Annotated in this window: 60 protein-coding genes and 1 pseudogene; 50 read left to right on the forward strand and 11 right to left on the reverse strand. The window is 43.1% G+C overall.

Annotated features, from left to right (window positions below):
• The first annotated feature begins 206 nt into the window (after window positions 1–206).
• The 31 genes from L2W36_RS13880 to L2W36_RS14030 all read left to right on the forward strand — a co-directional run bounded on the left by L2W36_RS13880 (window position 207) and on the right by L2W36_RS14030 (window position 19767).
• Window positions 207–1421: a DUF3644 domain-containing protein gene (locus L2W36_RS13880; RefSeq protein WP_236110312.1), complete on the forward strand. Its 1215-nt coding sequence runs from the start codon at window positions 207–209 to the stop codon at window positions 1419–1421.
• A 141-nt stretch (window positions 1422–1562) separates the two neighbouring features.
• Window positions 1563–2180 (forward strand): nucleotidyltransferase domain-containing protein, encoded by a 618-nt coding sequence (locus L2W36_RS13885; protein WP_236110313.1) that lies wholly within the window; start codon window positions 1563–1565, stop codon window positions 2178–2180.
• Between the two features lie 85 nt (window positions 2181–2265).
• Window positions 2266–2670: a bleomycin resistance protein gene (locus L2W36_RS13890; protein WP_236110314.1), complete on the forward strand. Its 405-nt coding sequence runs from the start codon at window positions 2266–2268 to the stop codon at window positions 2668–2670.
• Window positions 2671–2796: 126 nt separating this feature from the next.
• Complete coding sequence (locus L2W36_RS13895) at window positions 2797–3213, forward strand: GFA family protein (protein ID WP_006073503.1); 417 nt, start codon at window positions 2797–2799, stop codon at window positions 3211–3213.
• Between the two features lie 80 nt (window positions 3214–3293).
• Window positions 3294–3614: a DUF4144 domain-containing protein gene (locus tag L2W36_RS13900; RefSeq protein WP_236110315.1), complete on the forward strand. Its 321-nt coding sequence runs from the start codon at window positions 3294–3296 to the stop codon at window positions 3612–3614.
• Window positions 3615–3661: 47 nt separating this feature from the next.
• Complete coding sequence (locus L2W36_RS13905) at window positions 3662–4429, forward strand: GNAT family N-acetyltransferase (RefSeq protein WP_236110316.1); 768 nt, start codon at window positions 3662–3664, stop codon at window positions 4427–4429.
• Window positions 4430–4589: 160 nt separating this feature from the next.
• Window positions 4590–4856, forward strand: a complete 267-nt coding sequence (locus L2W36_RS13910) for a hypothetical protein (RefSeq protein WP_236110317.1) — start codon at window positions 4590–4592, stop codon at window positions 4854–4856.
• A 7-nt stretch (window positions 4857–4863) separates the two neighbouring features.
• Window positions 4864–5505 (forward strand): alanine--tRNA ligase-related protein, encoded by a 642-nt coding sequence (locus L2W36_RS13915; RefSeq protein WP_236110318.1) that lies wholly within the window; start codon window positions 4864–4866, stop codon window positions 5503–5505.
• 50 nt (window positions 5506–5555) lie between these two features.
• The gene (locus L2W36_RS13920) at window positions 5556–6041 is read left to right on the forward strand and encodes an AAA family ATPase (RefSeq protein ID WP_236110319.1); all 486 of its coding nucleotides are present in this window, start codon (window positions 5556–5558) and stop codon (window positions 6039–6041) included.
• A 113-nt stretch (window positions 6042–6154) separates the two neighbouring features.
• Window positions 6155–6619 (forward strand): acyltransferase, encoded by a 465-nt coding sequence (locus tag L2W36_RS13925; protein WP_006073488.1) that lies wholly within the window; start codon window positions 6155–6157, stop codon window positions 6617–6619.
• A gap of 146 nt (window positions 6620–6765) precedes the next feature.
• The gene (locus tag L2W36_RS13930; RefSeq protein ID WP_236110320.1) at window positions 6766–7203 is read left to right on the forward strand and encodes a GNAT family N-acetyltransferase; all 438 of its coding nucleotides are present in this window, start codon (window positions 6766–6768) and stop codon (window positions 7201–7203) included.
• A gap of 103 nt (window positions 7204–7306) precedes the next feature.
• A complete protein-coding gene (locus tag L2W36_RS13935; RefSeq protein WP_236110321.1) occupies window positions 7307–8083 on the forward strand; it encodes a carbon-nitrogen hydrolase family protein in 777 nt (258 codons plus the stop codon).
• Between the two features lie 37 nt (window positions 8084–8120).
• Window positions 8121–8621, forward strand: coding sequence for an opioid growth factor receptor-related protein (locus L2W36_RS13940; RefSeq protein ID WP_236110322.1), 501 nt, complete (start codon window positions 8121–8123; stop codon window positions 8619–8621).
• 8 nt (window positions 8622–8629) lie between these two features.
• A complete protein-coding gene (locus L2W36_RS13945; RefSeq protein ID WP_236110323.1) occupies window positions 8630–8866 on the forward strand; it encodes a hypothetical protein in 237 nt (78 codons plus the stop codon).
• Between the two features lie 68 nt (window positions 8867–8934).
• Entirely contained in the window at window positions 8935–9411 is a 477-nt protein-coding gene (locus L2W36_RS13950; protein ID WP_236110324.1) for a GNAT family N-acetyltransferase, read from the forward strand.
• Between the two features lie 32 nt (window positions 9412–9443).
• The gene (locus L2W36_RS13955; protein WP_236110325.1) at window positions 9444–9974 is read left to right on the forward strand and encodes a GNAT family N-acetyltransferase; all 531 of its coding nucleotides are present in this window, start codon (window positions 9444–9446) and stop codon (window positions 9972–9974) included.
• A gap of 30 nt (window positions 9975–10004) precedes the next feature.
• Entirely contained in the window at window positions 10005–10601 is a 597-nt protein-coding gene (locus L2W36_RS13960) for a DJ-1/PfpI family protein (protein WP_236110326.1), read from the forward strand.
• 174 nt (window positions 10602–10775) lie between these two features.
• A complete protein-coding gene (locus L2W36_RS13965; RefSeq protein ID WP_006073476.1) occupies window positions 10776–11171 on the forward strand; it encodes a DUF3465 domain-containing protein in 396 nt (131 codons plus the stop codon).
• 265 nt (window positions 11172–11436) lie between these two features.
• On the forward strand, window positions 11437–12123 hold the full coding sequence (locus L2W36_RS13970; RefSeq protein ID WP_236110327.1) for a hypothetical protein: 687 nt from the start codon (window positions 11437–11439) through the stop codon (window positions 12121–12123).
• 92 nt (window positions 12124–12215) lie between these two features.
• Window positions 12216–12740: a GNAT family N-acetyltransferase gene (locus tag L2W36_RS13975; RefSeq protein ID WP_236110328.1), complete on the forward strand. Its 525-nt coding sequence runs from the start codon at window positions 12216–12218 to the stop codon at window positions 12738–12740.
• Window positions 12741–12773: 33 nt separating this feature from the next.
• The gene (locus L2W36_RS13980) at window positions 12774–13238 is read left to right on the forward strand and encodes an OsmC family protein (protein ID WP_236110329.1); all 465 of its coding nucleotides are present in this window, start codon (window positions 12774–12776) and stop codon (window positions 13236–13238) included.
• 112 nt (window positions 13239–13350) lie between these two features.
• Window positions 13351–14133 carry a carbon-nitrogen hydrolase family protein gene (locus tag L2W36_RS13985; RefSeq protein ID WP_236110330.1) on the forward strand — a complete coding sequence of 261 codons (783 nt, stop codon included), beginning with the start codon at window positions 13351–13353 and terminating at the stop codon, window positions 14131–14133.
• A gap of 43 nt (window positions 14134–14176) precedes the next feature.
• A complete protein-coding gene (locus tag L2W36_RS13990; RefSeq protein ID WP_006073470.1) occupies window positions 14177–14554 on the forward strand; it encodes a DUF805 domain-containing protein in 378 nt (125 codons plus the stop codon).
• Between the two features lie 76 nt (window positions 14555–14630).
• The gene (locus L2W36_RS13995) at window positions 14631–15212 is read left to right on the forward strand and encodes an O-methyltransferase (protein WP_236110331.1); all 582 of its coding nucleotides are present in this window, start codon (window positions 14631–14633) and stop codon (window positions 15210–15212) included.
• A 111-nt stretch (window positions 15213–15323) separates the two neighbouring features.
• Window positions 15324–15773, forward strand: a complete 450-nt coding sequence (locus L2W36_RS14000) for a GNAT family N-acetyltransferase (protein WP_236110332.1) — start codon at window positions 15324–15326, stop codon at window positions 15771–15773.
• Window positions 15774–15787: 14 nt separating this feature from the next.
• Complete coding sequence (locus L2W36_RS14005) at window positions 15788–16006, forward strand: GNAT family N-acetyltransferase (RefSeq protein WP_236110333.1); 219 nt, start codon at window positions 15788–15790, stop codon at window positions 16004–16006.
• A gap of 164 nt (window positions 16007–16170) precedes the next feature.
• Window positions 16171–17427, forward strand: a complete 1257-nt coding sequence (locus L2W36_RS14010) for an Nramp family divalent metal transporter (protein ID WP_268980744.1) — start codon at window positions 16171–16173, stop codon at window positions 17425–17427.
• 239 nt (window positions 17428–17666) lie between these two features.
• Window positions 17667–18182, forward strand: coding sequence for a DUF523 domain-containing protein (locus L2W36_RS14015; RefSeq protein ID WP_236110334.1), 516 nt, complete (start codon window positions 17667–17669; stop codon window positions 18180–18182).
• Window positions 18175–19008 (forward strand): DUF3626 domain-containing protein, encoded by an 834-nt coding sequence (locus tag L2W36_RS14020; protein ID WP_236110444.1) that lies wholly within the window; start codon window positions 18175–18177, stop codon window positions 19006–19008. Before L2W36_RS14015 ends, L2W36_RS14020 begins: the two co-directional genes overlap by 8 nt.
• Before the next feature lie 47 nt (window positions 19009–19055).
• Complete coding sequence (locus L2W36_RS14025) at window positions 19056–19520, forward strand: GNAT family N-acetyltransferase (RefSeq protein ID WP_198558855.1); 465 nt, start codon at window positions 19056–19058, stop codon at window positions 19518–19520.
• A 28-nt stretch (window positions 19521–19548) separates the two neighbouring features.
• A complete protein-coding gene (locus L2W36_RS14030) occupies window positions 19549–19767 on the forward strand; it encodes a DUF7661 family protein (RefSeq protein WP_062458998.1) in 219 nt (72 codons plus the stop codon).
• 77 nt (window positions 19768–19844) lie between these two features.
• Here the strand turns inward: L2W36_RS14030 and L2W36_RS14035 are convergent, their stop codons facing one another.
• Complete coding sequence (locus tag L2W36_RS14035; RefSeq protein WP_063603473.1) at window positions 19845–20075, reverse strand: PAS factor family protein; 231 nt, start codon at window positions 20073–20075, stop codon at window positions 19845–19847.
• Between the two features lie 295 nt (window positions 20076–20370).
• On the opposite strand from L2W36_RS14035, the gene L2W36_RS14040 reads away from it, so the two are divergent.
• The 4 genes from L2W36_RS14040 (at window position 20371) to ygjK (ending at window position 24840) form a co-directional block, all read left to right on the forward strand.
• A complete protein-coding gene (locus L2W36_RS14040) occupies window positions 20371–20619 on the forward strand; it encodes a DUF3297 family protein (RefSeq protein ID WP_006074773.1) in 249 nt (82 codons plus the stop codon).
• A gap of 242 nt (window positions 20620–20861) precedes the next feature.
• Window positions 20862–21122 (forward strand): hypothetical protein, encoded by a 261-nt coding sequence (locus L2W36_RS14045; RefSeq protein WP_006074772.1) that lies wholly within the window; start codon window positions 20862–20864, stop codon window positions 21120–21122.
• Between the two features lie 17 nt (window positions 21123–21139).
• The gene (locus tag L2W36_RS14050; protein ID WP_236110335.1) at window positions 21140–21622 is read left to right on the forward strand and encodes a tetratricopeptide repeat protein; all 483 of its coding nucleotides are present in this window, start codon (window positions 21140–21142) and stop codon (window positions 21620–21622) included.
• 416 nt (window positions 21623–22038) lie between these two features.
• Entirely contained in the window at window positions 22039–24840 is a 2802-nt protein-coding gene (ygjK, locus tag L2W36_RS14055; RefSeq protein ID WP_236110336.1) for an alpha-glucosidase, read from the forward strand.
• 261 nt (window positions 24841–25101) lie between these two features.
• Here the strand turns inward: ygjK and yqeB are convergent, their stop codons facing one another.
• Window positions 25102–26691 carry a selenium-dependent molybdenum cofactor biosynthesis protein YqeB gene (yqeB, locus tag L2W36_RS14060; protein ID WP_236110337.1) on the reverse strand — a complete coding sequence of 530 codons (1590 nt, stop codon included), beginning with the start codon at window positions 26689–26691 and terminating at the stop codon, window positions 25102–25104.
• Between the two features lie 22 nt (window positions 26692–26713).
• Entirely contained in the window at window positions 26714–27517 is an 804-nt protein-coding gene (gene yqeC, locus L2W36_RS14065; protein ID WP_236110338.1) for a selenium cofactor biosynthesis protein YqeC, read from the reverse strand.
• 57 nt (window positions 27518–27574) lie between these two features.
• Between yqeC and L2W36_RS14070 the strand changes: the two genes are divergently transcribed.
• The 8 genes and pseudogenes from L2W36_RS14070 (at window position 27575) to ssnA (ending at window position 40497) form a co-directional block, all read left to right on the forward strand.
• A complete protein-coding gene (locus tag L2W36_RS14070; RefSeq protein WP_236110339.1) occupies window positions 27575–28168 on the forward strand; it encodes an NTP transferase domain-containing protein in 594 nt (197 codons plus the stop codon).
• A gap of 294 nt (window positions 28169–28462) precedes the next feature.
• Complete coding sequence (ygfM, locus tag L2W36_RS14075; RefSeq protein ID WP_236110340.1) at window positions 28463–29260, forward strand: molybdopterin-dependent oxidoreductase FAD-binding subunit; 798 nt, start codon at window positions 28463–28465, stop codon at window positions 29258–29260.
• The gene (locus L2W36_RS14080; protein WP_236110341.1) at window positions 29260–32130 is read left to right on the forward strand and encodes a molybdopterin-dependent oxidoreductase Mo/Fe-S-binding subunit; all 2871 of its coding nucleotides are present in this window, start codon (window positions 29260–29262) and stop codon (window positions 32128–32130) included. The genes ygfM and L2W36_RS14080 overlap by 1 nt, the downstream gene beginning before the upstream one ends.
• A gap of 118 nt (window positions 32131–32248) precedes the next feature.
• A complete protein-coding gene (gene guaD / locus L2W36_RS14085) occupies window positions 32249–33565 on the forward strand; it encodes a guanine deaminase (protein ID WP_038223055.1) in 1317 nt (438 codons plus the stop codon).
• 116 nt (window positions 33566–33681) lie between these two features.
• The gene (locus L2W36_RS14090) at window positions 33682–35040 is read left to right on the forward strand and encodes an NCS2 family permease (RefSeq protein WP_038223062.1); all 1359 of its coding nucleotides are present in this window, start codon (window positions 33682–33684) and stop codon (window positions 35038–35040) included.
• 105 nt (window positions 35041–35145) lie between these two features.
• Window positions 35146–35625 (forward strand): annotated as a pseudogene (locus L2W36_RS14095) (MarR family winged helix-turn-helix transcriptional regulator); the annotation flags it as partial.
• A gap of 411 nt (window positions 35626–36036) precedes the next feature.
• Window positions 36037–39153: a putative selenate reductase subunit YgfK gene (ygfK, locus tag L2W36_RS14100; protein WP_236110342.1), complete on the forward strand. Its 3117-nt coding sequence runs from the start codon at window positions 36037–36039 to the stop codon at window positions 39151–39153.
• A gap of 15 nt (window positions 39154–39168) precedes the next feature.
• Window positions 39169–40497 (forward strand): putative aminohydrolase SsnA, encoded by a 1329-nt coding sequence (gene ssnA, locus L2W36_RS14105; protein WP_236110343.1) that lies wholly within the window; start codon window positions 39169–39171, stop codon window positions 40495–40497.
• Between the two features lie 75 nt (window positions 40498–40572).
• Here ssnA and L2W36_RS14110 read toward each other — a convergent pair whose 3' ends face one another.
• Complete coding sequence (locus L2W36_RS14110; protein ID WP_006074758.1) at window positions 40573–42138, reverse strand: arylsulfatase; 1566 nt, start codon at window positions 42136–42138, stop codon at window positions 40573–40575.
• A 307-nt stretch (window positions 42139–42445) separates the two neighbouring features.
• On the opposite strand from L2W36_RS14110, the gene L2W36_RS14115 reads away from it, so the two are divergent.
• Window positions 42446–44020: an arylsulfatase gene (locus L2W36_RS14115; protein ID WP_420883079.1), complete on the forward strand. Its 1575-nt coding sequence runs from the start codon at window positions 42446–42448 to the stop codon at window positions 44018–44020.
• A gap of 207 nt (window positions 44021–44227) precedes the next feature.
• Window positions 44228–46297, forward strand: a complete 2070-nt coding sequence (gene helD, locus L2W36_RS14120) for a DNA helicase IV (RefSeq protein ID WP_236110344.1) — start codon at window positions 44228–44230, stop codon at window positions 46295–46297.
• Between the two features lie 53 nt (window positions 46298–46350).
• Here the strand turns inward: helD and L2W36_RS14125 are convergent, their stop codons facing one another.
• The gene (locus L2W36_RS14125; RefSeq protein WP_236110345.1) at window positions 46351–48096 is read right to left on the reverse strand and encodes a methyl-accepting chemotaxis protein; all 1746 of its coding nucleotides are present in this window, start codon (window positions 48094–48096) and stop codon (window positions 46351–46353) included.
• Window positions 48097–48365: 269 nt separating this feature from the next.
• Between L2W36_RS14125 and L2W36_RS14130 the strand changes: the two genes are divergently transcribed.
• Entirely contained in the window at window positions 48366–48962 is a 597-nt protein-coding gene (locus L2W36_RS14130; RefSeq protein WP_268980746.1) for a beta-phosphoglucomutase family hydrolase, read from the forward strand.
• A 65-nt stretch (window positions 48963–49027) separates the two neighbouring features.
• Here L2W36_RS14130 and L2W36_RS14135 read toward each other — a convergent pair whose 3' ends face one another.
• Both L2W36_RS14135 and L2W36_RS14140 read right to left on the reverse strand, forming a co-directional pair.
• Entirely contained in the window at window positions 49028–49501 is a 474-nt protein-coding gene (locus L2W36_RS14135; protein ID WP_006074753.1) for an FKBP-type peptidyl-prolyl cis-trans isomerase, read from the reverse strand.
• Between the two features lie 15 nt (window positions 49502–49516).
• The gene (locus tag L2W36_RS14140; protein ID WP_236110346.1) at window positions 49517–50143 is read right to left on the reverse strand and encodes a thioredoxin domain-containing protein; all 627 of its coding nucleotides are present in this window, start codon (window positions 50141–50143) and stop codon (window positions 49517–49519) included.
• Window positions 50144–50332: 189 nt separating this feature from the next.
• Here L2W36_RS14140 and L2W36_RS14145 point away from each other — a divergent pair, with 189 nt between their 5' ends.
• Window positions 50333–50959, forward strand: coding sequence for an OmpA family protein (locus L2W36_RS14145; protein ID WP_081836463.1), 627 nt, complete (start codon window positions 50333–50335; stop codon window positions 50957–50959).
• A 68-nt stretch (window positions 50960–51027) separates the two neighbouring features.
• Here L2W36_RS14145 and L2W36_RS14150 read toward each other — a convergent pair whose 3' ends face one another.
• A complete protein-coding gene (locus L2W36_RS14150; protein WP_236110347.1) occupies window positions 51028–52776 on the reverse strand; it encodes a formate--tetrahydrofolate ligase in 1749 nt (582 codons plus the stop codon).
• 165 nt (window positions 52777–52941) lie between these two features.
• Window positions 52942–54246 carry an inosine/guanosine kinase gene (locus L2W36_RS14155; RefSeq protein ID WP_236110446.1) on the reverse strand — a complete coding sequence of 435 codons (1305 nt, stop codon included), beginning with the start codon at window positions 54244–54246 and terminating at the stop codon, window positions 52942–52944.
• Window positions 54247–54459: 213 nt separating this feature from the next.
• Between L2W36_RS14155 and L2W36_RS14160 the strand changes: the two genes are divergently transcribed.
• Entirely contained in the window at window positions 54460–55407 is a 948-nt protein-coding gene (locus tag L2W36_RS14160) for a sensor domain-containing diguanylate cyclase (protein WP_236110348.1), read from the forward strand.
• A 52-nt stretch (window positions 55408–55459) separates the two neighbouring features.
• Here L2W36_RS14160 and L2W36_RS14165 read toward each other — a convergent pair whose 3' ends face one another.
• Complete coding sequence (locus L2W36_RS14165; protein ID WP_006074376.1) at window positions 55460–55936, reverse strand: CreA family protein; 477 nt, start codon at window positions 55934–55936, stop codon at window positions 55460–55462.
• 73 nt (window positions 55937–56009) lie between these two features.
• Between L2W36_RS14165 and L2W36_RS14170 the strand changes: the two genes are divergently transcribed.
• Together L2W36_RS14170 and L2W36_RS14175 are read left to right on the forward strand one after the other, a co-directional pair.
• The gene (locus L2W36_RS14170) at window positions 56010–56510 is read left to right on the forward strand and encodes a flavodoxin (RefSeq protein WP_236110349.1); all 501 of its coding nucleotides are present in this window, start codon (window positions 56010–56012) and stop codon (window positions 56508–56510) included.
• Window positions 56511–56634: 124 nt separating this feature from the next.
• Entirely contained in the window at window positions 56635–57294 is a 660-nt protein-coding gene (locus tag L2W36_RS14175; RefSeq protein ID WP_006074374.1) for an HAD-IA family hydrolase, read from the forward strand.
• Here L2W36_RS14175 and L2W36_RS14180 read toward each other — a convergent pair.
• On the reverse strand, window positions 57269–57481 hold the full coding sequence (locus L2W36_RS14180; RefSeq protein WP_006074373.1) for a hypothetical protein: 213 nt from the start codon (window positions 57479–57481) through the stop codon (window positions 57269–57271). The two genes, L2W36_RS14175 and L2W36_RS14180, sit on opposite strands and share 26 nt — an antisense overlap.
• Window positions 57482–57671: the final 190 nt, after the last annotated feature.

The raw sequence follows: 57671 nt of genomic DNA on the forward strand, positions 1-57671 counted from the left end.
GGAGCCAGCGTTTAAACGAACTGCTACATAGAAAGCTTTAGTTGCAGCTAAAGCCTGGGTCTCACATTACCCGATTGGAGTGCTTATTATCCATACAAACGTTTAAGAGCGATTCGTAAACGCGTGCCATTTTCGCTTCGCTCCAATTTTGGCGCGCATTCACTCACGCCTTAAGCGGGCGTTATATGCAGCCAGTAGGTGGGTTTATGTCAGAGAAAAAATGGTTACAAGTAGACAAGGCGTATACATTCTTCCTTGAGAGTTTTAAGTCTGGACACGATTTCACTTTAGATGAATTAGCCGAAAAGACAGGTTGGAGCGTGTCTACAGTAAAAACGTATTTACGTAAAAAATGGGTTTCATTGCTGGAGCGAACGAACAATGGTTATAAGGTCACAGAAGTTATCACGACTTTCAACTCAACTACTTTTCGTCAACACCAAAGCCAAAAAGATGAAGTGGATAAGTACCTTCACCAGATCATGTTAGAAAAGGCTATCTCGGCGTGTATCTCAGCGATAGAAATATATAACAAACCTAATTTTCAGCATCGAGAAGAGACTTTTTCAATTCTAATGACAAATGCATGGGAACTTCTTCTAAAGTCTAAGTTGGTAAAAGATGCTGGCGACACTCCTGAGTCCATTCATATTTTTAATAAGGGACAAATTGTAATATCCCCAAGCGGTAACCCAAAAACGATTTCATTGGGCGCTGCTCTGAATCGCTTACTAGCTAATGGGTCTATCCCAAAGGTGGTCGGAGATAACATTCGATTGTTAATGAATATCAGAGATGATTCGGTGCATTTTGTCTGTGGTGATCTTGAGTTGAGCACTAGTATCCAAGAAATTGGGACAGCATCACTAAAAAATTTCATGACTATTGCAATGAACTGGTTCCACTATGACTTTAGTCGGTACAATTTCTATCTCATGCCTGTATCATTTTTCCATCTTTCAGATGTTGCTAGTTTTAGCGTGGATAGCGAGGTTAAGTCAAACCTCTTGAAGTATCTGAAAGACATTGAGAAAGACTATGAGCATGACAAAGATGCAAACTATGCTATATCGTTGAAACTTCATACTAAGTTGGTAAAAACGACAAATGATGAAGCCTTACAAGTGCGTCTAACTAATGATCCTGATGCTCCAGAAATTGTTCTTTCCGAAGAAGATGCGCTGAAAAATTATCCACACGATTACTACGAGTTGCTAGAAATACTCAAGGCACGCTTTACGAACTTTAAGCAAAATAAAGTCTTTCATGACCAAATGAGGACGTTAAAAGCTGAAGGTGAAAGATACTGTAAACTGCGCCGGTTAGATCCTGACAATCCTAAAAGTATTAGTAAAACTTTCTACCACAACAGAGTCATCGACCAGTTTGACCAGTGGTACGAAAGGGCTCGGGTGAAATAAGCATATAACAATAAATCTAAGCAGGTTCGTAAAACTTGGCACTTTCGGTTTGAATCGGATTAAGTGTTTACGGCACAATAGTTTAGGTGGGCTGTAGCGTTACTCACTACTTAATTCGGCATTGTATTCCTGGAGAACAAAATGGAAAGTATCTTAGATTTAGCTATAGAGGAAGTCATTGAGTTATATGCTCCTCATACAGTCATCCTTTATGGTTCTCACGCAAGAAATGAAGCGACTGAGACGAGCGATATAGACATCGCTTGTTTTTGGGATCGTTCAGAGGAGCATAAAGATGCGCGACTGTTTCATGGAACATTTCTTGATGTATGGATTTATCCAACATCATTTCTTGATTCGATTCCAGAAGAAGCTCTGCGATTTGCTGATGGAAAAGTAGTCTATGAGACTCGCGGTATAGGAGCAGATTACATCGCGCGAGTGAAGCAGAAACTTGCCAATGGTAAAGAACCAATGTCTGAAGTAGATAGGCTTCACATACAGGAATGGGTTGTGAAAATGCTCGAAAGAGCGCGCGATGGAGATCTAGACGGTAACTATCGTCGAACTTGGCTCCAACATGATCTTTTGAAGATGTATTTTGACATTCGTGATAAGTGGTATTTGGGTTCAAAGAAAAGCTTTCAATACATAAAACAAAATGACAATGCTATTTATAGTCTTTTTGAGCAAGTTTACGAAAATCCGTTAGATATAGATCTTCTGGACAAGTTAGCTAGTAAAGTGGTTCGCATATAACAAACGATTCATAAGGAGTTATCACGCTCATCATCTTCCACATTAATATCATCTCAGGCATCCACCAAACAAAGGAAAATCCGCCATGAGAGTCGTTCCAGAACTCTATTGTCAAAACATCAAGGACAACATCACGTTCTTTGTCGACATCCTTGGCTTTGCTATCAAGTACCAACGAGAAGAAGAGGAGTTTGTTTACTTAACGCGTGAGGGAGTTGACTTGATGCTTGAAGGAGTAGGTGGCGACTCCCGAAAATGGTTAACTGGCAACTTAGAGCATCCATTTGGTCGAGGTGTTAACTTCCAATGGGATGTAAGTGATATCAACGCGTTATATTCAACAGTGCAGTCTAAAGCACCCAGTTCGATCTTTCTTCCCATGGAAAGCAAATCTTATTTAGTTGACGGTAAAACGGTCACACAAGCTCAGTTTATTGTCGAAAGTCCTGATGGCTACCTATTCCGATTCTGCGAAGATGAACGTCAATGACAAGTGCTGAGTACATTATTTTAGTTACTTGCCCTCAAAGCCACTTTTCAGTTAGCAAACATCCATTTAAGTGAGCCAGTCACTCGAAAAAATCACAGTCTATTTCATTAAATTAGGAGTAGTTCAATGTCTTATACAGAAGCAAGTTGCCTTTGCGGCGCGGTGACAATCAAAGCCGAAAATGTTAATCCCAAGTTTACTGTGTGCCATTGCCAATCCTGCAGGAAGTGGGGCGGTGCTCCATATTTTGCAGTGAAGTGTGGTACTCAAGTGAAGATTGAAGGTGGTGATAAAGTTAAAATGTATCAGTCATCGTCTTGGGCTTCTCGTGGTTTTTGCACAGAATGTGGCACTCATCTTTTCTACAAGTTTAAAGCAACCGGTGATTACAATATGTCATTAGGTCTGTTTGCTAACGTAGAAGGGTTGGAAATGGATATGCAGTATTTTAGTGATATGCGCCCTGGGTATTATTGCTTTGCGAATGAGACCAAGGAAATGACCACTGAGGAGATCATGGCGTATTTTGCTGACGAGGTTTAGATCACTATTGAGCGAACGCTACAATGGCGTGTCTCACTTGTTATCGTTAGTGCTTATGGCATAGGTGTATAGGAACAACAATGGTTAGATGGCCGTGTATTTTCAAACTAGAGGGCGACCCAGAGCTTATGTATTTTGGCTCTGAGTCAGCGTTAGCGAGTGAACTAGAGTCTTTGATTTGGAGTAGTTCTGATCGCTTGATCGATAGTGATGGTCATAGCTTCATAATTTGCCAGGCGAGCGGACGTTATACATTCGAACTGAACGACTCTGTTTTGTCGTTATCTGAAATTACTCAACTTATTCAAGAGCACGAGTTTTCAAAGGCTGAAGTGTGTTTGACAAAAATACAGTTTGCGTCTGTTGAGCAGGCTATTCAATCGCTGTCGTTTGAGAAGTAAATGGAGTGGGGGATTCAAGTCGATAGCTTGATACCTATGAGGAAGCAATGAACATCATCAATGTCATGAAGGAATATAACGAGTTTGAGCGAAAAGCCATTAACTCGTTTAATGGTGTGCAAGAGTCTAACGATGAAATCACGCGCTTTGTTTCTGAAGACGACTATGGCAGCTATATTTCTTATTTTGATTTCGACGAACGACGAGCAGAGTCCCTTGTTAAGGAACAGCTTGAGTATTTTCAAGCGCGAAATCTCAGCTTTGAATGGAAGACTTATAGTAGTGATGTGCCCGCTAACTTGGATCAAATTTTGTCGCAATACGGTTTTCAACAAGAGGCAACCGAGTCTTTTATGGTGTTGGACCTCGAAAATGCCGAAGATGGAGCGTTCGATGATTCACTCATAACTGAAGTTTCGGATAGCAAAGGCATTCGGGATGCCATCAGGGTACAGGAACAAGTCTGGGGTGGCGATTATGAGTGGCAATACAACTACTTGTTTAAGCTTAAGCAACAGGAGCCAGATTCAATCTCTATTTATGTGGTTTATGTCGATGGCTACCCAGTGACATCGGCATGGTTAACGTTTAATGGCAACAGCCCATTTGCAGGAATTTGGGGCGGCAGTACGGTGAAAGCGTTTAGAGGTAAAGGATTCTATAGCCAATTACTCAACAAGCGTATCGCTGAAGCCAAGTCGAGAGGAATGAAATATCTTACTATTGATGCCTCGGATATGAGTAAGCCTATTGTTGAAAAGCGTGGTTTTAAAGTGGTGGCAACAACGACGGGTTATACGTCACCTAATAACTAATTGGGTAACGTGCTCCAAGCCACATTTGTTAGGTAGTAGTAATCATGGGTTGCTCATCGCTAAAAAGTGCTAGCGACGCCATAGGATTACCCTCAGTGTTGCATACTGTTGTCAAAACCATTAATACTAGCTTTTGACTGTCTGATAACCGAGTTGAATTATGGAAGCACCAAAAGAAGAACTTCTAGCCTTGTTAGTTAAAGAGTGTGAACTATACGCGTCGATTCCTGCCAGTGAGCATCAGCAAAAGCGCGATAAAAAGTGTTTTATCAATGGAATCATGACGGCCTGCCGTGTGGTAGGTATCAGTTATCAGGAATTGAATTCGATTATTGAGTCAATGCCAAAGCAACCGAAGTTCAAGGATTTAGACGAGGAGTTGTCGACTCCTACTTATGTTCGAAATAACGTAGATATTAAGTTGTAGGTTGCGGATGACTGAAAAAGTATTTTGGATTAACCCATACCAAACTGAGCTGCGTTCCAAGGTTACTCATATTGAAGGCAATAACGTTGAATTAAACAAGACGATATTTTACGCAGAGGCTGGGGGACAAGAAAGCGATAGTGGGACGATTAACGATGTCTCCGTTTTACAGGCTACCCAAAACGGTTCACGTATTATCTATACCTTAGCCTCGCTACCAGATTTTGAAGTTGGGGAGACGGTTGTTACGTGTATTGATTGGGAGCGTCGCTATTCTTTAATGAAACTGCATTTTGCTGCAGAGGTTGTATTAGAAAAACTATATCAACGCTGTAGTGGCATTGTGAGAATAGGCGCTCATATTGCACAAGATAAGAGTCGTATTGACGTTGAATGGCCAGAAAACTTAACCACGTTATTAAAGGAAGTCGAAACTGAGGCGCAACTGCTCATTGATTCTGACGCGAGAATTATCAGTGATTTCTCTGACAAAGAAAACGAGCGCAGATACTGGAAAGTAGAAGGCTTTGCTCAGGTGCCATGTTGCGGTACCCACTTAAATAGAACATCTGAAGTAGGGCAGATCCGGCTAAAACGTAAAAATTTAGGTAAAGGCAAAGAACGCGTAGAGATAACGTTGTGCACATAGTTGGTTTTACTACAACTTTGACTAAGTGTGATTAAGCTTATGGGGACGACATGGAAAGTTTAGGCAAACTGATTTTCTTTTGTGGAAAAATGGGCGCGGGCAAGACAACACAATCCAAGCTAATTGCGGCTAAGCAAAGGGCGGTACTCATTTCTGAGGATGAGTGGTTAGCCGCACACTATCCCAATCAAATCCAATCGTTTGAGGACTACATCAAGTTCTCTACTCTTATTAAACCTTTTATTAAGTCACATGTTCAGAGCTTATTAACGGTGGGCGTTGATGTGGTCATGGACTTTCCTGCCAATACAGTTAGACAGCGTTCGTGGTTTTCATTTCTATGTTCTGAAGTGCAATGTGCTCATGAGCTTTACTATCTCGATGTGCCGGATGAGGTTTGTTTGGTTCAAATTGGCAAGCGTCGGGTTGAGCAGCCAGAAAGGGCACATTTTGACACTGAGGATGTGTTTCATCACGTGACGCAGTACTTTGAAGAACCGACGGACGATGAAGGTTTGAACATAGTGAAGGTATAAGACCTATTTGGTAACTTGATTGGCTTGCGTGGACCGAGCCGTTAACCCTTCTAATTCCGACCCGTCCGTTTAACACCTATCTATCTTTTAAAACCAAATATTCTGGAGTATTAATGGCGAGCCCAAGACTATTAAAGTCTCAAATCACCAACATTGTTTGTGGTGAAAACGTCACGATTATCGAACCTGCGAATGTCTATGGCTGTGAGTTAAAAGATGAAGTATTTGTTGGCCCATTTGTCGAGATACAAAAGAACTCAGTTATCGGTGCTCGAACTAAAATCCAATCGCACAGCTTTATTTGTGAATATGTGACTATCGGTGAGGATTGCTTTGTAGGCCACGGGGTTATGTTTGCCAATGACCTTTTTAAGAGCGGTCAACCCGATCCAAACCCAGAGAGTTGGGGACGTACTGTTATTGCCGACAACGTGACGATAGGGTCAAACGCTACGATTCTGTCGGTCAATATCTGTGAAGGGGTTGTTATCGGTGCCGGAAGCGTCGTGACAAAGGACATTACGGAGAAAGGTATTTACGCAGGGAATCCAGCTAAAAAACTACGAAGCTTGCCTTAAGTTAGAAAAGTAATTATAAACAAGGTGTTAGTGCCATTTTTTATAGTATTTTGTTTGACTGAGTAAGTTGGTGAACGACATAGCATAGAGTGGCAAGTGGTATTGAAAACGCCACACCAACCATACAGTAAAACAAAGGAATGACCATGGACGTTACTATTGGCAAGAGTCTTGAACTGATTTCAATGGGTCAGGCTATACGCTATCAAGTATTTACGCTTGAACAAAATATCCCAACAGAGTTGGACTTGGATGGGTTAGATAATGACTCATTTCACGCTCTAGTCTGGGATGGCGGTAAGCCTGTCGCGACCGCTCGTTTAACGGTGAATCAAGACGGTTCATCGACCATGGCGCGAGTGGCGGTTTCTGAGGAATATCGTGGTGATGGCGTTGCATCAAAAATAGTCCGGGCCCTAATAAAACATGCCAGCAATATCGGAGTGAGATGTATCGATATCCACGCCCACGCTTATTTAAGAAAGTACTACGAGAACTTTGGATTTGAATATATCAGAGAAGTTGAGATTGTTGGTGAGCATCAGCTTATTGAAATGAAGTACGAAGTGGAACCTGTTGTTTAGTTGTGCATTTTACATAGCAGAACGTAGATGGATTAGATTAATAAAATGAGTGCTGACGCGGCCCTTTGTTAAGCGCCGAAGCCAATTTCAAGGAGAAGACACTGTGAAGTTTGCATTATTACAGTTCCCAATTAGTGCTCAATCAACCAAAAACCATGAACAAATCAAGCGTGCTATCTTCGAAGCCAAGCGCGATGGTGCAGATGTGTTAGTCACTCAAGAATGCGCCTTGTCTGGTTATCCACCAATTGAAATTGCTGCTGTTGCCAATATTGATTTTGAACTTCAAGACGCTGCGTTTAATCAGATTGTAGATTTGGTTAAACACACGCAGATCACTGTTTTCTTGGGGCTTATTCGCAAGTTTGGAGATAAAGCAGCAAATTCTGTTGCGATCATCCAACCCTCAGGTGAGGTGTTTTACTACGACAAACGAGCCCTGTGGGGTTGGGATGCGGAGAATTTTGACGTAGGGAATGACTTTAATGGCGTTGTCGAGATTCAGGGCATTAAGGTTGGTGTTCGAATCTGTTATGAAATTCGATTCCCTGAGTTCTTTAGAGAACTCTATAAAGAACAGGTCGATGTTGCTATCGTGAGCTTATGTGATGTTCAACAAGAGTTTGATGCCAATCGTTATTTGATTATTAAATCGCATCTTGTGACTCGGGCGATTGAAAACGTATTTACAGTGATATCGGTTAACTCGACAACCTGTGAGCAAACTGCTCCTACGGCAGTTATCGATAAACAGGGTAATCTTGTTGTTGAAGCAGAGCGAAACAAGAAATCTATCACCTATTTCGACTATGAAAAGACGGAGCATGGCTTTGGAGCCAAAGGCTGTGTCACATACTCAAATAAGCTATTAGGTTTATAGCTAAAAATACAACAATAACTATTGTCAGGATAAGTAAATGAGTGAGATTGCTCGTTTTATATCTGGAGAAAGTCCAGATAAATTTGGTCGCTATATTGATGAGCTGTTGGCGTATAACCATTTTTGGTTGGAGCATGACCATAAGTATATTCAGGTGTTTTTCCCAATCGATGAGGGAACCAAGTTCAATCAGCATGCTCCTTTAGTAACACAGAAAGATAGAGACGTGTTTGCCAATTCAGAAGCACTTCGAGTTGCTCATTTGAAGATACTTGATGTCATGTTGGATTTTTGGGGAATGCAGAGAAATGGATTTGAAATCACCTCTGTCTTGCCGCTGAATGGGAAGAATCACGTTTGGTTAAAAAGCCACGATCATAATCAATTGAGACTAACACGAGCGATTCGCAGTTTGTATTTGCTGGGCAATGAACAGGTTGCAATAAACCTATCTGATTTTCTCGTTACTGCAGCTAGAGAAGACGGCACTGTGTCGGATAAAACGATCCAATACTGGCGTAATGCCTTGGAGGACTAGAACAACTAATGAGCCAGTACAGTACGGAGAAGATGAAGGCGTTCTGTTGTAATTGCAAGGCGTTAACACAGCATAAATACACCTCGTTTGGTACAGAGAGTAAACAACATAAGAGTGAAGCTACGGGCTTTTTCTCTGGGTTATTCTCAGCGATATTAACGTCGTTGATGGATGGAGAGGCGACAGGGGATTATAAATGCCAGAACTGTGGAACCTACCTGCATACTCCTGATCATTTAGATTGATTTTCTTATATAACGCTTCGGCGTTAATAGAGTCTATAACGAAGATTTACCCCTAAATTGGAGCCCTTATGCACTTCACAATCAGAAAAGCACGAGCAAGTGATGCACTCGCAATCAGTCAGTTAATTATCCCTCTAACCAAGAAATACGTCTGCCCTGACTGTGATGAATCTGTACACAATGTGTTGCTAGGCTCTATGTCTCCAGAACGCATTGAAGGGTATATGGCAAGCAATTATTCCTACGTTGTCGCTGTATCGGAAAGTAATGAGGTTATCGGCGTTGGTGGCGTTCGTGATAATACGCACTTGTACTACTTGTTTGTTCATGATGAATATCAAGGGAAAGGTTTGTCGCGCCAACTTTGGGAGAGCGTGAAAGGGTTTGCGTTACGAAACGGAAATAAAGGCCGGTTTACCGTTAATTCTGCGCTTAGTGCAGAGAACGTTTATCTGAAGTTTGGCTTTAAACGTATAGACGGAGTAAGACGTGAGAAAGGTATGGTTGATATCCCGATGGTATTAGATGTTACTGAAAATGATTAGGCCAAGTTGGAGTTTATTAAGGAGTAATGCCCGTGGAATCAGACAGAATAAAACTCGTTCCTCCTTCATTGGAGTACCAGCCACAAATGTTGGCGGCAATCCAAGCGAGTAAAGCGGAGCTTGGAGAATATCTTCCTTGGGTACCATATGCTTTGACCCAAGAAGAATCGGTGGAGACCACCAAACAAGCGATGGCAGATTTTGAAAACTTCGAAAATGAACTGCGCTTTTCAATCATTGATAAAGAGACCGATACGTTAGTAGGCGCCGTGGGACTGATCATTCGTGATAAGGCGGTGCCATTTTTCGAAATTGGTTATTGGCTGAATACACCAAGCGTAGGCTGCGGTTATGTAACTGAGGCGGTAAAGCTTGTGGAGCAGTATGCCTTTGAATCATTAAAGGCGAACCGGGTGATTATCAGAGCTGCTGAAACGAACGCAAAAAGTCGTTCAGTTGCTGAGCGTTGCGGCTATCACTTAGAGGGCATTGCGCTCAATGAACGTCGATTGCCAAACGGTGAGCTATGTAACACAGTGATTTACTCAAAAATCAGTTTATAGAAAGCGATGGTTGTTTAGGAGCAGGGTTATATGGATATAGCAATACTAACGTTTGATGGATTTAATGAACTGGACTCTTTTATTGCCTCGGCAATTTTGAATCGTATGAAACCGCACGGGTGGAATGTTCAGATAACGTGTCCGACGGATGTGGTGACATCAATGAATGGCGTAGAGGTGGTAGCGCAGCAGCCGTTAGAGTTTGCAAATCAAGCCGATGCCGTGTTGTTTGGCAGCGGTATGTTGACGCGACAAATTGCGACGGACCAAACCATTCTGTCACGGCTTTCTCTTGAACCTAACAGGCAAATCACTGGCGCACAGTGTTCCGGTACGTTGCTTCTGGCTGCGTTGGATTTACTGAATGGAGTATCCGCTTGTACTGACCTCACCACGAAACCTTGGGTCCAAGATCTAGGCATCGAGGTGCTGGAACAACCTCTACATGCACAAGGTAATGTGGCTACATCCGGTGGTTGTATGTCTTCGCAGTACTTAGCGGCTTGGGTGATCGCTAAGTTAGCCGATAGTGAACAAGCGGAGTCCGCGATTCATTACGTAGCTCCGGTTGGAGAGAAAGAAGAGTCGATTAGACACTGTATGTCCGTAATAGAGGCGTACTTATAAAAAGCGAATGAGATTGTTGTTCTGTTAATAGTTCTGCGGCGCGATGACTGACCGAATATGTCGCAAAACCCTAGTTCTTTGTTGAGATTGTAAACTCAACTAGTATCATATTGATTTGCGATCTATTTAGGATACAGCCGTTTATTTTTACGGCGTAATCAAAGGAATGAAACATTGAAACGTTATCTAGCCCTATTCGCGTTAGCACTTAGTTTAATTTCTCCCATTATACATGCGAACGATGTTCAGCTTAGACGTGCTTATGAAAATCAACAGAGTGATCTTCAGGTAAAAGGCGAGGGTACAGTGTCTAGAGTACTTTCTGATGATAACAAAGGCTCGAGACATCAAAGGTTTATATTACGCTTGGACAGCAGACAAACGTTGCTGGTTGCTCATAATATTGATTTGGCACCACGCATCCCAGATCTGAAAGTGGGCGATAGAGTGCAGTTTTACGGTGAATATGAATGGAATAACAAAGGCGGTGTTATTCATTGGACTCATCACGACCCTAGAAATAGGCATGAGCATGGTTGGTTAAAGCACCAAGGTGAGGTATACCAATAGCACTTAATATCGACAAAAAGACAATAAGCCCTTATTTGTGAAAATAAGGGCTTATTTCTTTCCGTCCTCTAACATACACACGAATACCCTTTCATACATATTGAGAGCTCTCACAATGATATTCTCAGCGAACAAAATTACGTAAGTCTGTCGGTAGATTGGCTCTGGATTTGTTTTTGTTGAGCAATTCGAAAGCGTCAATGGCACCAACACTCAGCTTAGGTTGAAAGTGACAGATCATGCAGCAAAATGTAGGCAGTGTTTGATGGGCAAATCTAAACGAACCATTCCTTTATTTCTGACATTCTCATTGATTGTTGTGTTTCTTACTATATTCGCGGGAGCGAGTTTGATGGGAGAGAATCATAGAATCAATGAAGTACTCAACGAGCGCTTTAAGAGGTTCAAAACCGAAGATTTTTCTGCGCCTTGCTTTCCTATTGCCGTTGATTCGCATTTGGTGAATATCGACGAGTCTAAGACTTGTAACAACCAAAACTTTTTACTCTACATTAGTTTGTTGAAGCGTTTCGATTTAATGGATGGCAGTGCGTATACGCTCAAGATTAAGCGCAATAGTTTTTGGATACCGTTTCTGTTTTCGGATGAAGTTGGCGTGAGCATTAGGTTGCAAAAAGAAGACGAGAATAACTGGTTCTCTTTTGATTGGTTGCCATTTGTCGAAAAGCCAGAAGAACACTACATCGATGGCTTGTTTGTGATGGGGCGTGATCATTGGAAATGGACAATCAACGACGTAGTGATAAACGATGTGAAACTGCAACAGATATTCACGGAGTACGAGCAAACGGTCGACTTTAATAAATACGTCGAAAAAGTTGGCTCTCGCTATGAATTCAAAAATGGTGTGGTGGATAGCGAAAGTGCCAGCGATTTTGATAAGCGGTTACTGAGATTCAATCTTCAAAAAGTCACGGAGTTTTTGAAGTAATCGACTCAGCTGTCTAGAAGCGAAGGTATTATGTCTGCTATGGTTGTTGGCATAAAGAACTAGCACCTTGCAAAGATAAAGGAATCAATAACATGGAACTCGTTGCTCCTTCGTTAGAACGGATGCAAGCCTTTGCGGTTTTCTATCAAGATTTTGAGATCCACGATGTGGACAATGCGGAGTATTACCGCGAAGGCGTCAGTGATTTTCCGAAATATGTTCAGCGTTTAATCGATGAAGAAAAGGGCGTCAATTTACGCCAAGGCTATGTGCCTTGCAGTCATTTTTGGTTGCTAGATTCTGAACAGAGAATTCTAGGTGCGATTCGTGTCCGTCATCATATTAATAATGAATTTCTGTCATCAGAAGGTGGTCATATTGGTTACGACATTGCCCCTTCATATCGAGGGGCAGGCTATGGAAAGCATATGCTCAAACTTGTTTTACCTAAAGCGAATGCCTTAGGCATAGAACGAGCCTTGGTGACTGCAGATGAAGATAACGTCGCTTCAAGACGCGTTATTGAATCCAATGGCGGTGAGTTAGAAAATATCGTCATGGGCGAGGTGTTTCCTAACCCAATTGCGAGATATTGGGTTGAATGCATTCAAGGTTAGTTTAATTATCGCCATTGCTATCAGGAGGATGAAATGTCAGAGCATTACGCACAGGTAAGTTGGAAGCGAAAACAAGACGAAGTATTTAGCGATAATAACTACAGCCGTGGTCATGTATGGGAATTTGATGGCGGTTTGACGGTCCCTGCATCACCTTCACCTCATGTGGTGCCATTGCCTCTCTCTATAGAAGAAAACATTGATCCAGAGGAAGCCTATATTGCTGCTTTATCAAGCTGCCATATGCTGGTTTTCTTATCGATTGCTGCAAAACGAAAATATGTTATCGACAGCTACATCGATAAAGCTGTTGGAATACTTGCAGAGAATGAAGCGGGAAGAATGGCAGTCACCAAAGTCATTTTGCGCCCGGATGTAGTGTTCTCTGGAGAGCGTGTACCTACCCGAGAACAGCTTGAAAAAATGCACCATTTGTCGCATGAAAACTGCTTTATCGCCAATTCTGTAAAGACTGAAATTATGACCGAAATTAGTTAAGGATTGGTGTCGTCCGATCGAGTTCTGACAATACCCGACAAAACCACTATACAATTCATTGAATAGCTATCGTATGTTAGATCAAGTTTAACAAGGACAAGGCTATTCAGTGATGAAGATCTCTATTGTTCAAACCGATGTGGTCTATAAAGACAAACATCAGAATCTACTTCAAGTCGCTCAACTTCTCTCAGAAACTCGAGAGGTTGGGGATGTCATTTTGCTGCCTGAATTGTTTTCTACTGGCTATATTTTCGACTCGCCTCAGGATATCCATGAGTTGTGTGAGGAGTATCAACACAGTCCCACCATTGAAACGTTACAGCAACTGGCTGCGACTTATCAATCAGTCATCGTTGCTGGCATTGCAGAGCATCATGAAGGGCGTTTCTACAATAGCGTTGCCGTTATAGATAGAACTGGCCTACAGCACCGCTATAGAAAAATCAGCCAAACCAATATCGACAAGCAGTACTTCTCTCGCGGTGATTCATTGCTGACGTTTGAATACCAAGGTTATGTTTTCGGAGTCGCGATTTGTTTTGACTTGTGGTTTCCGGAAATTACTCGCGAATACGCAATAGCCAATGTCGATGTTTTGTTGCATCCAGCAAACTTTGGTGGCGAACAGAGCTTACTTCTCTCTCGCACCAAAGCGATTGAAAACCACTGTTATGTAGCGACATGTAATCGAGTCGGTACAGATAAAACCCAGAATATCGTTGGCGAATATTGTGGTAATAGCCAAGTGATATCGCCCAGTGGTGAAATTTTGGCGCAGCTGAAATCAGTAGCTGCTGTTGAAACTATCGAACTGAGTAAGATCGAGACCAAGAAAGTGATTGGTGTGGATCTGATAAGTGAGATAGGACAGATAGAAAAGAAGCTTAAGTAAAGTCTGTTCTTTAATGAGATAACAAACAAAAGGTAAGTGGTCTATGAATTGGTTTCTAAGTGTATTAAAACGGCCTGTTGATTTTAAAGGTCGCGCCAGGCGGAAAGAGTATTGGTATTTCTTTTTATACAGTTTGATATTAACGATCATTTTGTCAGTGATAGATAATGCACTTGGCTGGTACAACTCTGCCGAAGAAGTCGGGATTTTGAGCGGGGTGTTCACGCTGTTAATTTTGTTACCGAGCTTAGCTGTCACCGCACGTCGTTTACACGATACCGGTCGCTCCGGCTGGTGGATGTTGCTGTATATCATTCCAATAATCGGTTTTTTAATACTACTGTACTTCTTGGTGTTGGACAGCAAACCAGAGTCCAATCAGTATGGTAGTAACCCGAAGGCATACGAGATTAATGGATAATCGTTTTTGCTCAGATCTGGAGTTCAGATCTGAGCTGGTCTTGTTTAATTAGCGCCACATACAAGGAAGCTGAAATATGAATACTAAGACGCAACAGGTTTTAGAACGATTGGAGCGGTTAGGCAATGACAACGATCGTCTGCAGTCAGAGCGAGCGAAAAAGTATCTCAACATCACAAAAGATACCGGTGAGTTTCTCTCTGTGCTGGTTAAAGCCACGAACGCACAGCGTATCTTAGAAATTGGCACCTCAAATGGATACTCAACGATTTGGTTAGCCTTATCAATCCCGAACACTGCAATGGTGCACACCATTGAAGTCAACCCTCTCAAGATAGAAGAGGCCCGTGACAACTTCGAACAAGCTCAAGTTTTGCAGAATATTACCCAATGGTCGGGCGATTTTTGTGAGGTTCTAAAGCAAACACCCGAACAGGTTGACTTTATTTTTCTCGATGCAGACAGAAGCGATTATTTGTCTATTGCTGAGCCTCTGTTCTCACGCCTAAAATCTGGTGGATTGCTTGTGTGTGACAATGCCATATCTCATGCTTCGGAGCTAGAAGCGTTTGTCGCCTGGGTAAAGAGCCAGAGTAACTTAACTACGTCATTGGTTCCTGTTGGGAAGGGGGAGTTGTTGGTTTATAAAGATAAATAACCCTCCCAACTAGTGCCGCGCTAAAGCTCAAAATTCGTCATTAACTTATTGAAAAAACGACCCAAATTAACGAGTATATTCATTGTTTTCTATTCAGTCGGATATTTAGCAATGAACATAGAGCTGAGAACCATCACGCGTGACAACTTCTATGCTATTTGTCAGCTTGAAGTCGCCCCTCATCAAACTTCACATATCGATAGCAATGCTATCTCTCTAGCGGAAGCGAATTTTATGACGTTTCCGTGGTATAGAGCTATCTATGTCAAAGAACAACCCATTGGCTTTATTCTGGTTAACGTAGACTCTCAATCCAATAGGCTCTCGCTGTGGCGATTTATGCTAGATAAAAACTATCAAAAGCAAGGCTTCGGTAGGCAAGCTATCGCTTTGCTTTATCAGGAGTTGAGACAAGAGTTTGGAACAATAGATTTGTTTACGAGTGTCGTTCGTGATGAAAAAGGGCCTAAGCGCTTTTACCTAAGCTGTGGTTTTGTTGAGACTGGCAACTTAGTGGAAGGGCGAGAGATTGAGTTGGTGTTTTCTGTAGATTCGGACTGAAAGAATACTGATTAGTGAAGTGTGTTTTCACTGAGGAAGTGATTATCAACCAAGAGTTGCTATGGTTGATGGTGAAGGCAATTATCAAAGCAATTGAAGAGCTTAAACCTAAAGCGATACACATAGGCTACTGTGATGAGAATAAGGTAGCCCAACAATTCTATCAAAAACTTGGGTTTAAAGAATACGGACGATTCGATTGGGGAGATATAGCTGCAAGAATCGTTTACTGATCGTGATGGTTAAAGTTGCATCTGATTTTTGATAGGTAATATGTATTGATTGTTGATAATTAAGTGGTGAAAACTTAGTTATCATTTTTATGCACAAAGATGCGATTGATTATCATTTGCGTGCGAGTATCATTTCTCTCATAGACGAAAGAGGAATGATACTTATGAATGGCGCATCCATATACGCAGATGCTAATGCGGCACAAAAAGCATCATCATTTGCCAAAATAAAACGTAAGTTACTGATGTTAGGCCCAGCGTTTATTGCAGCGATTGGCTACATCGACCCAGGTAACTTCGCGACAAATATTGAATCAGGATCTTCATTTGGTTACCAACTACTTTGGGTAGTGCTTTGGGCGAACTTAATGGCGATGTTGATTCAGTACTTGTCTGCCAAGCTAGGTATTGTTACAGGTAAAAACTTAGCCGAACATTTACGTGATCATCTACCGAATAAGTGGGCGATTGGATTTTACTGGATTCAAGCAGAGATCATTGCCATTGCCACTGATCTAGCCGAGTTTATCGGCGCCGCAGTCGGTTTCCAATTAGTATTTGGCATAAGCTTAATGGAAGGGGCTCTGATAACCGCCGTTGTGACAGTTATGATCCTAATGCTGCATCAAAAAGGACAAAAGCCTTTAGAAGTAGTGATAGGGTCTTTACTCATGCTTGTTGCGGTTATTTATATTGCCGAACTCTTCTTCGCTCACCCAGCAGGTGGTGAGATGATGACAGGCTTGCTTACACCTAGCTTTACTGATTCTCGTCAAATCTACCTTGCCGCAGGGATTCTGGGGGCGACGGTGATGCCTCATGTTATCTACCTTCATTCTGCTTTGTTTAAGAACAGCTATGGGGAAAGTACTGAAACTCGCCTTCGCAGTACTCGATTTGATGTGTTGATCGCGATGGTTATTGCAGGATTCGTCAATATCGCCATTGTGGCGATGGCAGCAGCGGTCTTTCATTACTCTGGCAACCAACACGTTGCTGAAATTGAAACGGCTTATATGACACTAACACCATTAGTCGGTAAAGCAGCGTCGGTTTTATTTGGTGTGTCACTAATTGCTTCGGGTTTATCTTCTACTGTCGTTGGTACTATGGCGGGTCAAGTCGTGATGCAAGGGTTTGTTCGCTTTTCTATTCCGATGTGGTTACGTCGCTTTATTACTATGGCGCCATCGTTTGTCGTCATAGGCATGGGGATGAACACTACTGATATCCTAGTGATGAGCCAAGTTGTTTTGAGCTTTGGGATCGCGCTCGCCATTATCCCACTGCTTATTTTTACCAACAGTAAACGTTTAATGGGAGAGTTCAGAAATAACACATGGGTTTCTTATTCGGGTATGGTGATTGTAAGTTTAGTGCTCGCTTTGAACGCCTACTTGATGTTCACATTAATCGTCTAAGTGTGATTATTTCTCAATATAACGGAAGCCGAGCGGCTTCCGTTTTTTTTGCTTTTAGATTTTCAAAGCGTCTTTTCTTTATCTTATAAAAAATTTGAAACCCTTAAACACACAATTGTTAGAAGTTCGACAAGATCTTGATTTACTGATTGAATATCTAACTCCAATTATCGATTATGCTTAGTACACGTCATTCAATTGATTATCACCTTGCTTTACAGCCTATCAAGGAGAAAACGTTGGAAAAAGTCCTGATTAGTTCATGCTTGCTAGGGAACAAGGTTCGCTACAATGCGAGTGGGTTATCTATTTCTGAGCAAGATTTAGTCTGGCTCAAACTGAATGTCGAATTAATAGTTATGTGTCCCGAAGTCTCGGCAGGTCTTCCTACGCCGAGACAGCCAGCAGAAATTGTTTTAGGACAAGGTGCCGATGTTATTGATCGCAAAGCTTCTGTTGTTGGGGATGACGGTCATGAGGTGACTGCTGAATTTTTGCACGGTGCAGAGCTTGCACTTAAGAAGTGTCGTGAACAGGGTATTCGTTACGCCATACTAGCAGAGGGTAGTCCGTCATGTGGCAGCGTACAGATTTATGATGGCACATTCACAGGCGTAAAAATTCCCGGGCAAGGAGTGACTACCGCCATGTTAATTAGGGAAGGCATTAAGGTGTATAGTCAACATACTCTCGCCAATCTCAAACATGAGTTGGAAACGTTGGAGTTGCATGAGCGGATGGAAGTTCATGGATAAAGACATCATAAGTACAGCACTAGATAATATACGAGCTAAATCGAAGGGTAAGCCATCCTCGAATACTAGCCGCGTTACGATCAACTTTCATCCTGATAGATACACGCCTGAAGGGCTGCCTCTTTTGCTCGCCATCGCCAAAGATGGTGAGCTGAAATCCCAGTTTGAAACCAATACGAGTAACGGTGGCTTGACGGCTTTTGAAGGTGGCGACCGTTGGTTATGGGAACAACGGGTATTTGATGGTGCTTATGACCGTGCACCTATGAATTTAAGGCCGAAGTACGGCGCGGTTAACTTCCGAAACTATGCGAACGGAGCGTCACCTAGGTTTGGGTCGGCGTTTTTTGAGTTAAAACCGCATGTGCTCGAACGAGCGACGTATTGTTACCCAGACAGTTTTTTTGAACCAGAAGATTTTGCTGTTTCAGAAACACTAAATAACCTGATCAATATAACAACGTCTTCTTCTGCAGACTTACTTGATGACTACATTGAAGCACACATTCACGGGACAGTATCTTTAAAAGATGACGTAGAGTGTTTAGTCTTAGATCCTGTTTTCCAAGCCACTATGATTGAACAATATGCGCTTGAATTGGGTATTCCCATCCAGTGGCATAACGGCTATCAACTGTCTATTGAAACAATGAATCAATACCCCGATTATCGAGGTGTGCAGTTTATCGAATTAGCGAGAGAACTAGCGCGAGATGGAATGATCGATGCAAAGTTACTTGGTTTGGCGGTAACGGAGCAGCACTTTGACGAGCAAGATATTAAGAAAATCTGGCACTACTTAGCGAGGTTTGGATATCGAGCTTAAGCCATAAAGGCGATCAAAATGTGATTGGCTATTGTTGAGAGCACGCTATGAAGATTGTAAAAGTTGATAGCTCAAATATGCAGATATACGCAAATTTATATCAGGGTTATGCGGCCGAATTTTCAAGAATCATTGATGACAAACCAGATGCTAGTGGACTGTTCGAAATCTATCCAAAAATCGAGGGCAAGGTATCAGGCTATTTACTTTATTTGGATGGAGTACTCGCGGCATTAGCTGCGATTGAAGAAAAAACACCAAAATGTTATGAAATCTGTGATTTCTATGTACTTCCTTGTTTTCGTAAGAATAAAGTCGGTAAGCAGTTTATTACTCAATTATTTATGCAACTCCAAGGTACGTGGGAAATCAAACAAGTCGCCGGAGCTGATCACGCAGTGAGTTTCTGGCGTGATGTCGTTGGTGAGTACACCTCACAAAACTATGTGGAAGATAAGTATCAAGACCACAAGTGGGGTTTGGTTACAAGGCAGTGTTTTGGCCACGTGTAAATTAACCGGGGAATAACAGGGTGATTCGATGACGCGATTAAAGTTTAATGTGTTTGGTCAAATCATGTCAGTGACACGAGAGCACGATACTTGGGTTTTGTATCGAGAATCACAAGTGGGTATTAGGGCAAAGATCTATGATGTCGTGATACCTTCTGACTTAAAGGAAGAGGATTTAGTCACCTATTTAGATGATATTTACCATGAGATGGCCAGCGTTAAATTTCCAAGAGTGTTGAAGCTGTGAACAATAAAAAGAGGGTGATGGAGTATGACTACAAACAGAGCGTTGATTCTAACATTTTGAGAATCAACGCTTATTTTTTATGAGTTTAAGATTGAATCGGCAAGATTAACGGCATTGTCGAGACGTTCTTTGTCGTCAAGTCGTCCTAGGCTGGCTGGAGCAAGTACGTTGGTATAGAGAGCAACCTGCTTGCTAAAGGGCAGTTCTAGTTGCTCATACAAATCTTGACGGATTTGTGCATGTTGTTCCGGGGCATGATCAGCAAGACGAATTAAAGTATCGTAAATAAGAGTTTTAGTAGTATCCATGGTTCATTATTTTGTGTGTAGCTTCGGGGGACCCCAAGTTTATCCTTTTTTGTAGCAGAATCTCTGTGATGTAGATCGATGTTGTAATTGAAATGTAAAAATATGTGCTTGGTTGTGCACCAGAGTGGGGACGCTTTTCCTTCCATTAAGTTGTATAGTTCGAAGAGCCATAGATTGGTGTTGCTGGTTTGTGCATTATTAGAGCAGTCGAGATTCGCTATGCCATGACTTTTCTTGAGCGCTGGTACGGTATTGACTACAATAAGCCACTTCTTAAATACACTAGGTCATAATCATGAGCGACAACAACGCAAAGCCAGCTTTACCAGATCATCTTTCAGGTAACCCACGCAGCCCACACCACGTAGCTGAGTGTTTTGAGCACCAGATTGGTATTCGCCTAAACGGTAAAGAGCGTACCGATGTTGAAGAATACTGCATCAGCGAAGGTTGGGTAAAAATCCCTTCACCAAAGGCACTGGATCGTCGCGGTCAACCTATACTAATCAAATTAAAAGGCACTGTGGAAGCGTACTACGTTTAATTCGTTAACCACGGTTGCTTGTTCAGCACATAGAGGTATCGCCCGATGTCTTTATGTGTTGAAATTCCACTTTCCACTTTCCACTTTCCACTTTCCACTTTCCACTCCACATCACTTTCTGCATTATTCCTTGTCTACTTTGACAGTTCCTTACGATCACTCAGATTAAGATATGTTAATTTATCTTATCTACATTACGTTAAATTGAAATGTTCTAATGAGATCTCAAGGAAGGTTAGGTCATGGAGCTCTATAGCGACTATCAGACGCGCCCATTTCTCTGCCGCCATTGTAATCAACTAACGCCACATTTGTTGATCTATAGCCCCAACTCAGAGTTAAAACTTCAGCGAAAAGCTGCCAGTGATTCGACACGTAACACGTTGTTTGGGTTACTTATCAGTCTGTTTTCGAGTCGCGAAATCGAAATAGTCGACTATCCTGATGATGAGCAACTGTATCGATGCGACCGATGCGGTAAGGCTGAAGTACATAAAAGATAAGGACTCGTTATTCCCCTATGAACACCCTCATTTCAGAAGCCATAGCGCTTCGCAAAGCCGGAAAGCATCAAGACTCTCGTCAACTCCTCGAAACTTTACTTGTTGATCCACTGTACGCTGCTTCTGCACATTTGCAGATTGCATGGTCATACGATAATGAAGGCAAAGAAAAATCCGCGATTCCACATTATAAATCGGCATTACTTGGTAAGTTAGCGAATCAAGAGCGTTTTGACACATTGTTTGGCTTAGCTTGTACCTACAGAAGCTTAGGAGAATATGTTGAGGCGTTGCATTACTTTGAACAGACCATGTCTGAATACCCAAAAGCAGAAGAAGTCCAGCCATTTTATGCAATGTGCTTGTACAACTTAGGACGGCACAAAGAGGCCGTGCAGTTGTTATTGAATCTCTTATTATCGACAACCAATAGCGAAGCTATAAAGGAATATAAACGAGCAATCTCTTTGTATTCAGATGACCTCGACAGAACTTGGTAAAAACAAGCGTAATAGATTGAAAGCCTCAATCGAAGCTGTGAAAAGGAATATGATATTTATTCCAAATTTAACGAGCGTCATTTACCATTCTGTTATTAGTAAATGGCGTTTGTTTAGTATATTTGTTAGCCTTAAAATATAAACTATCATATTATTCGTAAATAACTTAACATTATTTCGGTATTTATATAAATATTGGTTTGCTTTATATTCATTTGGCGAATAATACTATTTAAATTGTCAAGTAATGTAGTGCAACGAAAGTAATCTTTCCCCATAACCACAAATTTTCCTTCGACATTTATTGAGTGAATAACGCTAGTACGTACTATTCATCCCACATCCCCTGCGTAGAGATTTGTTCTGCAAATCTCAATTAATAATAGTGATAAATATCACAATAAATGGATTGAAAGATGAAAAAGACTATCTTGGCTATTTTTGTAGGTTCGGTTATTTCCCTCTCTGGTTGCAACAGTTCGAGTTCAGATTCGACAGAAACACTACCTTCAACAGACGTAAGCAATTTTGTTAACGTATTAGATAGAGTAGGTAATCCGGATCGAATGAAAGACCGTGATGCGCAAAGTAACTTAAGTTATAACGCATTTACAGACTTAGGCGCGTGGCATGGTCATTTATTACCAAGCGATGATTCTGCGATAGGTTCTGCTGGTGGTATTATGATTGTTGACCAGGAGTACTCTAGTTATATCGCTAATGAAAACTTTGACAAACTTACTCTAATTGACGCAGATAACAATCAAGAAATAAATTTGTTATCTGCGGAAGTTAAGGCTTTTTCTACACCAGACGCGTTACATCAAGTTATCGAAAATAATGAATTTAAGGTAGAAATGACGACACGTTTTGGTACTAATCGTTCATCTATTATTGAAACCAAAATCAGCAACAAGTCAGATCAAGTGCGTAATCTTAAACTTGTTTGGACGGGTGGTTTCCTAAGAGACTTTAGTACGGTAGGGGATGATGTCGCCGCTAATACGGTTTATAAGGCGCTTACTGGCGAAAACGGTGGTGTTGAGCTGACGTTTAAAAAAGCAGCGTCTTGGTCGGGCTTAAAGAGTGAAGAGGGAGCTGAGTTTTTTGTGACTCGCTCTATCGGTAATGCAACTACTGCAGTGACCGACTATAACTATCGTTCTGAAGGTTCGGTCACTATTAACGCGAATGGCAATACTACTTTCTATAACGCGTACTCTTATGTACACAACCCAACAGAAGCTATTAGCGAAGCAAGTGCGGTGAGCACGTTGTTGCAGCAAGGCGCAACAGCAATGAGCACCGCTAAGGCTCGCTGGAATGACTATTTAAAGCATGGATTAGCTAACGACTCTGCGACTAAAGCCGAAAGTAATGTTGCAGTGAAAGCCATGATGACCCTTAACGGAAACTGGCGCTCACCGGCGGGTATTGTTCAACACGGTACTGTTACGCCATCGGTAACGGCTATCTGGTTCTCAGGTAACAATACCTGGCCTTGGGATACATGGAAACACGCGTATGCGATGGCTCATTTTAATCCAGATGTGGCGATGGAAAATATCCGTACTGTGTTCCAGTTTCAAGTCAAAAATGACGACCCAATCAGACCGCAAGACGCAGGCTATTTGTTGGATGTTGTTAACTACTCGCTACCACAAGATCGAATTGATTCTGGTTATTACGACGACAAATATGACATTCCTTCTGCGGCACAAAACGATGCGTCAATGAACTGGAATGAGCGTAATACAAAGCCTTCGTTAGCGGCTTGGGCTGTAATGGAAATCTACCATTCTCTTATCAACGAATTTGGCCGTGCTAATGATGCTCAAGCGTGGATTGATGAAATGTATCCAAAGTTGGTGGCGTATCATGATTGGTGGTTATCAAATCGCGACCACAACTCGAACGGCGTCCCAGAGTACGGTGCAGCCGTTGATCCTTCGCACAACACTGATGATGGGCATATGTACATTAAAGTGTGGACAGAGTTAGGTGACGATCTAAAAGCTCTGGTAGGTGCTGATAAGGTGAAAGAGATTGATAGCAATGGCACGTCGAAGCAGTATCAAGTTATCGGTGTGGACTCGTATAACTTGGTTCTGGATAACTACGAAGAGCTGGCTATTACTGGTTACAGCAATGGTTCACAAACAGCGACGTCATGGGAATCGGGTATGGATGATGCCGCTCGTTTTGGCTTTATCTATGATTTAGCGAAAACCAACTCTCGTGATTGGATCACAACAGTATCTGCAGCAACGGAATACGATCAGTTAGGTCGTTATGCTCAGCAGCACTATAACTTCGACAACACGATTACTGGTTCGTCAGAAAACTGGGCCTACAGTGATGTTTCTGATGAAAACATGGCGAAATTGCGTGATGCACGTAAAGACTGGCAGGTACGTTTTGGTGAGAACCACGATAGCAACACCAATCTAGTTGGCTTCTCTATGTTGCAAGAGTCGGTAGACCAAGCGTCTTACATGTACAGTGACAATAAGTATTTATCTGAAATGGCTGGCTTAGTCTCTGACGGCGTTGAAGGGAAAGGCCGTGGACAAGAGTTTGTGGAGCATGCAGAGTTTATTAAAGATTACATCAACACTTGTATGTTTGATTCTGCTACCTCGTTCTACTACGACATTCGACTTGTTGACAAAGATGGTAAGAGTTTCTTAGATTCATCAGGAAATCCAGTACCTGGGGCTGATTTGAAGCGAGTGGATACGCCTTATCAAGGCAAAAATGTTTACTGTGCGGGTGTCGTACTAACTGAGCGCGGTCAGGCTCCAGACGGTTGGTCGCCATTGTTTAACGGTGCGGCGACTCAAGCGAACGCGGACAAGGTCATGGATGTCATGCTTGATGCGAGTAAGTTTGATAGTTCTACAGAATATCAAGGTGAAGGGGTGTCATTAGGGACGGCAAGTCGTGATAACCCAGCTTACGGAGCTGATATCTATTGGCGTGGGCGAGTATGGTTGGATCAATTCTATTTCGGCCTTCAAGCTCTTGAGAAGTATGGACGCCATAATGATGCGGTACGTATCGCTGAAGACCTGTTCCAAAACGGTGAAGGCTTTGGTAGCGACGGCGCAATTCGTGAAAACTACAACCCAGAAACAGGTGCGGTTCAAGGTGCCAGCAACTTCAGTTGGTCAGCAGCCCATACTTACATGATGTACCGTAACTTCTACGGAAAGTAGGTGAGTTAGCTCTGTAAGTTCTAATAAAAGAAAACGCCTGATGAGACCATCAGGCGTTGTTTGTTGAAATGTAGTGATATCAAAAACCTTCGTCATTTCCTTGAAAAAGGAAATCTCCGCTAGCGCATCGTAAACTCAATTTACTTAACGTGCTCACCACGTTTGGTTTTCTACGCGTTGTAGAAGGTCCTCATTTTCATGAGGATGACGGACGTAAGCCATTAAGGAGTCGTTATGTGGGTGATGGGTTATTAATACCCACTACCGACCACTTAAACACAACATTGCCTCAAGAACACCGCCTGCAACCGCACGAGCTTTATCAGAAATCGTGCAGTGATCAACGCTTTCACCACGCGGATCAACATCGCCCACCTTAAAGCCTTGATGAACACTCAATCCGTTGTTGAGTAAGCCTCTCACTTTACCGCTCAATGGCGCGTAGACGACCATGTCATCGACTTTCGCGATAGGTTGTCCTTCTTCAACCAAATCGCCAAGTTTTACTTCCGCAGTAAAGGTACCTACGCCAGGCGCTCTAATCACCCGTTGCTCTGTATAACCTAGAATGCTACCTGGTATACCTGAATTAGGCTGACATGGACCGTCGAAAATTACTCGACCGAGTTGATGTCCACGATTGGTTTCTATCGCTGCGTGACAGTCTTCACCAGCGGTAAAGCCAGGGCCTAAAGCAATGGTGACTGGTGCCATTCCTTTGTGTGTGCCAAGGTTCTTTTTCGCAAGGATGGCATCAACGACAAAATCAGGCTTGATGGCCTCGGCGAGTTTTCCTGTTTCGTCTACAAACACAGGAATCTTGCCTTTCTCTAACAATCGGCAGGCTTTATCAAAAGACTGAACTTTTTCTGCCGTAATGCCTTCTACCGTGACAGGTTTGCCGTAAAGGCATTGGCCGAATGAAACCGTGCAGCGAATCATTGTTGGCTTTTCAATATCACTCATGACTACTTTAAAGCCTGAATTGTGCAATCTCGCAGCGACTCCAGTTGCGATATCACCCGCACCGCGTACTAGCACCAGTTTTTGATTAAAGCTACCAACGCTTTCTTTCAATTTGGCCCCTGAAGCGCCATTTTTCGCATTAAGTACTTCAGCCAAAATACTGATGGCGATTTCTTCAGGCGTTTCAGCGCCAATATCAAAGCCGATAGGAGAGTGGATATGATCAATTTCTTCTTGGCTGGTGCCTAATTCGCGTAAGCCTTGGAATAGTGTTTGTACTTTTCTGCGGCTGGCCATTAAACCCGTATACGTGGTCTTTTTCTGGGCGATTGCGTTGATAGCGTCTTGATCTTGGTGGTTGGTGGCGATAATCACGTAGCTATCTGGTGTGATATCAAGAGAGTCAATGGCACTGAGCATAGTGTCGCCTAGTACTCGATGAGTGCCTTTGGGGAAATGCTCCTCCGCTAAGCTGCCCTCATAAGCATCGACAACAGTAATATCGAATCCTAATGGAGCGGCGGCTTGGGCAACGGCTCTGTTTACATGACCAGCCCCAATTAAGTAAAGGCGAGGGCGAGAGCCATAGACATCAATTGAAAGCGTCATTGCACCGCCACAATCCATTCCCATGGCTTCAGGGCCGGTACGCGTCATTCGTCCAGTAACGACTCGAGGTTTGTTTTCTTTTATTGCTTCAATAGCTTGCTCGATCACGTAGCGCTCGATCATGCCACCACCAATCGTGCCATGTATTTGTCCGCTTTGTTCTACGAGCATGGTTCCAGTATGACGAGGAGAAGAGCCTTTTGTTTCAATGATATTGGCAAACGCAAATGGTGTATTGGTTTGCTCTAACTGTGCTGCCTTGGCGAAAATGTTCATCCAAACTACCTCTGTGTAAATGCTATAGAGTCCGATTGAAAATGTGGTGGATTGGGTTATCTGCCGTCATTTGTGTTATTGCAAGTTGAGCGAGCTGGGGTTCTTCATCAAATATCTGCTTGGCCAATTCAGTCAGTTGTACTTTATCGCTGGCTAAATCGAACCTATTGATGACCCATATTTTTTGTTGTTGCTCACTGCATCCTTTAAACAGACCTTGGTCGCTATTCACCAATGCTTGAATTTGATTTTTCCCGACGACTGACCCTTCGTTGCATTTCGTTAACATACTGAATTCATTCCAACGATGAATGGCTTCAGGATTAGCCGGGTTAAGTATCGGATCTGCACCAGTGACACCAATTACCACATCACTATGGTTAGGAATGCAAGGCTCGTGCCTAGCAGGTGCCTTAAGAGGAAGTCGGTGTGAACCATCTGCTTCGACGATAAAAACAGAGTAAAGTTGCTGACGTTTTAGGGATTCAATCTGTTCGTTAGATAGGCCACGAACTTTCACTTTTTCATCGTTGTCGCTTGGAGATAAACGTTCACTATAAACAAAAGCAATACCCGTTGATGGTAATGGTGAATGGGAGGCAAAGTCCGTGACTTGATTTAGCTCTGGCGCATTAGGAAAGTACATCTTGGTGGTTGTCGTGACACATACTTTGTGGCCAAGTTGCTGGTATTCATTAGCAAGCCGATACAAGAGTTGTGTCTTTCCTCCGCCACCCACTAAGGAAATAGTTATTGGTTCACGGGCACTGGTGGTTGTTGAAATTAATGAATGTGCAAACTCGGAAAAAGAATTATTTGACGACATTGGCATATTTACCCAATTCAATAGATTAAAATACAAAAAACTCAATTCGAATTTCGTATGATAAAAAATAAAAATAACATTGACTGTGTCATTCCAGCTGCCGGATTATCATCTCGAATGGGATGCTGGAAATTAACTCTACCTTATAAAGACAATACGATCTTAGAGCAAAGTATCACAAATGCGTTGTCATTCTGTACTCGTGTGATCTTAGTGGTTGGGTATAGAGAAGACGAGTTGATTGAGCAGTTTCAAGACAACACAAAGGTCACCATTGTACGAAACCAACATTACCGCTCAGGCATGTATTCTTCACTTCAATTAGGCATTAATGAGGTCGACACAGAGTTCTTCTATATCAGCCATGGTGATATGCCTTGTATCGAAAAAGAAATTTATAAAACTCTTTGGGAACATAAGGTTACTGGCACGTTGTTCCCGGGTGAACCACACGCAACAGGCCACCCTGTGTTGATACATACGGCAAGCTTTAAGGCTCAACGAGACCAAGGAAACTTTGATTCGATGAAGTCGATTCTCAAGCTAGGAGAGATGGCATACCTTAGACTTTGCGACCCAACTATTCATTTAGATGTAGATACTCCCGAAGCCTACCAAAAACTGCTTAAGTTAACGCAATCAAAGTATTAACTATCAACTTGATAAAATAGTATCGAAAGTATCAATTTGATATTCATCTATCACCTGATAATGAATAATTAATTTGTTAATTGATGGTTAAAATCAATGACAATAAATAACACTTGGCTGGTCTGTACAGTTTAATTTGATATTGAAAATCACGATCTATATCGCAAATTCTTTCAATATTAGACCGAGCTCACGAATACTAAATAACAAAGTAAGCATTGGCTCAAATGTTGCCTTTTACCTAGTAACAGTTTTTCTGTAATTCAATCTAATCAATGCTAAAAGGCGAAGAATATGAATATTAAATACCTCACGCCGGACACAGTGAGTGCAGCGTTGGAGCTTAAAGCTAACCATGGAAGTCAAGCGGTGTGGTTTGCCGGAGGATCTAAGTTAAACGCAGCACCGACTCGCAGTGATGCAGGTGTTTTTGTCGCAATCGACAAACTGGGTTTGGACTATATCAAACTAGATGGTAACACCCTCACTTTGGGCGCTATGAGCCGAATTCAAGATCTTGTCGATAGTGAGTTAGTCCCAAGCAACATTAAACAAGCTGCGGGCTTCATCTATTCAAGACATCTAAGAAATCAATCAACGATTGGTGGTGAAATAGCTGCGAATCAGTGTGAAGCTCCGCTAGTTCCTGTCCTGATGGCTCTCAATGCTTTAGTTCGCTTCGCGGATGACAAGCAGGTTGAATTGGAAGCTTACATTCAGCAACCAAGTGATGAGCTTATTAAAGAGATCGTCATTCCTGACATCACGCTTGCTGCACTAAGCAAACGAGTAGCAAGAAGCGCTGATGGCCTACGCGTAATCAATGCGTCGGTGTCTGTAGATAAGCAAGGCAAACAGATTGTTGCTATGGAAGGGGTCGCGACTCGTTTTGACGAAATCGCTAAGCCAATAAGACTGCGCGATGTTGAAGGTCTGACATTTAGTGGTGATGAATTAGAGCAAGCCATTAAGAATTCAATTCACGCCGTGGAGGATATTTGTGGTAGCGCTGAGTACAAAACTTACCTAAGTGCCATCGTGATCTCTGACCTACTAATTGAATGCCGTGAAATGGCGAAGGGGGTAGCGTAATGTCTATTCAATTTAATCTTAATGGCCGACCTGAAACGGCTCATTGCGCACCAGAAACCAACGTTCAAACACTATTGCATTCTATGGGACTGCATTCGGTCCGAAATAGTGATGATGGTTGGGGTTTCGCGGGCTCAGATGTTGTGTTGTTCAACGGTAAACTTGTCAACGCATCACTGCTTATTGCAGCTCAATTGGAAGGTGGTGAAGTCAAAACGGCCGAAGCACTGTCTTCTTGGAATCAACTCAGTTTAGTTCAACAAGCGATGATCGATGTTGGTGTTGTTCAATCGGGATATAACGACCCAGCATTGGCATTGCTGTTGACTGATTTACTAGAGCGTATTCAACAACCTACACGCGAAGAAATAGACGATGCTCTATCTGGTTTGTTTAGCCGTGATGCTGGTTATCAGCAATTCTATGAAGTTGTTGAATTGGCAGTGAAATGCCAAGCTGATCCTCAATACACCGAAATGTTTGCCCCAGAATTTAGAGATGACTTGGATGTAGTTGGTAAGAACTGTCCAAAACTCGACTCTGCGAAAATGGTTCAGGCTAAGCCTTGTTATGTAGAAGATAGAATTCCTGCAAATGCTTGTGTCATCAAAATGCTGCGCAGTCCACATGCTCATGCTTGGATCACGCATCTAGATGTATCTAAAGCAGAAGCCTTACCGGGTGTAGTGAGTGTCATCACTCACCTTAACTGCCCTGATATTCCTTATACACCGGGTGGTCAAAGTGCACCAGAGCCTTCACCGCTTGATAGACGTATGTTCGGTCAAAAAATGCGTCACGTTGGTGACCGCGTTGCTGCTGTTGTTGCCGAGTCGGTAGACATTGCGAACGAAGCGCTGAAACTGATCGATGTTGAGTATGAAGTACTCAAGCCTGTCATGAGTATCGACGAAGCGCGCGCTCCAGATGCACCAATCGTCCATAATGAGCCTATTGAATATGGAGTAGGGGCACCAGACGATCTAGAGCAACAAAACGCCAACGCCGATCCTCGCGAAGGTAAGCTGATTGTGAATTTCCCGATTGGCTGTGAGCCAAGAAAGAACATCGCAGCAGGCGTTCGTGGACACATTGGTGATCTAGACAAAGGTTTTGCGGAAGCGGATGTTATTTTAGAGCGTACTTATGAGTCGAAGCAGGTACAGCAACTACCAGTCGAAACGCATATCTGTTACAGCTACATGGATGGCGATCGCGTCATCATGCACGACTCTACACAAGTGCCTTGGCACGTACGTCGCCAAGTCGCCAAGATCCTTAATGTAAAACAGAACAAAGTTCACATCGTCAAAGAGCGTGTTGGTGGTGGCTACGGTTCAAAACAAGACATCCTTCTTGAAGACGTTTGTGCTTGGGCAACCTATACCACGGGTCGTCCAGTATATTTCCACCATACTCGCGAAGAAGAGTTTATTTGTAACTCCACTCGTCACGTAGCGAAAGTGACCGTGAAACTTGGGGCGACCAAAGACGGTAAGCTTACCGCTATTGATATGGAATTCCTCGCGAACACTGGCCCTTATGGTAACCACGCATTAACGGTACCATCAAATGGTCCTGCCTTGTCACTACCGCTTTACCCTTGTGACAATGTCGATTTCCGAGTGACTACGTACTATTCAAATATCTGTCCGACAGGTGCTTATCAAGGTTATGGTGCGCCGAAAGGTAACTATGCATTGACGATGGCGATGGCGGAACTTGCGGAAGAGTTAGGTATTGACCATCTCGATATGATTGAGAAAAACCGAGTCGTTGAAGGCCAAGAACTTAAGATTCTTGGTGCTATCGGCGAAGGTAAAATGCCTACCACCACTCCTAAGGTACACAGTTGTGCGTTAGAAGCGATTCTTCGTGAAGGTCGCAAGCTTATCGAATGGGATTCACCAAAAGATCATCAAGGTGATTGGAAAGTGGGTCGCGGTGTAGCGATTATTCAACAGAAATCAGGGATTCCTGATATCGACCAAGCGAACTGCAGCATCAAGATGGCTTCTGATGGTACTTTCATCGTTCATTCAGGTGGTGCAGACATCGGTACAGGTCTTGATACAGTGATCGCCAAGTTAACTGCTGAAGTTCTTAAGTGTCCACTGGAAGATATTACGATTCATTCTGGTGACACTGACCATGCACCTTTCGATAAAGGCGCGTATGCCTCTTCTGGCACTTGCTTCTCAGGTAATGCAGCAAAACGCGCTGCAGAAGCGATGCGCGAGAAAATCTTGAAGTACGGTGCGGAAATGCTTGAAGAGTCGGTTGAAAATGTACAAATCGTCGCACCTGGCTTGGTAAAAGGGCCTGCTGGCGAGGTAACTTTCTTCGACATCGCTCATAAAGCAGAAAGCGGAACGGGCTGGGGACAACTGTTGGCTTCAGGATGCTTCACTACTGCTGAGTTCGCTTTCCCTTACGGGGCAAACTTTGCAGAAGTTGCAGTCAATACTAGAACCGGTGAAATCCGACTTGATAAGTTCCATGCATTGCTCGATTGCGGTACTCCAGTGAACCCTGATTTGGCACTTGGTCAAATCTACGGTGCGAGTATGCGCGCTATCGGTCACAGCTTGTTTGAAGAGCTTATTTACGACGACAACGGTGTGCCAATCAACACCGATCTTAAGAGCTATGGTGCGCCGAAGATTGGTGACATTCCAAAAGATTTCAAAGCGGTGTTGGTGCCAAGTGATGATCCTGTTGGACCATACGGTGCGAAATCTATCTCTGAAATTGGTGTAAACGGTGCAGCGCCTGCCATTGCAACAGCAATTCATGACGCTTGTGGCGTATGGCTACGTGAGTGGCACTTTACACCAGAGAAAATCCTCAAAGGTCTCAATAAATTATAACAAACAGTGCGGCAGCGGAGACCAAAAAACGCTGCCGCACATTTATTCCAAATAACGGGAAGCAATGCCTCTGTTAGTGAGCAAAGTAGTGAATAGGGGCGTTAAGGTCGAGGTAATTATGCAATATACCCAATCAATTAAGGCTATTAGGGCTTCAATACTTGATATCACAAAAGTAGTTGATAAGCCTGAAGATATCGAACAGCACGTACGTTTTATTGAAGATGGACTTCTTCTTGTTGACCAAGGTCGTATCGAGTGGGTCGGCGAGTGGGAAGAAGGCAAAGATAAAGTCCCAGACTCAGTACGTATTCGTTTTTATCCAGGCAAAATTGTCATGCCAGGATTTATTGATACCCATATTCATTACCCACAAGCAGAAATGGTTGGCGCGTATGGTGAGCAGCTACTTGAATGGCTGAACAACTATACGTTCCCAACAGAAGCGCGCTATAAAGACAGAGACTACTCCAAGGAGATGTCTAAGTTCTTTATTAAGCAGTTGCTTCGAAATGGCACGACGACAGGCATGGTATTCGGAACGGTTCATCCAGAGTCCGTAGATGCATTGTTCTCTGAAGCAAACAAACTCAATATGAGAATCGTCGCGGGTAAGGTCATGATGGACCGCAACGCGCCAGATTACTTACTAGACACACCGGAGACAAGCTACAACCAAACAAAAACACTGATTGAGAAATGGCATAAAAAGGACCGTCTGCTTTACGCGATTACCCCAAGATTTGCACCCACTTCCACACCGGAACAATTGGAAATGGCGCATAAGTTAAGAGAGGAATACCCAGATACGTATATTCATACGCATTTGTCAGAAAACACGAACGAAATTGCTTGGGTTAAAGAACTTTTCCCTGAACAAGACGGTTATTTAGATGTTTATCACCATTATGGCCTGACTGGATCAAAGAGTGTATTCGCACATTGTGTTCATCTAGAGGATCAAGAGTGGGACTGCATACAAGAAACGGATTCAGCTATCGCGTTTTGTCCAACTTCCAACCTGTATTTAGGCAGCGGCCTGTTCAAAATGCAGGAGGCGTGGAAACGAAACGTGAAAGTAGGTATCGGGACGGATATCGGCGCAGGAACCACTTTTAATATGATGCAAACGTTAAACGAGGCATACAAAGTTGCTCAATTGCAGCAGCAGAAGCTCTCGGCGTTTGAGGCATTATATTTGGCGACATTAGGTGGAGCGAAAGCACTCTCACTAGACCACCTATTGGGCAACTTTGAGGTTGGCAAAGAAGCTGACTTTGTTGTGATTGATCCTTGTGCGACACCGCTCCAGCAACTTCGATACGACAACTCTTCTGAACTTATTGAAAAACTGTTTGTGCTCATGACCCTCGGCGACGATAGAAGTATTTATCGTACCTACGTTGACGGGTGTTTGGTTTATGAGCGCAGCTGATTTTATGGCAAATATAGCAAATACAGCAGATGCATTGGTCTCAATACAAGGGATGACCAAGACTTAATGAAAAGGAATATAACATGTCCGAAAATATCTCAAATCAGCAAAGTACGATGGAGATTGCTGAAGATAAACCCACGTCAACCAACAATAGTTGGGTCGACAATTACTTCTTAATCTCACAACGTGGTAGTAATTTTAGGCAAGAGTTAATTGCTGGGCTTACTACTTTCTTAGCCATGGTTTACTCAGTGATCGTAGTACCAAGCATGCTTGGTGTTGCTGGGTTCGACCAAGGCTCCGTCTTTATCGCCACCTGTTTGGTTGCGGCATTTGGTTCACTGCTCATGGGCTTTTGGGCTAACTTGCCGATGGCTATTGGTTGTGCGATATCCCTAACCGCCTTTACCGCTTTCAGCTTGGTGCTCGGGCAAGGAATATCTATACCTGTTGCGCTGGGAGCGGTCTTTTTAATGGGTGTGGTCTTTACTGCGATTACCGTTACAGGGGTAAGGCAGTGGATCCTAACAAACCTACCTTTTGGTATTGCACACGGTACGGGTATTGGTATCGGTTTGTTCTTGCTACTTATCGCAGCGAATGGTGTTGGACTTGTGGTGAAAAACCCAGTGGAAGGTCTACCTGTTAGCTTGGGTGAGTTTACATCGTTCCCAGTAATCATGTCAGTACTTGGCTTAGCCGCGATTTTCGGCTTAGAGAAGCGTCGTGTTCCTGGCGGCATTTTACTGGTTATTGTTGCGATTTCTGTGTTAGGTCTGATGTTTGACCCAAGTGTTAAATTCCAAGGTGTATTCGCCATGCCATCGTTTGGTTCAGGTGAAAGCTCACTACTTGGTTCAATGGACATTATGGGTGCATTAAGTCCACTTGTTCTACCAAGTGTATTAGCCTTGGTTATGACAGCGATTTTTGATGCGACTGGTACGATTCGTGCGGTAGCGGGACAAGCTAATCTACTCGATAAAGATGGCAACATAATCAATGGTGGTAAAGCACTGACGTCTGACTCAGTCAGTAGTATTTTCTCTGGTTTTGTTGGTGGTGCGCCAGCTGCGGTTTATATCGAATCTGCAGCAGGTACTGCAGCGGGTGGTAAAACGGGTCTGACAGCCGTTGTGGTAGGTGGTTTGTTCCTATTGCTACTGTTCCTTGCCCCATTGAGCTACCTTGTTCCTTCTTACGCTACTGCACCTGCGCTGATGTATGTAGGTTTATTGATGATGAGTAACGTCAGCAAGCTTAATCTCGATGACTCTGTTGATGCGTTATCAGGTCTTGTTTGTGCGGTATTCATCGTACTAACTGGTAACATCGTGACGGGTATCATGCTTGGTTTCCTAACACTAGTATGTGGCCGTGTAGTATCAGGCGAATGGAAAAAACTTAACGTTGGTACTGTGTTGATTACTATCGTATTGGTGGTGTTCTACGCGGGCGGTTGGGCGATTTAAGACGCATGTCGATGAGCTCGATGAACGTGATTATTAGTATATAAAAGCAAGGGCACCTCGAATCACTTTCTTGGTGCCCTTATTGTTGGTTGGAAGGGGATTAATATGGACCTGATGGATTGTATTGCTGAATTGTGGAAACACGAGCGACCGGAGCTAGATACAGAGCCAATGGTTCTTATTGGGCGATTAATGCGAGTGAGTAAATGTGTGGAACAAGAACTCGCGAGTTTATGCCGTCAATACAGTTTAAAAACCGGAGAGTTTGATGTGCTGGCTTCACTACTGCGCTCTTCTGCACCTTATCGTTTAACTCCCAGTGAACTTACGCAGTCTTTAATGCTGACATCAGGCGCAATGACCCATCGACTGGACCGTTTAGAGAGTAAAAAGCTGATTGCCAGATACCATTCGAACTGCGATAGACGTTGTGTTGTGGTTCAACTTACGCAAACGGGATATGACATCGCTAACGCTCTGATTGATGCTCACGTTGATAAGCAAAAACAGTTGGTGTCCGGTCTTTCTTTGGAACAACGACAACAAACCACAGCGCATTTGAAAGTTTGGTTGGAGCATGTAGAGAAAGGTGGTTATGCAGAGCCTCAACAGGACGAGAATGTACTCCAACGGCAGCGCAAAGCTAAAGCGATCGATATACCTAACCAGTCAGAAGTCGTATTAGAAAGCTAAACATTTAGCAGACAATTATTGTGAGAATAATAAGCTATCAATATGATAGCTTTTTTATTGTTATGATAGATGTAATTAACAAAACACTCGAGCTGACTATCATAAAAAACGGTATTAAATAAGATTACACTTTAATCAAATTAATAACTATTCTCAATAGCCTTTATTATCAGACCTCTGTCACGAAATAGCAGTTAAAATGTCTTCATGTTAAGTAATTAGACAACCTTGGCTTAGTGATTGCTCTTATCTCATTAATTCATTTACACAGAAGTACAAGCGAATTAATAAAGGAGTGTTACCATGGGAGATATCATGCGCCCAATTCCATTCACCGAGCTGCTTGAACGCATGTTTGGTGAGTATCATCAAAGCAAATCGATTTTCGGCATCCCAGAAAAGCAGTTCTATAAAAAACAGACAAACCAACACCTTGCGGTATGGGGTGAAAACTGCGAAACCCCTGTAGGACCTGCCGCCGGACCTCATACTCAATTAGCTCAGAATATAGTTACGTCTTGGCTTGCTGGTGGTCGCTTCATGGAGCTTAAGACTGTTCAGAAGTTAGATCGTCTTGAAATTGCTAAACCATGTATTGATGCAGAAGATGAGTGTTTTAATACAGAATGGTCAACCGAGTTTACGTTACACAAAGCGTATGACGAATATTTGAAAGCATGGTTTGCGCTGCATCTACTGGAATCAGTATTTGATAGTAAAGCGGCGAAGAAAGCGAAATCATTTATTTTTAACATGAGTGTTGGCTATGATTTAGATGGTATTTTGACCGAGCCAATGCAAGAGTATATTGATAATATGCTCGATTCTTCAAAGCATCCAAAATTTGCACAATATTCAACAGAGTTAAAAGACTTTATTGCCAATAATAAACTGTTGAATAGCAGAACATCAGAAACTGAACTGCAACAATTATTCGAAATGGTAGATGATATCCCAGTTAGTTTGACTGAAGGGGTAACACTATCAACCATGCACGGTTGCCCACCAAACGAAATCGAAGCGATTTGTCGTTATATGTTGGAAGACAAGGGTATCAATACCTTCGTTAAATTAAACCCTACGCTGCTAGGTTATGACCGTGTTCGCAGCATTCTTGATCAAACGGGTTTTGACTATATCTCCCTTAGCAAAGAAGCGTTCTCTCACGACTTGCAACTGCAAGATGCCAAGGCCATGCTTCATCGTCTAGTTAAGCTTGGTAAAGATAAGAACATCGGCTTTGGTGTAAAACTGACCAACACTCTTGGTACATTGAACAATAAAGGCCGTCTTCCTGACAAAGAAATGTACATGTCTGGCCGCGCATTGTTCCCGCTATCTATCAATGTGGCGTTGGAATTGTCTCGCGAATTTAATGGCACGTTACCAATCTCTTATTCTGGTGGTGCAAGCAAGTTTAACATCAGAGAGATCTTTGAAACTGGTATTCGCCCAATCACTATGGCGACAGACCTGCTCAAACCAGGTGGCTACTTGCGCCTCGCTGACTGTGCCAAAGAGCTTGAAGTGAGCACTGATTGGGCAATGCGTGGTGTTAACCTAGAGCGTTTGGAAAAGCTGGCCGAGAAGTCTTTGTGCGCTGAATACACGCAAAAAGAGTGGCGTGGTCCAGAAGAAATTACTGTCGAACAACCAGTGCCACTAACGGATTGTTATGTCGCACCTTGTGTAACAGCGTGTCCTATCAGCCAAGATATCCCTGAATACCTACGCCTAATGGGTCAGCACAAGTATACCGAAGCGTTGGAAGTCATTTACGCTCGAAACGCTCTGCCTTCCATCACAGGTCATATTTGTGATCACCAATGTCAATACAACTGTACTCGTCGCGATTACGAAGGTGCATTGAACATTCGTGAAATGAAGAAAATTGCGCTGGATAAAGGGTGGGATGGCTACCAATCTAAATGGCATCATCCAAATCTGGATACAACCAAACAGCCAGTCGCGGTTATTGGAGCAGGTCCTGCAGGTCTATCAGCGGCGTACTTCATTGCTCGAGCTGGTCACCCTGTGAAAATCTTCGAGAAAGAAGAGAGCGCAGGTGGTGTGGTGAAACACATTATTCCTCAATTTAGAATTCCTGAGAAAGCCATTAGACATGACATTGAGTTTGTTGAAGCTCATGGTGTGGAATTTGAGTATGGCGCGAATCCAGATATCACTATCGACCAACTGAAAGAGCAGGGTTATCAGTATATCTGTCTGGGTATCGGTGCAGATAAAGGTAACCCTATCAAGTTAGCGGGTGACAACAACAACATTTACAAGTCTCTAGACTTCTTACGTCGCTACAACGATGGCGAAGCGTTAGCGCTTGGTGACCATGTGGTAGTAGTTGGGGCAGGTAATACCGCGATGGATAGTGCGCGTGCCGCGCTTAAAGTCAAAGGTGTTGAGAAAGTAACAGTACTTTATCGCCGTACTGAAGCTGAAATGCCAGCATACAAAGAAGAGTATGACGAAGCGGTCGAAGATGGCGTGAACTTCAAGTTCTTAACCAATCCAGAAGAGTTCCATCAAGATGGCACTATCGTAGCGCGTGTCATGACATTGGGTGAGCCTGATGAGAAAGGCCGTAGACGTCCAGTAGCAACCGATGAAACTATTTCACTCAAGGCCAGCGCAGTCATTACAGCGGTAGGTGAGCAAGCGAACCGTGATGTGTTAACGCGTATCGGTGTACCAATGGGTGACGACGGTTGGCCAGCAGTCAACAATGACACTTGTGAGACTCAGGTCGAAAACGTGTTCTTGTTAGGTGATGCGCAAACCGGTCCATCATCGATTGTTTCGGCAATTTCTGGTGGTCGTAAAGCGGCGTCGGCAATTATCGAACGTGAACTTCAATCTGAAACGTTAGCTCAAGTTGAGTCTTCAGTGACGGCAGCGGAAGTGTATCGTAAGAAGGGCGAAATCAAAGTTGCACTGCTTGAAGCGAACAAGCTTGAAGAAAATGACCGCAATGAGTTTGTTAAGCAAGAAGCAGAGCGTTGCTTAGAGTGTTCTTATGTGTGTAGTAAGTGTGTGGATGTTTGTCCGAACCGAGCCAACATGTCACTGCCGATTCCTGGCTTCAAAGACCAGTATCAAACGCTCCACCTTGATGCTTACTGTAACGAGTGTGGCAACTGTGCTCAGTTCTGCCTTTGGGACAGCAAACCATACAAAGACAAATTTACGTTGTTCAGTCTGAAAGAAGACTTTGATTCAAGCACTAACCCAGGTTTCTTGGTTCAAGGCGATGAACTGTTGCTAAGAGCTAAAGGGGAAGTCGCAACGTATCCAATTAATCAAAATGGTCAAATCGAGTTGCCAGAAACGTTAGCCGATGAAGCCACTATTATTCAGTACGTTCTATCGAACCACAAATACTTGCTTGGCGCTGTAGAAGTGTAAAAGGAGAATAGAATTATGTTGATAATTAAGAACGCAACAGCAGTACAGATGGAACCTGCCTTTATTAAGGAAGGGATTGATATTGCGATTGAAAACGACCGTATCATAGAAGTCGGTGAGTCTCTTAGTGCCAAGTATCCAAACGCTGAAGTGAAGGACTTTACTGGTAAGTTAGTAATGCCGGGCATTGTCTGTTCTCACAACCATTTCTATTCAGGATTGGCTCGCGGCATCATGGCGGACATTAAACCAAGTCCAGATTTTATCTCCATCCTGAAGAACCTATGGTGGCGAATGGACCGTGCGTTGGATGAAGAAGCTTTGTACTACAGCGGTTTGATTTGTTCATTAGAAGCCATTCGTCATGGCTGTACATCGGTTATCGACCATCACGCCTCACCGAACTACATTGAAGGGTCACTGGCGACGCTTCGTAAAGGCTTCTTAAAAGCTGGCCTTCGCGGTATGACCTGTTTTGAGACGACTGACCGTAACGGCGGCGTTGAAGAAATGGCGGCAGGTGTAGAAGAGAATATTCGCTTCGCACAACTTGTGGATGCAGAAAAAGAGCGAGGTGTTGAGCCTTATCTGGTTGAAGCTCATATCGGCGCTCATGCTCCGTTTACCGTGTCTAATGAAGGTATGGCAATGCTGTCGGAAGCGGTGAAAGCGACTGGGCGTGGCTTACATATTCACGTTGCAGAAGACCGTTACGATGTTACTCATAGTCATCATCATTACGACCAAGATATTGTTGAGCGTCTCGATAGCTTTGGCTTAATCGATAGCAAAACACTGCTTGCTCATGGTTTATTCTTGTCCGAGAAGGACATTAATATCTTGAACAAACACGATGGTTTCTTGGTTCATAATGCACGTTCGAATATGAACAACAATGTAGGTTATAACCATCAGTTACGTCAGTTCAAAAATGTCGCGATTGGTACCGATGGCATTGGTGCGGATATGTTCGAAGAGCTTAAATTTGCGTTCTTCAAGCATCGTGATGCTGGTGGTCAAATGTGGCCTGATAGCTTTATGCGCCATCTCTGGAACGGCAACGAGATTCTTGGTCGTAACTTTGGCGCTAAGTTTGGTCGTTTGGAAGCAGGATATAAAGCGGATCTAACGATTCTTGATTACACCTCACCAACACCTTTGGTTGCTGATAACTTGCCGGGTCACTTTGCATTCGCACTCAATGCGAGCAACGTAAACAGTGTGATGGTGGAAGGTAAGTTCTCTTATCTAAACCGTGAGTTCCCATTCGACGTTGAGCCTATCTATAAAGAGGCGAGGGAAGTCGCAGCTCGTTTATGGAAAGACATGGACAATCTTGATTAACCCTTTCGCTTGATTGACCAATAATAAAAAGACCAGCATAAGCTGGTCTTTTTTTATGAAGAGAATCTGAGGTGATTACTTCATTTGTTGTACTTGTTTTTGAAGCTGGTCAAGTTGCTTCATTTTGCCTTGAAGACCTAGAGACTGGTAGTCAATCGAAGCAGGGTTCATCATCTGGCCTTGCTGCATTGGGTAGTTAGGCAGAGTTTGGAAGAATTCGCCAAGTACGTCTTGAATTGGAACGAATAGCCACATGTTGTCTGCCATCCAACGTAGGTACATGCCAGATTCGTGTGGTGCTTTCTCAAATGGGTCAGCACGTAGGTGAATGATCTTCGGCCAGTTAGGAGAGAAACGTACCGCGTCAGTGATGTTACCTTCTAACGTCGCGAAGTGTAGTTTCCAATCATTCCAACGAACCGCATTCAATTCGCCGTTTGCTGTGAAGTAAAGTAGAGACTCACGAGGTGCTTTGTCAGTTTTACCTTCAAAGAATGGCTTGAAGTTATAGCCATCAATATGTACGCGCCAGTCTTTACCGTTTGCTTTGTAGCCTTTAGCTAACTTTTCTTTCACATCAGGAACACCTGCTGCAGCAAGAAGCGTTGGTAGCCAGTCTTGGTGAGCCATCATCTCGTTGATCTTAGTACCTGGTTCAATTACGCCAGGCCAACGGACAAGTTGAGGAACGCGCATACCGCCTTCCCAAGTTGTGCCTTTTTCACCGTGGAATGGTGTCGCACCGCCATCAGGCCAGCTAACTGTTTCAGCACCGTTATCAGTAGAGTAGATAACAATCGTGTTGTCAGCGATGTTTAGCTCGTCCAGTTTGTCTAGCAGGATACCAACTTGGTCATCGTGCTCTAGCATGCCGTCGGCATAAATAGAGATACCAGATTTACCTTGATACTTCTCTTGCAGACGAGTCCAAACGTGCATACGTGTGGTGTTGTGCCAGATGAAGAATGGTTTATCAGCTTTTACTGCCTTTTCCATAAACGCGAGAGACGTTTCTAGGAACTCTTCATCAGCATGTTCCATACGCTTACGCGTCATAGGACCAGTATCTTCGATTTTGCCATCAGCAAAAGACTTGATTACACCACGAGGGCCATAGTTCTTACGGAACTCTGGATCTTTAGGGTAGTAGTAAGTTTCTGGTTCTTCTTCAGCATTTAGGTGGTAAAGGTTACCAAAGAACTCATCGAAACCATGATTAGTTGGCAAGTGTTGGTCTTGGTCACCTAAGTGGTTTTTACCAAACTGTGCCGTCATGTAGCCTTGCTCTTTGAGTAGATCAGCAGTGGTTGGAGCCCAGTCTGGAATACCGTGTGTTGAACCTGGCATACCGATTGTTAATAGACCAGTACGGAAAGGTTCTTGACCAGTAATGAAGGCTGCGCGACCTGCTGTACAAGATTGCTGACCATAATGGTCAGTGAAAAGTGCACCTTCGTTAGCGATACGGTCGATATTTGGAGTTTCATACCCCATCATGCCTTGGTTATACGCGCTAATGTTCCAATAACCAACATCGTCGCCGAAAATCGCAAGGATATTCGGTTTATCTGCTGCAACTGCAACTGAAGATGTAGCAATAAGCCCAACGCCCATTGCAATCTTACTTAAGTGGTTTGCCATTCTAGACTCCATCGTCTTTTACTCATTGATTTTGCAGTAAACACCCAGTGAGGTGCTTATTTGCCTCGCACTCTATTTGAGGTCAGAGATGGTGTCGTCTTATAAACACTATAAAAAAAAGTTATAACTGGTAAATATTCTTATCTAAATCATAAGGTTGAGTTCCAATGGGGTGGTCACTTACAACTTTAGTGCTATGTGAGATTAATCAAAAAATCTGGCTAATGTTTATTAATCTATTAATAGTGAAAATTGCCTTAGATTTTTGGCGCTTATGAGTGTTTGCGACTATACGTTAATGGGCAGGATGCGACCAACTAACGTAGAGGTTTACATGACAACACACAGAAGGTTTAAGCGGAGCTTAGCAGTTTTGGCTACCGCGTTATTTGGTATATCAGCCAGTGCATATGCAGAAGATAAGCCCAACATCTTGGTGATATGGGGGGATGACATTGGTCAGTCCAATGTTAGTGCATATACATTTGGTCTTATGGGGTATAAAACGCCTAATATTGATTCCATTGCGAAAGAAGGCATGATGTTCACCGACTACTACGGCGAGCAATCTTGTACGGCAGGACGTTCGACATTTATAACCGGTCAAAGTGTATTGCGAACAGGTTTAAGTAAAGTGGGTCTACCGGGGGCTGACCTTGGGTTACAAGCGGAAGATGCAACCATTGCGGAGCTTCTAAAGCCTCATGGTTATATGACAGGGCAATTTGGTAAAAACCACCTTGGCGACAAAGATGAGTTTTTACCTACCAATCACGGCTTTGACGAGTTCTTTGGTAACCTTTACCACCTAAATGCTGAAGAAGAACCTGAAAATATCGACTATCCGAAAGATCCCGAATTCCGTAAACAATTTGGACCTCGAGGGGTTATCAAATCTTATGCCGACGGCAAAATTGAAGATACTGGCCCTTTAACTCGTAAGCGTATGGAAACCGTAGATGAGGAGACTCTTTCCGCGGCTCTAGACTTTATGGATCGCGCGGTAGCGGCCAAGAAACCTTTCTTCGTATGGTGGAATGCGACACGCATGCACTTCCGTACTCATGTGAAAGATGAAAACCTCGGTAAATCAGGCATTAGTTTTTATGCTGATGGGATGATTGAGCACGACAACCAAGTAGGCGAACTCCTTAAAAAAGTCGATGAACTGGGAATCGAAGACAACACAATTGTCTTTTACTCAACGGATAACGGTCCGCACATGAATACGTGGCCAGATGCGGGTCTTACTCCTTTCCGAGGTGAGAAAAACACTAACTGGGAAGGAGCGTATCGTGTCCCTGCGATGGTGAAATGGCCGGGTAAAATCGAAGCGGGCTCGGTCTCCAACAATATTATGCATCACATGGATTGGTTGCCTACGTTGTTAGCAGCGGCTGGTGAGCCTGATGTAAAAGAGAAACTTCTTAAGGGGCACAAAGCCGGTGACAAGACCTTTAAAGTTCACCTTGATGGTTACAACTTCCTTCCTTACTTAACAGGTGAAAGTGAAGAGTCACCGCGTGCGGAGATTTTCTACTTCTCAGACGATGGTGATTTAACCGCACTGCGTTATAACAACTGGAAAGTCGTATTTATGGAGCAGAGGGTAGAGGGGACGTTGCAAATATGGGCAGAACCTTTCGTGACACTTCGCGTGCCAAAAATCTTTAACTTGAGAATGGACCCTTATGAGGTCGCTGATGTTACCTCCAATACTTACTATGACTGGATGTTGGATCGTGTTTACTTGTTAGTTCCGGCTCAAGTCTATGTAGGGAAGTTCTTAGAGACCTTTAAAGAATTCCCGCCAAGGCAAAAAGCAGCAAGCTTTAACTTGGATGAGGTTATGGACAAACTTCAGACCCCGACGAATAAGTAGTTAATCTGTATCCGGAAAGCGCCCTAAGTATTGGGCGCTTTTTTGTGCATGTTCGTAATGAAAAGCACTCTGTCTGTTAGAGAATAATAGGAAATCGTAATTCGAGTTTGGATTCCTTTTCGCAGATTTTACATAAAGTTATCTGGAAATCATTGGCTGATACAGTAGACTAGTGAGAGATTTGCTGATTAGAACCCTTAGAACAACATGCTGCTAACTGCCTCCCCAACCGCTGAGTTATTTACTCAACACGAATTTCGCTCTCTTGAACTTAATGGCGATAGCCTTGTGCTGCACTCGGTGCGCGCCGAGGTTCGAATTCCGTTTAGTGAATGGTCGGGAAAATTAAGTGTTAAGCGAGGGTTAGTATGGTCATCCGTGTCGGTGTTTGCGTACGAAGAGAATGGCAAACAGGTGTGCTGGGTGGTTCAGGGGGTACCTTGGAGAGAAGCGCAGGACTTTGCCAAACATGCTGTGAGTTGTTATCAGCAATGGCACCATAAACAATGCGGTTTGCTGAATACCTATCTACCGAAATGGGAAGATGAGTTACGACGCTTGCGTTCTCTGCCACAATTTTTGCCTCAATCACAAATGGTGTCATGGGCGGATGAAGTAAACTCCGAGTTTCTTGAAATCAACATGTCACTTTCTGAAGCGATGCGCACAATGCCAAAGCGAATCAACAACCTCATTCCATGGTTGGATGATACAGCGACAGTGCTAGCAGAACGAAACCAAACATGGTTGGAAAATGAGCGTGAGAATTGGCAAGTATTATTTTCGCAATCTGAGTCATCTCCACTTAATTACTCACAACAAATGGCGGTTCTGCATAACAATGATCAAAATTTGATCCTTGCCGGAGCAGGTTCAGGTAAAACGAGTGTGCTGATGGCGCGTGTGTCCTATTTGCTGCAAAGTCATCTCGCACAGGCTGACCAGATACTGTTGGTGGCGTTTGGTCGTGACGCTGCTAATGAAATGAAGCAACGTCTTGAGAAAAAGCTGGGGCAAACGGCTGACGCTATTTCGGTGCTGACCTTCCATCAATTAGGACTGAAGATACTCAAAGAAACTGAGAATCAACCACCTCAATTAACGCCATTAGCGACTGAGCAAACACAAAAAACGGCCTGGTGCATTGACTGGCTGAAGAAGCATTGGATGACACCAACCAACTTCAAACGTTGGCAAAAGCACTTATCTAAATGGCCTATTGCCTACTTAAAAGGAGATGAGGAGCTTGGCAGTCAAAGTGAAAACCCTAAGCTCATCGCGTGGCTAGAACAGCAACTAGACCAATTGATTTCTGCTGGATTATCGAAGAAAGCGATTCAAGAAAAGATCATAGACGAAGAAGTGTATGCGCGGCTTAATAGTGAGTTGGCGCTATGTTGGCCTTGTTATCAAGCGTGGCAAAAAATGCTCAAAGAGAATGAGCAAATTGACTTTACCTCGATGATTACTAAAGCGACTAAACATGTTTCTGCTTCGCGCTTCAAATCGAACTGGAAGTTTGTCATGGTCGACGAGTATCAGGATATTTCCCCTGATCGTTTAGAGTTGGTTCAAGCCCTTTGTGAACAAAAGCTTCAAGATGGTACCAATGCAACACTCTATGCTGTGGGTGATGATTGGCAGTCCATCTATCAGTTTACTGGATCTGATGTGGATTTGACGACAGGCTTTGAACAGCGATTCCCTAACGCCTCTATCCACTTGTTAGATACGACTTATCGTTTTAATGACAAGTTGTTGGAAGTGGCGTCTGACTTCATTCAAGCCAATCCGACACAACTGACTAAAGATATTAAGAGCCACAAATCCGCTAAGCAAAAGGCAGTGATTGTGGAGCAGGGCAGCCGTGTAGAGAAAATTCTTGAGGAACTTAATAGCAAGTCCAAACAAGGTAAATCAGTGTTGCTGTTAGGACGTAACCACTATCATAAACCGGAATTGTTTGGTGATTGGTGTAAGCAGTTTGCAAACTTGTCGTTGGAGTTTATGACCTGTCACTCTAGTAAAGGCAAAGAGGCGGATTACGTTATTGTAGTAGGCGCTGATGAGGGACAATTCCCAGCGAAAAGGAAGTTCGTTCACCTAAATAATGCCCTGACCATAGGCACAGATACTTATGAACACGCTGAAGAGCGGCGCTTGTTCTATGTTGCATTAACAAGAGCAAAAAACAAAGTGTGGGTGACGTATCAATCCTCACCATCGATATTTGTACGTGAACTTATGGAGCACGAACAAGTGCTTGTTAAAAAGTAATGGAATACAAAAAGGCCACATTTTGACGTGGCCTTTGTCTTAGTTACCGTTCCCTAAATCTTAAAGATTGAAATGGCACTGTCCATTTTGGTGGTTTGGCTAGACACGTTTTTCACTTCATCTAAGCAGTTACGTGCATTCGACATGTTGTCATTAGAAATTTCATTAAGCTCTGTGATGGATTCGCCTACCTGACCCATTACTATGCCTTGCTCTTCAATCGCCGCAGCAATTTGATCGGAGTTGGTCTGAATTTCAGCCATGTCCTCAGAGATTTGCTGTAGTGCGCTATCAAGCTTCGCAGAGGCAGACAATGTTTCTGCTCCTTGAGCGTTGCATTGCTCTATGTCGGTAACCACCGTTGTCATTTGAGCCTGAATCGCACTAACGAGGTTAGTGATCTCTTCCGTTGATTGATGTGTTCGGCTAGCCAAGGCACGAACTTCGTCTGCGACCACTGCGAATCCACGTCCTTGTTCGCCAGCGCGAGCTGCTTCAATAGCTGCGTTTAGTGCTAATAAATTAGTTTGTTCTGCGATATCTTGGATAATATGAACCGCTCCGCCAATTTTGCCAACATGCTCATTCAAGGAACGGATTTCATTGTTACTTTCCGCTAGTACAGAAGAAAGGGACTCGATATTACCGACAGTGTTTTCAACAAATGCGCGGCTGTTCTGAGAGTTGTCCGCTGCTTTGTTGACCAGATCAGCGGCGTTGTGAGTAGTTTGGGCAATTTCGTCAATGGTGGTTACCATTTGCTGAACCGCTGTTGCCATTGAGTTAGTGTGGTCACTTTGACTATGGAATTGATGAATCACATTCTCCAATTCATCTTCCATATTAGTACTGCTACTTCTAAGCTCTGAAGACTGTCTCTGTGTGTTACCAACTAATGAAGCAAAGTTATCCAGTAATGAGTTGACGGCTTTACCAATCGAGGCTATCTCATCGTTGCCTTTAACTGACACTCTTTTGGTTAGGTCATTGTGTTCAGCAATATCCGAGATAGTAGATTGCAAGCGGTTTACATTAAGGTTGATTGCTCTAACGATGTAAGTGATGAGAGCGGCAATGACAACAAGTAGTAGAACAGAAATGGTCCATTTTGCGGTCATGATGGTTTGGATTTTGTCATCAAGTACACGGTTTAATTGAGCATTAAAATCCTCAAAATCTGTTTCAATCTTATGAGAGTTGCTGCGAGTTAGCCCAAGCAAACCTTGGTCGTAGGCAAAGCCAATGACTTCACGTTGCTTAAGGACATTTTGACCAACAGTATTAAGAGATGGGTTGTTGGTTGGTTTCACGGTCGCAACATTGCCAAACATAACGTCATCGTGGTACTGCAATAATTCATGAGTGATGTCTCGCTCAAGCTCTTGATGGAATACTTCAAGAAATTGATTAGACAGACCCTGTGAAAGGTTTAGACCAAGTACAACGTAACCATTTACCAGTTTTGTGAAGGCTTGTTCGTACGCTGCAAGCTCCGCTGATAGTTGATTTGGAAGAGAGACACCTGCGTTGGCAAGGGTGAGTTGAAGTTCATTCTGTTGATTACGGAAATGTTCAGCGTTGACTCTGAACTTTGCTAGGTACTTTTCGTCCTTACGTAATAAAAAATCTTTTTCATTTCTACGAAGATTCAACAAAGTGACTTCAAGTTGACTCAGTTTAGTGAGAGCATTGGTAAGGTTATCTGTAGTCTTCGCAAAGTAGCTACTAGACATTAACATTGAGGCGATAGCCAATACGGATATTGACCCTAAAAGTAGAAGTTGGTGCTTGATCTTCATTATCAACCTTTTCATATTCGCGAGAAAGATATTGCCAGCAATTGAATTGGCAATATGAATATGTGTGCTTAAATATTTCTGAGCGCGGAATGTATCAACTTGTTGATTTCTAGTCACTTATAAAAGTTTTTCTAAACTCAAAAATGGAAAGACTACACAAAACTAAGCCGTTTTTTTATTATTTACTATTGTATCGGTAAGCGTACGCCGTTCTTTAGTAATAAATTTGTAATGTTAATGCCCTTAATGAACCACAAGAGGTTAACCAGTTGTTAGATTTAGAGTTGTATGATGGAATTATCTTCGATATGGATGGCACGTTGTTGGATACCATGCCAAACCATGTCTTAGCGTGGGAAATGACGGCAACGAAATTCGATTTTCCATTTGATCGCCATTGGCTGCATTCTCTGGGAGGTATGCCAAGTGTCAAGATCGCGGGTGAGGTGTCAAAGCGTTATGGTATCGAATTGGATCCGAAACAAGTGTCGATATTTAAGATGAATGCTTTTGCACAATTGCCACTAACAGGTAAGCCAATAGCGCACACTTATGAAGTGTTTCAGCAATATAAAGGCACCAAACCCATGTCGATAGGTACAGGGAGCCAACGTGACTCTGCTTTGAAGCTATTGACGCACGCTGGAGTTTTGAATGACTTAGACTGTGTAGTGTCGGCAACCGATGTTGAGAGTCACAAACCTAATCCAGAAACGTTCTTGTTAGCGGCTAAGAATATGGGTGTAGACGCTAAGAAGTGTGTAGTTTTTGAAGACACTAAATTAGGCCTTCAAGCTGCGCATGCTGGTGGAATGGACTGTTATTTGGTTACTGAGTCAGGCTTTGAATTTCATCCGGTACAGTGACCTTTTCGATAGAGAACGAAACAAAAAGAGCACCTTATAGGTGCTCTTTTTGTTTATAGTTTTGATTATTGAATTTCAATCAATTCAACATCAAAAATCAATACTGCCGACGGAGGGATAGGGCCAGTACCTTTCTTGCCATAACCCAATGTACTTGGGATGTACAAGCGATATTTGTCACCTTCAGACATGTGTTGAAGACCTTCTTGCCATCCTTTGATAACTTGGTTCAGCCCGAAGCTAATTGGTGTACCACGGTCAACTGAACTATCAAACACAGTACCGTCGATAAGCGTGCCGTGATAATGCACTTTAACTTTGCTTTTAGGACCTGGTTTTTCAGTATTGCCACTAGTTTCAAGCACTTCATATTGTAAGCCGCTCTCGGTAGTAATAATGCCTTCTTTCTTAGCGTTTTCAAGAAGGAATGCTTGGCCTTGCTGAAAGTTCTCCTCACCAGCTTTGCTGTTGGTCCAAGTTCGATAGATCATGAATGCCGCTAATAGCAGAACAATGAGAGGGATTAAGACTTTAGACACAGTAATTCCTTATTGTTATTTTGTTTTTAGGTAGTTGATGGTTTCAGCGATTTCATTAATGTCTTGGTGACCCGCTAGCATCACCTCGTATTTACCATTAACGATAAACGTTGGAACTGCATTAATTTGCGCTTTAGTCGATACGGTTTCTGCGGTTTGAATGTAATTAAGCAGCTCTTTTTGCTGCGCTTCGCTCAGGTTGTATGGGCTAACCATTCCACGAGATTCAAAGATTCGATCCAATTCAACTTTCTTTGCGCTGCCATCCATATCTGGGTTTTGAACGAGTGCAAATAGCTCGTCTTTCATGTCAGCAGGAACGACGTTGTTTTCTGATTGCATGACGGCAGAGTAGAACAACATACCAGCGATTTGTGCGCTTTCATTAAACATCACATGGACTTTACCAAGTTTACTGTCAGTCAATGACTCTAACTCAGGGAGCATTGGTTCAAGGTTACGACAGTGACCACAGCCTAGAGAGAATACTTCGGTAACTTGAGGTAAGCGCAGTGTGCTCAGGTTGGCATCAAGTGTGCGATATTGCTTGCCCTCAACGGGTGTTGTATCAGAGTCACTACAAGCCGAAACAACAAGAGCCAAGGCCATCACGGATAAAGTTTTAGTAAGAGTTTTAAACATGTTTGAGCTTCTATATGAAAATAACTCACAGAGTTTAACGTTTATTTAAGTCTGCTTACAAGCAATTCAGCTCGTCAAATCGTTACAAAGCGAAACCTAAATTCCGTCAGTTTTTTTATGTTTCGCTATAAAGTTTCTGTATTAATCGCCGATAGTTAACAGCGTATAAAGGAATAATTGGAGAGTGACATGTTTACGTTGAAACAAGCAGGGATGGTATTGGCTGCCTCCTTACTAGCGGGATGTAGTGCCGTGTCATCGACAACAAGTAAACTATTTCCAGACATGCTGCAAACGGCTCCGAAGTCAGAGTTTGATGTGATGCATCCAGAATGGGCGGATGCGCCAAAAATCGCCTCAACCAGCGTTCAAGGACCTTATGGGCAAATGCGCACCGAGTCTTGGAATGTTCTTGAGCGCTACTTGGTCAACAATGGTCTCGACTATGAGTTAGTTCCTGGTGACTATGTCATGATCCGTTTAAAGCAAAAAATCCACTTTAATACTGGCTCTGCACATGTAGCTAGCACCTCTGCACAATGGCTTCAACAACTGGCGAGCTTCTTATCTGGCCAGCAAGGGATTGATGTTGTAATCGGGGGACATACAGATAATACCGGAACTGTGGCAATCAACGATAAGCTATCTGACAAACGTGCTGAGTCCGTTCGCCAAACCTTGATCAGTCAACGAGTGCCTAGGCAGATGATCTATACGCGTGGTTATGGCGAAAATGTTCCAGAGTGCACGAACCAAACACAATATGGGAAGGCTTGTAATAGGCGAGTCGAATTGACCTTGATAGTAGCGCAGTAGATAGTTAATAGATTAAAAAAAAGCGACGTTGTAACGTCGCTTTTTTATATTTAAATCAGATAAATAGATTAACTTAGTCCAATGATGTTGCCTTCGTCATCAAGATCAAGAGACATAAAGGCTGGTTTGTCTGGTAAGCCTGGCATCGTCATTACATTGCCGCAAAGTGCATAGATAAAACCAGCACCAGCACACAAACGCAGTTCACGTATTACAACATCAAAGTCTTTTGGTGCGCCCTTGATACTGCCATCGGTGGTGATAGACAGAGGGGTCTTAGCAAGACATACGGCGAGGTGATTGAAGCCATGTTTTTCATATAGTTCAAGCTGCTTTTGCGCTTGATAAGACAGAGTGACTCGAGCGGCACCGTAACCACCTTCACATACGGCCATTAGTTTAGATTCAATGGATTGATCGAGTGTGTAAAGTGGTTTGAAGTTCGCTTCGTTCTCACAGGCCGCTATAACCTGCTGTGCGAGTTCTTTAGTGCCGTCGCCACCTTTTGCGAATCCTTCACTAATTGCTACTCGGCAATCTTGTTCAAGCGCTTCAATCCAAGATTTTAGAAGGTTAAGTTCCTCGTCACTATCTTGAGGGAAGCGGTTAATAGCGACGACCACTGGTACACCATATTTAGCTACGTTGTTGATATGCCATTTCAAGTTCTCGAACCCAGCTTGCAGGGCGTTCGAGTCGTTACCGTAGATAGAGTCTGGAATAGGCGTACCTGGTTTGAGGTCATAGAGTCCAGAGTTCGCTTTTAAGCCACGAAGTGTCGCCACGATCACAGCACAGTCAGGTTTTTTATCTGTTGCAGAGGCTTTGATATTACACGCTTTTTCAAAACCCATATCAGAACCAAAACCACCTTCAGTGATCGTATAGCGGCTCAACTTTGTCGCAATGCTATCGGCGATAATGGATGAGTTACCATGAGCGATATTGGCAAAAGGACCTGCATGGATAAGCGTTGGAACCCCTTCAAGAGTCTGCATTAAGGTTGGCTCAATGGCTTCTTTCATACTAACAGCCATAGCACCTGCAACCTGAAGATCTTCGGTGGTAATTGGCTCACCATCTAAAGAGTAAGCCACGACAATGCGGCCGATACGTGAACGCAGATCTTTTAAGTCTTTCGATAGTGCTAAAATCGCCATCAGCTCTGAGGCTGCGGAGATATCAAATCCGTCTTCACGCTCATAACCATTAATGGTTTTGTTCACCTCGTTTTGGCCAACTGTCACCATGCGAAGTGCTCGGTCATTGTGGTCAACTACGCGTTTCCAGACGACATTCTTGATATCAATTTTTAACGCGTTAAGCCCGGTACGAGATTCAAAAGCTTCATAACCTTGGCGTTGTTCGTGGTAAATACGAGCGTCAATTGCGGCAGCAGCAAGGTTGTGAGCGGCGGTAACCGCGTGAATATCGCCCGTCAGGTGAAGGTTCAATTCTTCCATCGGTGCAACTTGAGAGTAGCCACCACCTGCAGCGCCACCTTTCACACCGAAAATTGGACCCATTGACGGCTGACGAATACACGCCATGACCGATTGACCAAGCTTTTTCAGACCTTGTGATAAACCAATTGTTGTCACGGTTTTGCCTTCACCTAGTGGTGTAGGAGTGATGGCAGTGACGACAACAAGCTTGCCATCAATATTGTCTTTGAGTCGGTTTACCGCGTTTAAGGATACTTTTGCCTTGTGAAAACCTTGAGGATGAAACTCAGAGTCGAGTAGTCCAGATTGCTTAGCAATCTCAGAAATAGGGGAAAGAGACGTCGTACGACAGATATCAATATCAGATAGCATTAACGGTCCTTAAAAGCCACAAAATTATTGAGGAAAACGTTTGCGTCAGGATAATACTGGTTAAAAATCCTTTGTAAAGTTAAATATTCAGCAACCTGTTCTATTTTTAATCACTCTTTATTTAGTTGATTGTTTTGAAAACAAAAAGAGGCCGAAGCCTCTTTTTTATCGATCCCAGTATGCTTCTTCCAAGCTGTCTTCTCGCTCTGGTAAAGAGCGGGTGAGTCGTGGCGAGTGCTGTGTTAGGACTTCGTAACTCACTCGGTTCGCATACTTACAAATTTGTGAAAGAGAAGAGTAGGTTAAGCAAGGTGCAACATGTTTATCTGACTCTGGAACATTCTGGCAATGAAAGTCATTGGCTGTCATGTCGTGAAGTAGAGCCGAAAGAGCACCATCACCTGCGCCGTTGGTGTTCTTAATTTCCAGTGGGCCACCTAAATATGGGCCAATATGAGAGTAGACTTTCTGCGGGTCTGCACAATCCGCTTTACGCATTGCTCGGCTAAATTCAAATTTATTGAACTCATCGATTTCGCCTTCGAGAATATCGTGCGTCGTTTCACGGAGCGCAACATTGTCGCAATAACCGGCCATATATAGGCCGTCAGGGCCAGCTGTACACAATACCAAATCTACCCAGTCTAACGCTTTGTCGGCGGCAAGTAGTGGGTCGGAGAATCCAGTGAGTGCTTCACCTTCTTCTTCATTCATAGCAACGATAGTGACATTGTCTTTAATGTAATCCTGCCAGAACTTTTCGTTGCCTTCGATAACCCACTTAGTTCCTAACGTTAACACCACGGGTACCGATTTAGATTTTGCGATCTTGATTGCACGTGCAACCGCTTTAGGCATCGGATCTTCTGGCTTACCACGCATTAGATAAGAAGAAACAACCAAAGCTGAAGCCTTGTTAAACACAGACTCTGGAATACTCTCTGGCTTAAGTTGGTTCATTTCACCTTCGTTGATCGCAAATGTTCGTTCACCATCGTCGGTGATTAGCGTGTAGCAACGGCCAATTGGACCATCAACAGTTTGTAAATGGTTCAGGTTCATGCGTGAAGACGTTCGGCATAGATAACGGTAACCGTACGAACCTACTTCAATGTTCTTTGACATAACGCCCAGTAAAACAGATTTGCTATCTGCCAAAACTGAATAGTTGTGTAGCGTGTTACCAATAGTATCACCTGGGAATTGGTGAGTAATTAATCCTTCAGCAACCAGTTCTTCATAAAGCGCGTCTGCTTTACTTTCTTCAAGTACCAGAGAGTGACCTTTACTTAGGTCGTATTTAGCAAGAAAAGCATCGTCAACTCGTGCTTCGATATCAACGATCGTTTGACCAACACCAATAATAGTCGGTCGGAATAGCTTTGGAGCTGACTGAGCTTGGCTAACAGACAGATCTTTCTTGCTAGTTGGGAAATAGTGTTTTGACTTACGTTGTCCAGGGAATCTCATAGTAAACGCTGATGGAACGAAATTTGGCGGCATGATATCACAATGACTTCAATAATGTTTCATAAAATTGCAGCGTTTATGTGATTTTGACCAGATGCAGAAAGCGGTGAAATCCAATCTTTAATCAGACTGTTAACCAATGCATAACCATAGTCTTGACATGGTTTATCAGCCGACTAACCTAAGAATAGTTAAAATGACACGGATTGCATATTGAATATTTCAAGCCTAAGCCCAGAGAAAATTCAAGAAGTGCTTGATCGCATGGATTGTTATTTCTTTATCAAAGACAAAAACGGATGTTACACCTACGTCAATGAAGCGGTATGTCAATTGTTTGCTCGTGCTAGAGAAGAGATTATCGGTGCTGATGACAATCAGTTTTTCTCGATAGAGCAGGCAAGTGACCTTATCAAAAATGATGTGTCGGTTCTGAATGGAAAAACGGTTTCAAACGTTGAAGTGAACACGTTGAAATCGGGTGAGGTTAAGCACTACCAAAATATGAAGTCACCCATTTTCAACAGCCATAATGAGGTGGTCGGCATATTTGGGTTAGCGATTGATATTTCAAAGACCGTGGCGCGCCACAATGAACTTGAGTTCCTCGCTATTCGGGATGTACTAACCGGCTTGTATAATCGTCGATTTCTTGAACTCCAATTAAAGCATGAGATCGCATCGTTTAAACGACATGGCAATGACATGTCCTGTTTAATGTTGGATGTGGATGGATTTAAATCCATTAACGACCGATTTGGGCATAGTATTGGAGATTACGTTCTCCAGTCGATAGGGAAGACCCTGTTAGGGACGGTGCGAGAAGAGGATTTTTGTTTTCGGTTTGGTGGAGATGAGTTCACTATTTTACTTCCAAAAACCTCGCTGCCGGATGCTTATAGATTGGCTGAAAGAGTACGTGAATCGGTAGCAAGTAAAACCCTCTATTCGAGCACTGGTCATCCGTTCAAGATCAAGATAAGTCTTGGGGTCGCATCTCTGCAAAAAGGATTGGAAGATCAACTGTTGGCATTGGCAGATAAAGCCTTAATGGAAGTAAAGCTCAACGCTAAAGGGAAGAATACCAGTTACGTGTTTTGTGACCATTTAGATTCCGTCACAAGCTGTAATGGTTGTATACAAGCGGGTCAATGCAAATAATGACTATTGGCGGAAGCGGGTACTTCTAATTATTAAAGTACCCGCTTATGTTTTATTGGGCTACTTCAGTGGCCGGCTCAACATAGGCAGCAGTATTCCATAGTGGAACAGTTGAGAGACTGTGCTTAAAGCTACCTGACGTTTCTTTGGTAGAGTATGAAAGATACATAAGCGTTTGGTTATCTTTGTCATAGATGCGACGTACTTTCATGCTCTTAAAGAAAATACTCTTAGATTTCTTGAAGACCACTTCACCTGACTTCGACTTATCGATCTGCGCGATCATTTCTGGTGTTATCTCACCAGTTTGTCGACATGAGATAGAGCTGTCACTTGGATCAGATAGGCTTAAGTCAGCTTCAATGCTGGCAATATGGCAAGTAACACCGGTAACAATAGGATCGGTTAGAGTATTGAGTTTGATATCTTTTAATGTGAACATACCCAGCGATACATCACCTACCTCTTTATCACCACAACCGTACAAGGCTAGTGTCAGAGCAGGGACCAGCAAGAGCTTTTTAAACATAGAGAGCATTCCTTTTTATTAACGCTTTTGTATACCATAACCAAGGTTACTCGAAAAATCGAACAGGATTATTATGAAAGATGTCGCAGAACGACTTTATACCAACAAAAATCAATGGCTAGCGAGCCAGATAGACGTTGATTTCCCAACACCTGAAAGCGTACAGGGAAGGGAATTGTATCAGGAGTCGTTGTCGAGCAACTACTTAGAGTCGCTTAAGGTGGACTCTGAAAGCGAATTGAACATCGAGTGGCACAAGGTTGATTTTCATAGATTAACAGTCATGTTTGCTCTATTGCAGGCGAAAAGGTGGGCGGTTGAACACCATCAGAATGCGATAGTGGAATTTTTCGCACAAATTATTTTGGACCAGTCGCATGACCTATATCTGGGCTTTGAGGGTGGCGAAGCTTGTGCCGCGGTGTTGGTGAGTAAAGAAGACACCGTTGTTCTTTTCTCGGACTTAGTTACCTGTCATAGCGCACAGGATTTAAGTCCGGAGCCCATTATAGCGTCTCTAATACAAACCTTAGATATTGCAAAAGAATCTGACCTTTGGATTGAAAAACGGTGATCTGCTTGGAAGTTTCGATCATCAAGTAAAACAATATATAAAAACTCACGCCTAGCCCCACATATTGATCAGGGAAGTATATTAATATTTTACGAAAAATAAGTGTTGTAAGGCTTGGTGTTTGATGTCAAAAGTAAAATGTGTGTTGTTTGATTGTGATGGAACACTGGTCGATAGTGAAAGATTGTGTTGTGAGGCGATAGTTGCCACGTTTGAGCAGGTAGGGGTAACGCTAAGTATAGAAGCGGTATCGGATAACTTTTCGGGCGGCAAGATAGCGGACGTTCTATCTTCCGCTCAATCGTTGGCACAAAGTCATGTTTCGCTGGATTTACTAGAACCTATTTATCGTAATGAAACTCAACGCTTGTTTGAGCAGAAGCTTAGACCTATGGAAGGAGCATTGGAGCTGCTCTCTCACTTGGATCAACAAGGCATTGAATATTGTGTTGTTACCAACAGTCCACTTTCTAAAGCCCAAAAGATGCTCTCTATTGTTGGCTTGAGTGATAAATTCAGAGGTAAAGTGATTTCTGCTTTTGATGCCAACAGTTGGAAGCCTGAACCCGATTTGCTTCAATACTCAGTAACCATGATGGGTTTTCTACCGGATGAGTGCGTTTATATTGACGACACATCGAAAGGCGTCAAAATGGGCATAGCAGCGGGTATTAGAACTGTACACTTTGCCACCAGCTGTGACTACGAACAGAAAAATGCAACCTGTTTGACATCAATGAAACAGGTCATTGAACACATTAATGAACAGAACAGTTTAGCGTAAAAGGTTTGATTGACGTGGCATTGAACTTTTGTTGGTAGCTACGAGTTGTTTGCTTCGTCAATTCTGTGGTGTAGTAGCCACATTCCGCACACAAGAACGTTTCGTTATCTTCAGACAACAGGCCTTCATCAGCTCCGCACTCGGGACATAGTCCTGTATATGGTTCTTGTGATTTGCTATGTGACATATCTCTCCTAACTACTCGAAGTTACCTTGACCCTCCTAATAGTAATACGAGCTCAAATATCTAGTGTGGAAAACTGCTCGATTTCACGCGCTAATGCGACTTATGTCACTAACAGTCATTATTGGTCGCTATTTGTACAGATGAGATATTGGTTCAACGAATGAATATGCGTGTTGATGTGTAATTTAAT

The organism is Vibrio sp. McD22-P3 (assembly GCF_021568915.1).
GTDB classification, from domain to species: domain Bacteria; phylum Pseudomonadota; class Gammaproteobacteria; order Enterobacterales; family Vibrionaceae; genus Vibrio; species Vibrio mediterranei.

Bases quoted from the DNA above. Each gene is read 5' to 3' on its own strand.
- L2W36_RS13880 (WP_236110312.1), top strand. From the start codon at position 207: ATGTCAGAGAAAAAATGGTTACAAGTAGACAAGGCGTATACATTCTTC.
- L2W36_RS13885 (WP_236110313.1), top strand. From the start codon at position 1,563: ATGGAAAGTATCTTAGATTTAGCTATAGAGGAAGTCATTGAGTTATAT.
- L2W36_RS13890 (WP_236110314.1), top strand. From the start codon at position 2,266: ATGAGAGTCGTTCCAGAACTCTATTGTCAAAACATCAAGGACAACATC.
- L2W36_RS13895 (WP_006073503.1), top strand. From the start codon at position 2,797: ATGTCTTATACAGAAGCAAGTTGCCTTTGCGGCGCGGTGACAATCAAA.
- L2W36_RS13900 (WP_236110315.1), top strand. From the start codon at position 3,294: ATGGTTAGATGGCCGTGTATTTTCAAACTAGAGGGCGACCCAGAGCTT.
- L2W36_RS13905 (WP_236110316.1), top strand. From the start codon at position 3,662: ATGAACATCATCAATGTCATGAAGGAATATAACGAGTTTGAGCGAAAA.
- L2W36_RS13910 (WP_236110317.1), top strand. From the start codon at position 4,590: ATGGAAGCACCAAAAGAAGAACTTCTAGCCTTGTTAGTTAAAGAGTGT.
- L2W36_RS13915 (WP_236110318.1), top strand. From the start codon at position 4,864: ATGACTGAAAAAGTATTTTGGATTAACCCATACCAAACTGAGCTGCGT.
- L2W36_RS13920 (WP_236110319.1), top strand. From the start codon at position 5,556: ATGGAAAGTTTAGGCAAACTGATTTTCTTTTGTGGAAAAATGGGCGCG.
- L2W36_RS13925 (WP_006073488.1), top strand. From the start codon at position 6,155: ATGGCGAGCCCAAGACTATTAAAGTCTCAAATCACCAACATTGTTTGT.
- L2W36_RS13930 (WP_236110320.1), top strand. From the start codon at position 6,766: ATGGACGTTACTATTGGCAAGAGTCTTGAACTGATTTCAATGGGTCAG.
- L2W36_RS13940 (WP_236110322.1), top strand. From the start codon at position 8,121: ATGAGTGAGATTGCTCGTTTTATATCTGGAGAAAGTCCAGATAAATTT.
- L2W36_RS13945 (WP_236110323.1), top strand. From the start codon at position 8,630: ATGAGCCAGTACAGTACGGAGAAGATGAAGGCGTTCTGTTGTAATTGC.
- L2W36_RS13950 (WP_236110324.1), top strand. From the start codon at position 8,935: ATGCACTTCACAATCAGAAAAGCACGAGCAAGTGATGCACTCGCAATC.
- L2W36_RS13960 (WP_236110326.1), top strand. From the start codon at position 10,005: ATGGATATAGCAATACTAACGTTTGATGGATTTAATGAACTGGACTCT.
- L2W36_RS13970 (WP_236110327.1), top strand. From the start codon at position 11,437: ATGGGCAAATCTAAACGAACCATTCCTTTATTTCTGACATTCTCATTG.
- L2W36_RS13975 (WP_236110328.1), top strand. From the start codon at position 12,216: ATGGAACTCGTTGCTCCTTCGTTAGAACGGATGCAAGCCTTTGCGGTT.
- L2W36_RS13980 (WP_236110329.1), top strand. From the start codon at position 12,774: ATGTCAGAGCATTACGCACAGGTAAGTTGGAAGCGAAAACAAGACGAA.
- L2W36_RS13985 (WP_236110330.1), top strand. From the start codon at position 13,351: ATGAAGATCTCTATTGTTCAAACCGATGTGGTCTATAAAGACAAACAT.
- L2W36_RS13990 (WP_006073470.1), top strand. From the start codon at position 14,177: ATGAATTGGTTTCTAAGTGTATTAAAACGGCCTGTTGATTTTAAAGGT.
- L2W36_RS13995 (WP_236110331.1), top strand. From the start codon at position 14,631: ATGAATACTAAGACGCAACAGGTTTTAGAACGATTGGAGCGGTTAGGC.
- L2W36_RS14000 (WP_236110332.1), top strand. From the start codon at position 15,324: ATGAACATAGAGCTGAGAACCATCACGCGTGACAACTTCTATGCTATT.
- L2W36_RS14010 (WP_268980744.1), top strand. From the start codon at position 16,171: ATGAATGGCGCATCCATATACGCAGATGCTAATGCGGCACAAAAAGCA.
- L2W36_RS14020 (WP_236110444.1), top strand. From the start codon at position 18,175: ATGGATAAAGACATCATAAGTACAGCACTAGATAATATACGAGCTAAA.
- L2W36_RS14025 (WP_198558855.1), top strand. From the start codon at position 19,056: ATGAAGATTGTAAAAGTTGATAGCTCAAATATGCAGATATACGCAAAT.
- L2W36_RS14030 (WP_062458998.1), top strand. From the start codon at position 19,549: ATGACGCGATTAAAGTTTAATGTGTTTGGTCAAATCATGTCAGTGACA.
- L2W36_RS14035 (WP_063603473.1), bottom strand. From the start codon at position 20,075: ATGGATACTACTAAAACTCTTATTTACGATACTTTAATTCGTCTTGCT.
- L2W36_RS14040 (WP_006074773.1), top strand. From the start codon at position 20,371: ATGAGCGACAACAACGCAAAGCCAGCTTTACCAGATCATCTTTCAGGT.
- L2W36_RS14045 (WP_006074772.1), top strand. From the start codon at position 20,862: ATGGAGCTCTATAGCGACTATCAGACGCGCCCATTTCTCTGCCGCCAT.
- L2W36_RS14050 (WP_236110335.1), top strand. From the start codon at position 21,140: ATGAACACCCTCATTTCAGAAGCCATAGCGCTTCGCAAAGCCGGAAAG.
- ygjK (WP_236110336.1), top strand. From the start codon at position 22,039: ATGAAAAAGACTATCTTGGCTATTTTTGTAGGTTCGGTTATTTCCCTC.
- yqeB (WP_236110337.1), bottom strand. From the start codon at position 26,691: ATGAACATTTTCGCCAAGGCAGCACAGTTAGAGCAAACCAATACACCA.
- yqeC (WP_236110338.1), bottom strand. From the start codon at position 27,517: ATGTCGTCAAATAATTCTTTTTCCGAGTTTGCACATTCATTAATTTCA.
- L2W36_RS14070 (WP_236110339.1), top strand. From the start codon at position 27,575: ATGATAAAAAATAAAAATAACATTGACTGTGTCATTCCAGCTGCCGGA.
- ygfM (WP_236110340.1), top strand. From the start codon at position 28,463: ATGAATATTAAATACCTCACGCCGGACACAGTGAGTGCAGCGTTGGAG.
- L2W36_RS14080 (WP_236110341.1), top strand. From the start codon at position 29,260: ATGTCTATTCAATTTAATCTTAATGGCCGACCTGAAACGGCTCATTGC.
- guaD (WP_038223055.1), top strand. From the start codon at position 32,249: ATGCAATATACCCAATCAATTAAGGCTATTAGGGCTTCAATACTTGAT.
- L2W36_RS14090 (WP_038223062.1), top strand. From the start codon at position 33,682: ATGGAGATTGCTGAAGATAAACCCACGTCAACCAACAATAGTTGGGTC.
- ygfK (WP_236110342.1), top strand. From the start codon at position 36,037: ATGGGAGATATCATGCGCCCAATTCCATTCACCGAGCTGCTTGAACGC.
- ssnA (WP_236110343.1), top strand. From the start codon at position 39,169: ATGTTGATAATTAAGAACGCAACAGCAGTACAGATGGAACCTGCCTTT.
- L2W36_RS14110 (WP_006074758.1), bottom strand. From the start codon at position 42,138: ATGGCAAACCACTTAAGTAAGATTGCAATGGGCGTTGGGCTTATTGCT.
- L2W36_RS14115 (WP_420883079.1), top strand. From the start codon at position 42,446: ATGCGACCAACTAACGTAGAGGTTTACATGACAACACACAGAAGGTTT.
- helD (WP_236110344.1), top strand. From the start codon at position 44,228: ATGCTGCTAACTGCCTCCCCAACCGCTGAGTTATTTACTCAACACGAA.
- L2W36_RS14125 (WP_236110345.1), bottom strand. From the start codon at position 48,096: ATGAAGATCAAGCACCAACTTCTACTTTTAGGGTCAATATCCGTATTG.
- L2W36_RS14140 (WP_236110346.1), bottom strand. From the start codon at position 50,143: ATGTTTAAAACTCTTACTAAAACTTTATCCGTGATGGCCTTGGCTCTT.
- L2W36_RS14145 (WP_081836463.1), top strand. From the start codon at position 50,333: ATGTTTACGTTGAAACAAGCAGGGATGGTATTGGCTGCCTCCTTACTA.
- L2W36_RS14150 (WP_236110347.1), bottom strand. From the start codon at position 52,776: ATGCTATCTGATATTGATATCTGTCGTACGACGTCTCTTTCCCCTATT.
- L2W36_RS14155 (WP_236110446.1), bottom strand. From the start codon at position 54,246: ATGAGATTCCCTGGACAACGTAAGTCAAAACACTATTTCCCAACTAGC.
- L2W36_RS14165 (WP_006074376.1), bottom strand. From the start codon at position 55,936: ATGTTTAAAAAGCTCTTGCTGGTCCCTGCTCTGACACTAGCCTTGTAC.
- L2W36_RS14170 (WP_236110349.1), top strand. From the start codon at position 56,010: ATGAAAGATGTCGCAGAACGACTTTATACCAACAAAAATCAATGGCTA.
- L2W36_RS14175 (WP_006074374.1), top strand. From the start codon at position 56,635: ATGTCAAAAGTAAAATGTGTGTTGTTTGATTGTGATGGAACACTGGTC.
- L2W36_RS14180 (WP_006074373.1), bottom strand. From the start codon at position 57,481: ATGTCACATAGCAAATCACAAGAACCATATACAGGACTATGTCCCGAG.